General features: G+C 58.5%; 44 protein-coding genes (1 of these 44 only partly in view). 34 read left to right on the top strand and 10 right to left on the bottom strand.

From position 1 onward, the window contains the following. The first annotated feature begins 4 nt into the window (after positions 1–4). The 17 genes from KF841_06045 (at position 5) to KF841_06125 (ending at position 26,304) form a co-directional block, all read left to right on the top strand. Positions 5–1,012: a hypothetical protein gene (locus KF841_06045; protein MBX3394910.1), complete on the top strand. Its 1,008-nt coding sequence runs from the start codon at positions 5–7 to the stop codon at positions 1,010–1,012. 308 nt (positions 1,013–1,320) lie between these two features. Next, positions 1,321–2,889 (top strand): type VI secretion system protein TssA, encoded by a 1,569-nt coding sequence (gene tssA / locus KF841_06050; protein ID MBX3394911.1) that lies wholly within the window; start codon positions 1,321–1,323, stop codon positions 2,887–2,889. Between the two features lie 33 nt (positions 2,890–2,922). Continuing rightward, positions 2,923–3,423, top strand: a complete 501-nt coding sequence (gene tssB, locus KF841_06055; protein MBX3394912.1) for a type VI secretion system contractile sheath small subunit — start codon at positions 2,923–2,925, stop codon at positions 3,421–3,423. Between the two features lie 136 nt (positions 3,424–3,559). Next, complete coding sequence (gene tssC, locus KF841_06060) at positions 3,560–5,047, top strand: type VI secretion system contractile sheath large subunit (GenBank protein MBX3394913.1); 1,488 nt, start codon at positions 3,560–3,562, stop codon at positions 5,045–5,047. A 301-nt stretch (positions 5,048–5,348) separates the two neighbouring features. Next, positions 5,349–5,825 carry a type VI secretion system tube protein Hcp gene (gene hcp / locus KF841_06065; protein ID MBX3394914.1) on the top strand — a complete coding sequence of 159 codons (477 nt, stop codon included), beginning with the start codon at positions 5,349–5,351 and terminating at the stop codon, positions 5,823–5,825. A 177-nt stretch (positions 5,826–6,002) separates the two neighbouring features. Further along, positions 6,003–6,431 carry a type VI secretion system baseplate subunit TssE gene (gene tssE, locus KF841_06070; GenBank protein MBX3394915.1) on the top strand — a complete coding sequence of 143 codons (429 nt, stop codon included), beginning with the start codon at positions 6,003–6,005 and terminating at the stop codon, positions 6,429–6,431. Positions 6,432–6,477: 46 nt separating this feature from the next. After that, positions 6,478–8,280, top strand: a complete 1,803-nt coding sequence (tssF, locus tag KF841_06075) for a type VI secretion system baseplate subunit TssF (GenBank protein ID MBX3394916.1) — start codon at positions 6,478–6,480, stop codon at positions 8,278–8,280. 9 nt (positions 8,281–8,289) lie between these two features. Continuing rightward, on the top strand, positions 8,290–9,585 hold the full coding sequence (tssG, locus tag KF841_06080; protein MBX3394917.1) for a type VI secretion system baseplate subunit TssG: 1,296 nt from the start codon (positions 8,290–8,292) through the stop codon (positions 9,583–9,585). Positions 9,586–9,592: 7 nt separating this feature from the next. Next, positions 9,593–12,346: a type VI secretion system ATPase TssH gene (tssH, locus tag KF841_06085; protein ID MBX3394918.1), complete on the top strand. Its 2,754-nt coding sequence runs from the start codon at positions 9,593–9,595 to the stop codon at positions 12,344–12,346. 1,153 nt (positions 12,347–13,499) lie between these two features. Then, on the top strand, positions 13,500–15,179 hold the full coding sequence (gene tssI, locus KF841_06090) for a type VI secretion system tip protein VgrG (protein ID MBX3394919.1): 1,680 nt from the start codon (positions 13,500–13,502) through the stop codon (positions 15,177–15,179). 39 nt (positions 15,180–15,218) lie between these two features. Beyond that, positions 15,219–17,204, top strand: a complete 1,986-nt coding sequence (locus KF841_06095) for a hypothetical protein (GenBank protein ID MBX3394920.1) — start codon at positions 15,219–15,221, stop codon at positions 17,202–17,204. Between the two features lie 20 nt (positions 17,205–17,224). Beyond that, entirely contained in the window at positions 17,225–18,226 is a 1,002-nt protein-coding gene (locus KF841_06100) for a hypothetical protein (protein ID MBX3394921.1), read from the top strand. A gap of 129 nt (positions 18,227–18,355) precedes the next feature. Then, positions 18,356–20,395 carry a hypothetical protein gene (locus tag KF841_06105; GenBank protein ID MBX3394922.1) on the top strand — a complete coding sequence of 680 codons (2,040 nt, stop codon included), beginning with the start codon at positions 18,356–18,358 and terminating at the stop codon, positions 20,393–20,395. Positions 20,396–20,410: 15 nt separating this feature from the next. Beyond that, positions 20,411–21,382: a hypothetical protein gene (locus tag KF841_06110; protein ID MBX3394923.1), complete on the top strand. Its 972-nt coding sequence runs from the start codon at positions 20,411–20,413 to the stop codon at positions 21,380–21,382. 68 nt (positions 21,383–21,450) lie between these two features. Further along, on the top strand, positions 21,451–23,163 hold the full coding sequence (locus KF841_06115; GenBank protein MBX3394924.1) for a PAAR domain-containing protein: 1,713 nt from the start codon (positions 21,451–21,453) through the stop codon (positions 23,161–23,163). A gap of 15 nt (positions 23,164–23,178) precedes the next feature. Next, the gene (locus KF841_06120) at positions 23,179–24,342 is read left to right on the top strand and encodes a hypothetical protein (GenBank protein MBX3394925.1); all 1,164 of its coding nucleotides are present in this window, start codon (positions 23,179–23,181) and stop codon (positions 24,340–24,342) included. 141 nt (positions 24,343–24,483) lie between these two features. Continuing rightward, a complete protein-coding gene (locus KF841_06125; protein ID MBX3394926.1) occupies positions 24,484–26,304 on the top strand; it encodes a type VI secretion system contractile sheath large subunit in 1,821 nt (606 codons plus the stop codon). A 33-nt stretch (positions 26,305–26,337) separates the two neighbouring features. Here KF841_06125 and KF841_06130 read toward each other — a convergent pair whose 3' ends face one another. Next, positions 26,338–26,751, bottom strand: coding sequence for an ADP-ribose-binding protein (locus KF841_06130; GenBank protein ID MBX3394927.1), 414 nt, complete (start codon positions 26,749–26,751; stop codon positions 26,338–26,340). A gap of 370 nt (positions 26,752–27,121) precedes the next feature. Between KF841_06130 and KF841_06135 the strand changes: the two genes are divergently transcribed. Then, positions 27,122–28,441, top strand: a complete 1,320-nt coding sequence (locus KF841_06135; GenBank protein MBX3394928.1) for a hypothetical protein — start codon at positions 27,122–27,124, stop codon at positions 28,439–28,441. A gap of 80 nt (positions 28,442–28,521) precedes the next feature. Here the strand turns inward: KF841_06135 and KF841_06140 are convergent, their stop codons facing one another. Continuing rightward, positions 28,522–29,427: a DUF4097 family beta strand repeat protein gene (locus tag KF841_06140; protein MBX3394929.1), complete on the bottom strand. Its 906-nt coding sequence runs from the start codon at positions 29,425–29,427 to the stop codon at positions 28,522–28,524. 174 nt (positions 29,428–29,601) lie between these two features. Between KF841_06140 and KF841_06145 the strand changes: the two genes are divergently transcribed. From KF841_06145 to KF841_06170, 6 genes are all read left to right on the top strand, one after another. Further along, positions 29,602–30,735, top strand: coding sequence for a trypsin-like peptidase domain-containing protein (locus KF841_06145; protein MBX3394930.1), 1,134 nt, complete (start codon positions 29,602–29,604; stop codon positions 30,733–30,735). Positions 30,736–30,821: 86 nt separating this feature from the next. Beyond that, positions 30,822–31,478 (top strand): type II secretion system protein, encoded by a 657-nt coding sequence (locus KF841_06150; GenBank protein MBX3394931.1) that lies wholly within the window; start codon positions 30,822–30,824, stop codon positions 31,476–31,478. Positions 31,479–31,579: 101 nt separating this feature from the next. Further along, entirely contained in the window at positions 31,580–32,821 is a 1,242-nt protein-coding gene (locus KF841_06155) for a phosphoglycerate kinase (GenBank protein ID MBX3394932.1), read from the top strand. A 61-nt stretch (positions 32,822–32,882) separates the two neighbouring features. Then, positions 32,883–33,473, top strand: a complete 591-nt coding sequence (locus KF841_06160; protein MBX3394933.1) for a histidine phosphatase family protein — start codon at positions 32,883–32,885, stop codon at positions 33,471–33,473. A 98-nt stretch (positions 33,474–33,571) separates the two neighbouring features. After that, entirely contained in the window at positions 33,572–34,486 is a 915-nt protein-coding gene (locus tag KF841_06165; GenBank protein ID MBX3394934.1) for a class I fructose-bisphosphate aldolase, read from the top strand. A gap of 441 nt (positions 34,487–34,927) precedes the next feature. Continuing rightward, positions 34,928–37,846, top strand: a complete 2,919-nt coding sequence (locus tag KF841_06170; GenBank protein ID MBX3394935.1) for a S8 family serine peptidase — start codon at positions 34,928–34,930, stop codon at positions 37,844–37,846. 64 nt (positions 37,847–37,910) lie between these two features. Here KF841_06170 and KF841_06175 read toward each other — a convergent pair whose 3' ends face one another. Next, entirely contained in the window at positions 37,911–38,990 is a 1,080-nt protein-coding gene (locus tag KF841_06175) for a PD40 domain-containing protein (GenBank protein MBX3394936.1), read from the bottom strand. Between the two features lie 321 nt (positions 38,991–39,311). Here KF841_06175 and KF841_06180 point away from each other — a divergent pair, with 321 nt between their 5' ends. The 6 genes from KF841_06180 to dxs all read left to right on the top strand — a co-directional run bounded on the left by KF841_06180 (position 39,312) and on the right by dxs (position 45,784). After that, positions 39,312–40,139: a TIGR00282 family metallophosphoesterase gene (locus KF841_06180; protein ID MBX3394937.1), complete on the top strand. Its 828-nt coding sequence runs from the start codon at positions 39,312–39,314 to the stop codon at positions 40,137–40,139. Beyond that, positions 40,136–40,717, top strand: a complete 582-nt coding sequence (locus KF841_06185) for a GNAT family N-acetyltransferase (GenBank protein MBX3394938.1) — start codon at positions 40,136–40,138, stop codon at positions 40,715–40,717. Before KF841_06180 ends, KF841_06185 begins: the two co-directional genes overlap by 4 nt. Next, a complete protein-coding gene (xseA, locus tag KF841_06190) occupies positions 40,714–42,342 on the top strand; it encodes an exodeoxyribonuclease VII large subunit (GenBank protein MBX3394939.1) in 1,629 nt (542 codons plus the stop codon). Before KF841_06185 ends, xseA begins: the two co-directional genes overlap by 4 nt. Before the next feature lie 70 nt (positions 42,343–42,412). Next, positions 42,413–42,697, top strand: coding sequence for an exodeoxyribonuclease VII small subunit (xseB, locus tag KF841_06195; protein MBX3394940.1), 285 nt, complete (start codon positions 42,413–42,415; stop codon positions 42,695–42,697). Between the two features lie 155 nt (positions 42,698–42,852). Then, positions 42,853–43,746 (top strand): polyprenyl synthetase family protein, encoded by an 894-nt coding sequence (locus KF841_06200; GenBank protein ID MBX3394941.1) that lies wholly within the window; start codon positions 42,853–42,855, stop codon positions 43,744–43,746. Positions 43,747–43,843: 97 nt separating this feature from the next. Next, positions 43,844–45,784, top strand: a complete 1,941-nt coding sequence (dxs, locus tag KF841_06205; protein MBX3394942.1) for a 1-deoxy-D-xylulose-5-phosphate synthase — start codon at positions 43,844–43,846, stop codon at positions 45,782–45,784. A gap of 144 nt (positions 45,785–45,928) precedes the next feature. Here the strand turns inward: dxs and KF841_06210 are convergent, their stop codons facing one another. The 4 genes from KF841_06210 to murA all read right to left on the bottom strand — a co-directional run bounded on the left by KF841_06210 (position 45,929) and on the right by murA (position 50,435). Then, positions 45,929–47,083 (bottom strand): TlpA family protein disulfide reductase, encoded by a 1,155-nt coding sequence (locus KF841_06210; protein MBX3394943.1) that lies wholly within the window; start codon positions 47,081–47,083, stop codon positions 45,929–45,931. Between the two features lie 541 nt (positions 47,084–47,624). Then, positions 47,625–48,461, bottom strand: coding sequence for a rhomboid family intramembrane serine protease (locus KF841_06215; GenBank protein ID MBX3394944.1), 837 nt, complete (start codon positions 48,459–48,461; stop codon positions 47,625–47,627). A gap of 146 nt (positions 48,462–48,607) precedes the next feature. After that, positions 48,608–49,114: a MogA/MoaB family molybdenum cofactor biosynthesis protein gene (locus KF841_06220; GenBank protein MBX3394945.1), complete on the bottom strand. Its 507-nt coding sequence runs from the start codon at positions 49,112–49,114 to the stop codon at positions 48,608–48,610. Positions 49,115–49,166: 52 nt separating this feature from the next. Continuing rightward, positions 49,167–50,435 (bottom strand): UDP-N-acetylglucosamine 1-carboxyvinyltransferase, encoded by a 1,269-nt coding sequence (gene murA, locus KF841_06225; GenBank protein MBX3394946.1) that lies wholly within the window; start codon positions 50,433–50,435, stop codon positions 49,167–49,169. A gap of 161 nt (positions 50,436–50,596) precedes the next feature. On the opposite strand from murA, the gene KF841_06230 reads away from it, so the two are divergent. From KF841_06230 to KF841_06245, 4 genes are all read left to right on the top strand, one after another. Next, entirely contained in the window at positions 50,597–51,145 is a 549-nt protein-coding gene (locus KF841_06230) for a DUF1697 domain-containing protein (GenBank protein MBX3394947.1), read from the top strand. 97 nt (positions 51,146–51,242) lie between these two features. Then, on the top strand, positions 51,243–53,186 hold the full coding sequence (locus KF841_06235; GenBank protein MBX3394948.1) for a transketolase: 1,944 nt from the start codon (positions 51,243–51,245) through the stop codon (positions 53,184–53,186). 23 nt (positions 53,187–53,209) lie between these two features. Next, positions 53,210–53,455, top strand: a complete 246-nt coding sequence (locus KF841_06240) for a peroxidase (GenBank protein MBX3394949.1) — start codon at positions 53,210–53,212, stop codon at positions 53,453–53,455. Between the two features lie 69 nt (positions 53,456–53,524). Next, positions 53,525–53,794 carry a peroxidase gene (locus KF841_06245; protein ID MBX3394950.1) on the top strand — a complete coding sequence of 90 codons (270 nt, stop codon included), beginning with the start codon at positions 53,525–53,527 and terminating at the stop codon, positions 53,792–53,794. 7 nt (positions 53,795–53,801) lie between these two features. Here KF841_06245 and KF841_06250 read toward each other — a convergent pair whose 3' ends face one another. The 3 genes in view from KF841_06250 to KF841_06260 are tightly spaced (at most 58 nt apart) and all read right to left on the bottom strand, a layout consistent with a single transcriptional unit that may run on beyond the window. Continuing rightward, complete coding sequence (locus KF841_06250; protein MBX3394951.1) at positions 53,802–55,283, bottom strand: DUF2029 domain-containing protein; 1,482 nt, start codon at positions 55,281–55,283, stop codon at positions 53,802–53,804. Between the two features lie 32 nt (positions 55,284–55,315). Next, positions 55,316–56,719 (bottom strand): UDP-N-acetylmuramoyl-L-alanine--D-glutamate ligase, encoded by a 1,404-nt coding sequence (murD, locus tag KF841_06255; protein ID MBX3394952.1) that lies wholly within the window; start codon positions 56,717–56,719, stop codon positions 55,316–55,318. A 58-nt stretch (positions 56,720–56,777) separates the two neighbouring features. Next, on the bottom strand, positions 56,778–57,671 hold the 3' portion of the coding sequence (locus KF841_06260; GenBank protein ID MBX3394953.1) for a PQQ-binding-like beta-propeller repeat protein. It continues 321 nt past the right edge of the window; only the last 894 of its 1,215 coding nucleotides appear in the window; its start codon lies off the right edge, out of view — the gene reads right to left on this strand; it ends in the stop codon at positions 56,778–56,780.

The raw sequence follows: 57,671 nt of genomic DNA on the forward strand, positions 1-57,671 counted from the left end.
TGAGATGGGCTGGACAGACCTCTTCAAGTCGAAGAAGTCGGTGGAATTGAAGCCCGATCCGCGCATTCGCTGGTTCGGCAAGCTGCCGACGTATGCCGACTATTACACGTCGCCGACGGACGCCGAGTGGGCGACTGAATTCAACGAATGGGTGATGAAGGGCTACGAAGTCTATCACGCTCGTGAGCAGGCTCGCGTGAGCCAGAATGATGGCGGTGCGCGCCCCGGAACCGACCGCCTTCCCCTAGCGGGGACGGTACTGAGGCTGCCGAAATCCGGCATGACGGTTCTGGCCACCATCCAGGACTACGGCGGCGATATGCGCGGCCGGCATTTCCCGATCTGTTTCTACGTCGGGTTCCCAACGGGAGCATGGCCCGCTCCAGAGAGCGGCGGTATCGCGCCGGCGCTCGACACGGTCGATGCACTGATGAAACTCCGCGACGATGTCGATGCTTTTTTTCGAGCGCCGGGTCGCTTTGATTCGCGATTTGGTGAACGCGATCTGGACCTGTCGGGATTCGCCGATTCGCGCAGTGATGAATCCTGGCGGCGCAGTGCGCGGAGCATTCCGATGACGGACTGGTTCAACGCGGTTCGTCCGGTGCTGAAGATTGACGAATTGGGTCTGTGGTGTGCGGCGGTACGGAAATGGGGCCAGGGTATCTCCGCGCACGACGGCGGTGGATTCGAACCGACCTTTCGCTTTCCGCTCGCGCTGACGTTTTCGATCAATGCGCAGATTGCGGGCTGGGTAAGATGGCTGGAACGCCGGATGAATTTGAAGTCGCGATTCCTATCGATGACCTTTGCGACGGATGGCAAGGAAGGTGTGGGTTATTTTTCAGTCATCGCTCGGCCGCCGGTGCCTGAGGATTTCATTCTGATTACAGCCCAGGCGTCGTCACTAGCTTATCTTGATGATTTGATCGGACTGAATGGCGCCAGTGATTCGGATCGACATCCGGAAGCAATGCCGACCTCATTCGATGAGTTCACTGAACAGGGATGATGGTGCCAATGGAAGCACACCCATGCAAATGAAATGAAGGATCGCATGCGATTCGTATAGCTGGGTGTCGCGGGCGACCGGTTTGAGGCCGCACGTTCAGCGGGCTTGCTTGACTTGTTGTAGCCGGGAGTTATCGTCAGATGCGGGTTGGACAACGTGTCTCGCTGCGGAAATCGTTGAGAGAGGATAACCGAACACCACAAATCAACGGCTCAGGGGCGTGGCGTGACTTGATTGAAAGCCATGGCGGCACTGCATCGAGCGGCGGTGTGCATGCTTATGGCAGACAGGGATGTTAGGCGATCAGTATGGCGAGCTTCGACGAGACGACGATCTTACCCCTGGGCGTGGAACCCATCGGTGGCGGCGCGCCAACCGGTGTCGATGCCGCCGACGACGAGAACTACATCCTTGTGCAGGCAGAGTTGAATCGCATCGGCCGATTTGACGGAGAGCCACCCAACTGGTTCAACGTCATTCAGGGCGCAACGAATGTCCTTCGAATGAAATCGAAGGACATTGAAATCGCTGCCGGTCTTGGGTATGCCCTCTTCAAGCAGCACGGATACGCGGGCCTTGCCGCCACTCTCAAACTGCTCAACGACCTGACCACAAACTTCTGGGATGGTCTCTTTCCGGAGCGACCGCGCCGTCGAAAGGCGCGCATCGAATCACTGACTGAGGTCTTCATCGATGGGGAGTGGTTCAAGGAGAATCCTCCCAAGCCGAATGAGTTCGATGCGATCGACCTATGTGTGACGCGAATCGGCGAATTGACGGCTGCCCTCACCGAGAAGATGCCTGACGAGCCGCCGGACTTCGCCAAGTTCACCCGCGGCCTGAAGGAACTTGCTGCGAAGCGCCCCAAGCCTGCCGAGGCTGTCGCTCCGGCGCCCAGCGCTTCCGCGCCGTCTGCGGACACTGGCGGCGGCGCAGCGATGCCGGCAATCGGGGAACCCGCAAGCGTCAATGCCGCTGAAAGCTCGTTGCTGACCGTCTGCAACTTCATCCGGAAAGCGGAGCCGCATAATCCGTTGCCGTTTGCGATCACCCGCCTGGTGAAGTGGGCGGTCATTCAGCTTCCGACATCAGAAGAAGCGAAGTATCAGATCCCTTCGCCTGAGCCGACCGTGCTCGATGCACTGCAGCATCAAGCTGCCAACGGGATGTTCGACCTGCTGCTTACCACGTCAGAGAGCGCGTTTCGATCGGAGGACCCCCTGTGGCTGGACCTACAGCGGTACACCTGCCTGGCGCTCGCCGGACTGGGGCCGATGTACGAAAATGCACGGCAAGCTGTCATGACAGCGACTGCCGGGCTGGTTAAACGCATGGGAAGCGGGCTGTTTGAACTTCGCTTTAAGAGCGGTAATCCGCTGTGTTCCGGCGATACGAAGATGTGGATCGAATCGGAGGTTGCAAGTGCTGTCGGCGGCGGCGGCGGGGGGCGGTCGTCGGGGGCGGGCGATGAGAAGCTGACAGCCGCATCTGAGGAGGCGCGGAAGCTGGCCGGTTCTGGTAAACTAAAAGAAGCGGTGGCGTCGCTTCAGGAAGGGCTGGCCGCTTGCACGCAGCGCCGCGATCGATTCTTGTGGCGCCTTCAAATTGCCCAATTGTGTTTCGATGCGCAACGTATACAGTTAGCTTTGCCTTTGCTCGAAGAGTGCTGCGACGAGGTGCGTCGTCATCGTATTGATGAATGGGAGCCGATGGTCGCGGTGGAGGCAGCCCGAACCTTGTATCGGGCTCGCAAGGCAGATGCCCTCCTGATGAAGGAGCCGGCACCGGAGTTGGTTCCCGGAGTTCGTGAGAGTTTCGCGTGGCTTTGCCAGTTGGACCCGTCGGCGGCGCTGGCAGTCGAGCCGAGTGGTAAATAGTGTTCAACAGAAAGACGCTGAGGGAGTTCGAACATGGCAAAAGGTCCATCAAAAGCGCGAGAGTCGCGCGTCAACATTGTGATCTCTGATCGCCTCCGCGGCGGCGCCGAACCGGAACTGCCGTTTCGAATGCTCGTGATGGGCGATTACACACAGAAGCAGGACAAACGCCCGATTGAGGCCCGGCAGCCGCTCGATATTAACAAATCGAACTTCGATTCCGTGATGCAGAGCTTCAATTTGTCGCTTGATCTTTCGGTGCCCAACCGAATCGCCGGCTCCGGTGAAATGCCGGTGTCCCTGAAGTTCGGCACACTGAAGGACTTCCGCCCCGAGTCGATCGCACGGCAGGTTCCCGAGATGAAGAACCTGCTGGAACTCCGCGATGCGATCAAAGCGCTGCGTCCCGTGATGGGTGACAAAGCCAAGGTCGCCAAACTGATGGAAACGATCAAGGACCCGGCAACGCGCGACCAGATCATGAAGCTGCTCGGCCAGCCAGGTGAGGGCGATGCCGGCGGCGCGGCAAGCTGACCCCGCTGCCAGTGAAAACTGTTCGCGGCAATCAACCGGCACCTCGCCGGCGGTTCATCGGCCCGGAGCCGATGAGTGATACGAATGAAGATTGACACTGCGAGCACTGACGCTCGCGGATCTCGGAGGACTGACGATGGCAGATGCACCCCAAGCCCAAGCCGCCGGCGCGGCACAAACGGTCGATACCACGGCCGTTGACGCACTGATTGACCAACTGGATCTTGATCATGAGTATCAGGACCTTTATCGAAAGGGCCTGGCCGGGATCGTCCAGAAGGCGGCCGGACTCGATCTGAGCAAGCTCACGATCAACAAGCAGGTCGTGGATGACTTCATTGCCGAGATCGATGCTCAGCTCAGCTCGCAGATCAACGAGGTGCTGCACAACGCTGAATTCCAGAAGCTCGAGTCGGCATGGCGAAGTCTCTGGTACCTCATCGACAACACGGAGTTCCGCCAGAATATCCGGATTGAGCTGTTGAACGCGTCGAAGAACGACCTTCTCGAGGACTTTCAGGACTGCAAGGACTGGCAGAAGTCCGGCCTGTTCAAAACGGTGTACCGCGACCAATACAACACGTTCGGCGGCAAGCCGTACGGCATGATGGTCGGCAACTTCGAATTTGATAACAAGAATCCCGACGTGGAACTGCTGTCGGAGATCGCCCGTGTCGCCGCGGTTGCCAAGTGTCCATTCTCAGCGGCTGTCGGCCCCACAATGTTCGGCAAGAAGGAGAACTCTTTCGTCGGTCTTCCGCGAATGGCCGAGATGTACGAAATCTTCGAGCAGCCTCAGTACACGAAGTGGAATTCCTTCCGCGATTCCGATGATGCTCGGTACATCAGCCTGGCGATGCCGCGATATCTGCTCCGCAAACCTTACACCATTGAAGATCAGGACGTGAAGGACTTCACTTTCGAAGAAGATGTTCGGGCCGAACATCACGACCGGTATCTCTGGGGCAACGCGGCATTCGCACTCGCCGGCCGCATGACCGAGAGCTTTGCGAAGTACGGCTGGTACAGCAACATGGTCGGTCCAAACAGCGGCGGAGCGGTCCCGAATCTTCCGCTGCATCAATACGAGGCGACCGGCCAGGTTCAGACGAAGATTCCGACGGAAACGCTGATCTCCGAGGATATGGACGTCGATCTGTGCAACTTCGGCTTCACACCGTTGGTCATGCGAAAAGGCAGTGATAATGCCGCCTTCTTCGATGCGCCCTCGGTTCGCCGCGTGCCAAAGTTTCCGGACACGGCCGAGGGTAAGGAAGACGAAACTCGCTTCCGACTCGGTTCCGCATTGCCGTATCTTATGATTCAATGCCGCATCGCCCACTTCCTGAAGGTCATCTGGCGCGAAAACATGGGCCGCGTGATGGATGCCCAGAAGATGACCAACGAGATCGAAACATGGCTGAAACAGTATTGCCGCCAGGGTTCGCTGGACGACGAATTGGCGTCCAAGTATCCGCTGAAGGAGATTCAGGTGACGGCCACGCCGATCCCCGGCAAGCCGGGCATGTTCAAGTCCGAGGTTCAGATGATCCCGCACTTCAAGCTCAAGGGTGTGGAGATTCAGCTATCGATGGTTGGTCAATTCGACCCGCCGCCGGCTTGATTCTGGATCCCGGGTTGTCGAAGCGTCCAGAGCGAAATGGAGCAGAAAAAACAAACTGCTCCATTTCTCAGAGAAAATACCAAGCCATCGTCGCTTTTTTTACGTCTCCTAATGTGCGATGACGGCTATCTTTGTTATGTCGGAAGAGAGGTTCACCTCCGGCAGGATCAGCCGGTCCGGAGCATTGCCTGCTTGTCGCGGGAAGTACGGACTGGATCATTGAAACGAGTCAGTGCAGACGGGCCGGGACCGCGCGTGGTGTTTCCGGCGACTGGCACCCACACTTGAGGGAGATTGAGAAATGCCAACCCCGTGTAATTTGAAAATCGCTGAATATCCCGGCTCATCTGAGAAGGCCCAGCGGGAAAACACGATCGACGTGTTTGAGATCGAGCATTACGTTCACGCACCGGTTCGCGAAGAAGACGGCATGCCGACGGGCGTCCGCGTCCACAGCCCGCTGCGCGTCGTTTGCCAGATTGACAAGGCAACTCCCGGCTTGCACAAGGCCCTCTGCACGGCCCAGAACCTGGCTTCTGTTGTCCTGGATTTCTATAGGATCGATCCGAAGACCCGGGCTGAACAGAAGTACTACTCGATCACACTGACGAACGCCCGAGTCGTGGACATTCGTCCGTACATGCCGATGTCCTTCGTTCCTGCGAACGAGCCGTATCGCCACATGGTGCAGTACAGCTTTGTTTATGAGAAGATCGAGTGGAACTGGATGCCGGACAGCGTTGTCGAAATGGACGAATGGCGATCACCGCATATGTAATTGTCGCGCGAGATTGAGCGACACACTCCCGATATGCCGGCCCGCACCGCCGCGTATGCTCAATGCGTACGCGGCGGCTGCGCCGGATGGGCCAGTCCGGCCGTCAGCCGGCTTCGAGTTTGTGCTGATCGATCGCGGAACGCGGGCGGGCAATTATCGCATTGGGTCGAGGGCTGCATGGGACGCGAGCGAACGCTACTCGAACGACTTTCCGAGATCGGCGGTGGGGTTCGCACGGCTCAAACCGGAACCACAATTGAGAATCTTGAGGAGATGCTCGAGTCGGTTCGCGGGAACCTCGGTCGGCTTCTGAATTCTCGGGAAGGGATGTGCGAGGCCAGTCCGGACTACGGTCTCCCCGCCCTGACTGACATTACCGTCGGCTCCGCGGACTATCTCCGGCGACTGCTCGACGGCATTCGCGAGACCATTGAACGTTACGAACCGCGACTGCGAAATGTGCGCGTCTCGCTGCGCGAAGGCGAGAGCACGCAGACGAAGAAAGTCTTTCGGGTCGAGGCGAATCTCGTTTCCAAATCGGGCGAACACCGGGTGTGGTACGATACCGCGGTCCGTTCGTCCGGTCGCTTTGAGATTGAGGGCTGATCGTCGGATTCCCCCGACGGTCCACGGAGCGGACAAGAGCCTGATCGTGAAAAACACCTACTATCAGGACGAGCTCCAGTATCTTCGGGAAGTTGGTCCCGAATTCGCAAAAGTCCATCCGCAGATCGCCCGGATGCTTACAGACCGCGGCGCGGATCCCGATGTCGAGCGTCTGCTCGAAGGCGTCGCCTTTCTTTGCGGCCGCATTCGGCAGAAACTCGATGACGAATTACCCGAATTCACCGCCGACCTGATGTCGATGTTGTGGCCGCATTACCTGCGGCCGATCCCGTCGATGACGGTCATTGAGTTGCTGCCGGAACTTGACGGCATGCAAGCGCCCCAGATCGTGCCGGCGGGTGCGGAATATGCCAGCATTCCGGTCGACGGGACACGTTGCCGATTCCGCTGCCCGTGGGATGTTCCGGTTCGTCCGTGGATCATCCGCGACGCGGCACTTGAAACCGCGGCCGCCAAGCCCGTCCGACTCATCCTGCGAATGGAATCCTCTCCCAAGGTTTCACTGACGGATCTGAATCTGGACTCGGTTCGCTTTCACCTGACCGGCGAGCCACGAACGGCATTCGCACTTTATCTTCTGCTGCTCGGCCATCTCGATCATGTCACGGTGAGCGATGGTTCGTCGCGGCATGATCGTCGCGAGGAGATCCTTCCGGCGACCAGCGTGGCGGCCGCGGGGCTGGATCGATCTGACGGGGTTCTGGATTTTCCGCCGCATTCATTTGTCGGATACCGGCTGATTCAGGAGTATTTCGCCTTCAAGGAGCGATTTCTCTTTTTCGATCTTCGCGGCCTGGATCGGGCGGTACAACGGCTGGATTTGGAACATCAGGCCGAAATCTCCTTCACATTCAATCGCCGATTCGATACGTATCCGATGGTGTCGCGAGAGAATCTTCGCTTGCATTGCGCGCCACTTGTGAACCTGTTCTCTCATGCGGCCGAGCCGATCCGAATGCGAAACGACCGCGATCAATACCTGGTGCAACCGGCCCGCACAGGCATTGCGGATCGTCGCCACGCGGAGGTCTATTCGACGGACCAGGTTTGCGGTCTGGTGCAGACTGATCAACGCGAATCGCACGAATTCCGCCCGTTCTTTTCGTTCAATCACATGTCGTCCGCGGACGGCCGCTCGGCAAGCTACTATCACACGCACCGCGTGCCGAACGTGGTGACCGGCGATTCGCGACAGGGCACTGACACATATATATCCTTTGTGTCGGACGTTTCGACGCGCGACATCCCTGGTGATGAGACAATTTCCATTGAACTCACCTGCACGAATCGCGAACTACCAAACGCGCTGCGTGCGGATGACATCTGCGAGCCGACGGATTCGTCCCCGGCCGGGATGCGTTTCCGCAACATCATCAAACCGACATCGACAATCGCGCCGCCGATGGGACGCGAGCTTCACTGGCGGCTGATCTCGCACATGTCGCTCAACTATGTGTCGCTCACCAATGCCGAGCGATTTCGACAGTTGTTAAGCGTTTACGACTTTCAATCCGCGCATGATGCGCAGGCTGCGATGTCCCATCAGCGCATGCTTGATGGAATCAAGGCATTCAAATCGGGCTTCAGAGAGCGGATGGTCCGTGGCGCACCGATCCGCGGTTTGCAGGTTGATCTGGAGTTGCACGAAGATCATTTCGCCGGCGAAGGCGATGCGTTCCTGTTCAGCCAGATCGTGGACCGGTTCATCGGGCTGTATGTCACCCTCAATTCATTCAGCCAGCTCAATGTTCGGTTTTCACGATCTGGGCATCGACATTCGTTCCCGGCGCGCTGGGGCGATCAGGCGACTCCGGCCGAGGCGCGATGAGGTCATAAGTTGACGGTTGACAGCGATAAATTGGCCCGACTGGAGAGCCATCCTCTCTTCCAACGGCTCATGCAGCAGCCCTGGGAGTTCGATTTCTTTCGCGCGGTCTGGCTTCTGGAGCGCAGTTTTGGAGACTGTATGCCGGTGGGCGGCCGCGGACCGGTTTCGAGAGAGTTGATCCGCTTTCGTCCACACGTGACTGTGAGTTTTCCATCGACAGATATCCGTCGTATCAAAGCATTGCCGGTGGACTTATCCAGCCTTCCCGTTTTCAGGGCCGAGGTGACGTTCCTTGGGCTGTATGGTGTGTCCAGCCCCTTGCCCGTTCATTATGCTGTTCAGATGTTCCGAACGTCTGAAGTGCAGGAAGGCGACATTCCCGTATCCTCGAAGGAGACGGAATCACCAAGATCGAAAGATGGCGATGGTGCCAAATCAGATGGAATCGCGGCAGGTCGAAGCCTCGCGGATCAATCCCGGCAGGCTTCTGCGGACGCGGCTCGCGATTTTCTGGACCTGTTCAATCATCGATTGATATCCTTCTATTATCGCGCGTGGACTAAGTATCGCTATGACATGTCATTTGGCATGCGCGAGCGAGACGTGCTGACTCGATATCTTCTGTGGCTGATTGGCGTATCGGTCGATGCGGATGTGGCTGCACTCGGCGTTCCGCCGCTTCGGTTGTTGAGATATGCCGGCATCCTGACGCAGCATCCTCGATCGGCCGTGTCGCTCGAAGGAATTTTGTCAGATTACTGGGAGGGGATGCTTCCGATCCGCGTCGATCAACATGTCGGGCGTTGGGTCCCCGTACCGTTCGAGGACTTGAACACGATGGGCCTGGCAAATTGCCGGCTTGGCGAAGACATGATCGCCGGTGAGCGGGTGTATGACCTGAGCGGGGCGTTCAATGTTCAGATCGGCCCTGTCGACTGGCAGACCTACCAGTGGTTTCTCCCGGATGGGGACGCCCACGCTCAAACTCGAGCACTGGTGAAGTTCTTTGCGGCGGACCCGCTGTCATACACAATTGAAATTCGCCTGAAAGCGGGCGAAGTGCCTGAGACGCGGCTGTCGTCCGACGGCACATCGGGCCGGCTGGGTCTGACCAGTTGGGTCCGCACAAAAGACGTACCCGAAACATCCGTTTCATTCACCGAGTTGTCGTGCGCCGCATCTCGGTTTGGTGCGCAGCGAGGAACCCCCTCTGCCGCGCGTTCGACACAGACCTCGCACGCGGACGGCAGTGGCGCAGCCGATCGCGTTCATGTGACGCCCGGCGCAGGCCGGAGAGTGGGATAAGAAGACGATGTCCACGCAAACAACCGGAACAGATTTTCGCAGTCTGCTCAGTCGATTCGACGAAAACTGCGTGCGCCACATGCAGGGCGCGATGAGCGTGTGCGGCTCTCGCTCACAGTTCGAAATCACGCCCGATCATTTCATGCTCCGCTTGCTTGACGAAATGACCGGCGACGTCCAGCAGATATTCGAAACATTCAAGGTGGATCGGGCCACGCTCCGAAGAGCCATTCAACGGGCGCTCGATCAACTTCCGACGGGACATGCCGGGAAGCCGGTCATCTCTCCGAAGCTGCTGGAGGTATTTCAATCGGCGGCTGTCATGGCAGACGAATTCGGCTTCGATCGGATTCGGACCGGGCTTCTGATTCTGGCGTTTGTGCTGAATCCGCAGCATCTGAAGGCGAACGAATTTACACCCGAACTGGAACGCATCGATGTAGACCAACTGCGCGATCATTTTCATGAGATCGTGCTGGGCTCCTCGGAGCAGCCCGGCGGGGCAGCGGGTGCGGAAGGCGCCCCCGCGGGCGGACGCGCAGCGCCGGGCGGCAGCGCCCTCGATCAATTCACGATCGATTTGACGGCTAAGGCGGCAGCAGGCGAGATCGATCCGGTTTTTGGTCGTGATGCCGAGATTCGACAAATGATCGATATCTTCGCGCGGCGTCGGAAGAACAACCCGATTCTCGTCGGCGAACCGGGCACCGGCAAGACGGCAATCGTCGAAGGCCTCGCCCTTCGAATTACCGAGGGTGACGTGCCGCCGACACTCAAGGGTGTGAAGCTGATCTCACTGGATCTGGGCTTGCTTCAGGCGGGAGCCGGCGTCAAAGGTGAATTCGAAAACCGACTGAAAAATGTCATCAAGGAAATCAAGAGCAGCAGCCAGCCGGTGATCACCTTCATCGACGAGGCCCATACGCTGATCGGCGCGGGCGGAACAGCCGGCGGCAGCGACGCTGCAAACCTGCTCAAGCCGGCACTGGCCCGTGGTGAGCTTCGAACGGTCGCCGCGACAACCTGGGCGGAATACAAGAAATACTTCGAGAAGGATGCCGCACTGGAGCGGCGGTTCCAACTGGTTCGGTGCGACGAACCCGACGTCGAGTCCGCCATCGTCATGTTGCGCGGCCTTAAGGACAAGTATGAGAAGCACCACAAGGTCACGCTGCTCGACGAAGCTGTTCGCGCCGCCGTGGAAATCTCGAAACGTTACATCAGCGGCCGTTTTCTGCCGGACAAGGCGGTTGACTTGCTGGATACGGCCGCCGCTCGGGTTGCGGTGGGTCTGAGCACAAAGCCGGCCGTGCTCGAGGACGTTGACCGACGGTTGAGCCATCTCGAGACGGCGATCACGGCCATTCATCGCGATCATGCCGGCGGTACCAAAATTGACGAAACGGTGCTTGCGGAAATGGAGGCGACGCGCGAGTCATTGATTCAGGAGCGCGAAGCGCTCGAGAAGCGCTGGCATGAGGAATTGGCCGCGGTTGAGCGCGTGAGGGAGCTTCGCGCAAAACTCCGGGAGTTCACCGGCAGCGTCTCATCAGAAAACGGCGATGGCCAGAGCGACGCGACCGACGCGGCACCGGCCGAAGACAGCAAATCATCCAAGGCTGGAAAAGCGGCCAAGAAGTCAAAGGTGAAGGCGGCGCCATCCGCCGAAGAGACGGCGATTCGCGCCGAAATTGACCAAGCATTGGCCGCACTGAAGAAAATTCAGGGCGAAAGCGCGCTGCTTTATCCGCATGTGGACGCGGGGTCAGTCGCAGCGGTGGTCTCGGATTGGACCGGCATTCCGGTCGGCAGCATGGTGAAGGATGAAATCGCTGCATCCCTCCAGATGGAGGATCGGCTGAAGGGTCGCGTTGTCGGGCAGGATCACGCTCTTACGATCGTCGCGGAAAAACTGCGCATTTCCAAGTCGGGTCTTGGCGACCCCAATCAGCCTCTCGGAGTATTTCTCTGCGTTGGGCCCAGCGGCGTCGGTAAGACGGAACTGGCAATGTCCATCGCCGATTTGTTCTTCGGCGGGGAACGCTTCCTGACCGTGATCAACATGTCGGAGTTCATGGAGGCGCACACCGTTTCGCAGTTGAAGGGCTCTCCGCCGGGATATGTCGGCTATGGAGAGGGCGGCGTCCTGACTGAAGCGGTGCGCCAGCATCCCTACTCGGTCGTGCTGCTCGATGAAGTGGAGAAAGCGCACCCGGACGTCATGAACCTCTTCTACCAGGTCTTCGACAAGGGACAACTCGCCGACGGTGAAGGCCGAATCATCGACTTCAAGAACACGGTCATCTTCCTGACGAGCAATCTGGGCACGGACGTGATTCAGCAGATGTGTGAATCCGGGGAGCAGGTCGCTGTTGATGAGCTTCGGGAAGCGATCTATCCGCATCTGCGGAATCATTTCAAACCCGCGCTCGTCGCCCGCATGACGGTCATTCCGTTCTTCACCCTGGGTGAGGAGATCCTGAAGAATATTTCGAAGATGAAACTTCGAAAGGTCGTGAAGCGGCTTGCCACGACACACAATATGGCGATGAACGTGGACGAAAGCGTCTACGCCGCGATTGCTGCACGGTGCAAGCAGGTGGACATCGGCGCTCGACAGATCGACCACGCCCTTAATCGTGAAGTGCTGCCGGCCTTCTCGCGGGAGATTCTGGCAAAGATGTCTGAGGAGTCCATGCCGAAATCAGTGACGATGGGGGTTAGTGAAGCAGGCGACTTCACGTACAGTTTTTCAAACTAGCTGGTGGAGCGGGCCGGCGGATGAAAAACTGAAAAGGGTTTTGCACCGGAAATTGCGTTTATGAGTGTGTCGCCTGAAATCGCGGCCGCTCTGGACAGGGCGTTGACCAACACCCGCGGTGTCACGATCCGGGAGAAATGGATTCTGTCGCCGCACCCAGAAGGGCCGACGGAGAGCCGGAATACGACGTGAATGAGGAGCTAGGGCGATGGCGATCGTAAGAGACTACAGCAAGGCCCAGATCGCTTTCCGTTTGCACGGGGGCAATTCTGATGATTTCCTGGTGACGCGCTATCGCGGGACCGAGGGCATCAGTCAGCTTTATCGATTTGAGATTGAACTCGCATCGCAGCAGGAAGGCTGGGCCCTTGCCAACATCGTCGGCAAGTCGGCCGCGCTGAGTATTGCAACATCCGAGGGAGAGCGATATTTCCACGGCGTCGTCAGCCGATTCGAGCTCACCGGCGAAACCGTGGACATGACTTACTATCGTGCCGAACTGGTGCCCAATCTCTGGCTGCTCACGCATCGCTACTGCTCGCGAATTTTCCAGAACAAGGATGTCAAGACAATCATCAACGAAGTGCTGACCGGCGGCGGTATCCCGGCTGACCACTTCGACATGTCGAAGTTGGCCAAGACCTACCCGGAACGCGAATATTGCGTCCAATACCGCGAGACGGATTTCAACTTCATCTGTCGTCTGATGGAGGAAGAGGGCATCTGGTGGTACTTCGATCAGACGAAGGACAAGCCTGTCCTGATGCTGTGCGAAAAGGCGAATGACTACCTACCGATCACCGGCGAGGCGAAGCTGGCCTATCGAAGCGCCGCCGGCATGAATGTGGAGGTCGAGCACATCTGGCGATTCCGACTCGGACAGACGGTCCGTCCCGGGGCGGTCTCGCTCACGGATTTTGATTTCAAGAATCCGCAGCTCGGCCTCGATGTTAACGCATCCAGCGGACGCGATGCGGGCCTCGCCTTCGCCGATTCTCCAGGCGTCTACTTTGCACAGGCACGCGGCACCAGCCTCGCGAAGCTTCGCGCGGAAGAGTTTGAGTGCAGCCGGATCTCCGGGAACGGACTCAGCAATTCGCGGCGGATCGCTCCGGGGCGCACGTTTGAACTGACCGAACATCCTTCGGTCGCGATGAATCAGAAATACCTCGTCACGACAGTATCCCACCAAGGAAAGCAGGCGATCACCCGCACGACGTCAGGCGCTGGCGAACGGGGCGGCGCGCTGAATGTGCGAATCCACGAAGCGCTCGTCGCCGCCCGAACGCACGAGATTCCGGCCGTCAGGGAACTGGCCGAAGGTTTGCTGATGATCGCCGGCAAGATCAACGCCGGTGATCCGACGGCCAACCGCGGCCTTTCCGCATGGCTCTATCATGGCGGCCAGGTGGTTCGAGAATCCGCGACCGTAGCGATGGCACAGGGCGCCAATCCACTGGAATTTCTGTCACCGCCGAATCTGCTCTCGGAGATCGCGATGACAGCCATCGTGGACTTCGAGTCATCGCTCTATCAATGCCGGTTTGAGTGCATTCCCGCAACGGTGGAGTTCCGCCCGCCGCGCATTACACCCTGGCCCATCGTTCGCGGCGCTCAGACAGCGCGGGTTGTCGGTCCGGAGAGCGAGGAGATTCACTGCGACGAGTACGGCCGCGTCAAAGTCCAGTTTCACTGGGACACGATGGGCTTCGAGGGCGGTGAGGCGAAGCGGTTTGGGGCGGATTCATCCTGCTGGATTCGCGTCAGTCAGGGCGCGGCCGGTGGCCAGTACGGAATGATGTTTATTCCGCGTGTCGGGCAGGAGGTCATCGTCGACTTTCTGGAGGGTAATCCAGACTATCCGGTCATCGTCGGCCGAGTATTCAACAAAGACCACATGCCTCCGTACGCGCTGCCCGATCATAAGACGCGGAGTGTCATCAAGACGCACACCAGCAAGGGCGGTGGCGGATGCAATGAAATACGCTTTGAGGACCTCAAGGACAAGGAGCAGTTGTTCATTCAGGCGCAGCGACAAATGGACCTGCGCGTCAAGGCGAGCCACTTCCACACCGTGGGCGGCGCATACCATCTGCGAGTCGGGGACGAACTCCGCGAATTCGTCAACAAGTCGAAGCACGTTCATATCAAAGAGCACCTGTACACCTGGGTTGAAGGCGAAGAACATCGCGCAATCCAGGGGCTTCAGGCGATCGAAGTGCAGGGTACGAGGTCGGTCTACGTCAAAGATTCGGCGATGGATCTGTTCGGCGCCGACCACAAGATGGAAGTGACCGGCACGCTCGAGGTCGCCGCTGACAAGATTCTGCTCGATGCCCCGGGTGGAATTGAGATCAAGTCGGGCGGCAGCAGCATCACGCTGAGTTCCAGCGGCGTACACATTGTCGGATCAATGGTCTATATCAACAGCGGGTCCGGTCCTGCTGTCTCGCCAGCCAGCGCTTCCGGCATGAGTCCGACTGCGGCGGAGGATCCCACGGCCGCCGATAAGTCCAACCCCGGCAAAGACACGCGATATACCGCTCCAGGTGTGACGCCACCGGTGCAGCCCAGTCTACCTGACGTGCCGGGCGAACCCTTCGAACCGGAGCAACCGACTCCCGTCGAGACGTCCTGGATCGAAATCGAACTGGTGGACGAAGCCGAACGTCCGGTCGCGGGCGAGCGGTACGAAATCATCACGCCCGATGGCAAAAAACGCGAAGGTGTGACCGACGCCAATGGGCGTGCGCGAATCAGCAGCATTCAGCCCGGGAACTGCCAGATCAAATTCCCGCGGTTGGATTCCGACGCGTGGATCAAACACCCGTAGACCGGAACCTGTGGCTGTTAAATTGGAGGTGACACGGTTATGGCGGTGGCTCGGAGCATTCGAGCGAAAGACGGCGATACGCTCTGCAGCATTGCGGTCGACAACGGCTTCAAGAACTGCACGAAGTTCCGCGCGCACAATACGCACCTAGCGAGCCGGCAGGTGAAGGCCGGCGACCAGGTGAACATACCGGAGCTTACCGAAAAGCAGGAGCCCGGTCAGACCGAAATGCGACATCGTTTTCAGCGGTTGGGTCGCAAAAAGCGGATCTTCATCATTCAGGACAACAATCGGGCGAAGCCTGAACAGGCACTGAGCGATATTCAACGAGAATTGGCCGTCAGCAACTATGTCCCGACTCGCCAGGGCACCGGATTCACAACCGCCGACTGGCGAAGCGAGAGATTCTTCGGGCACTCGACCGCCGCCAGCGCTGATCCCGACCATTTCAAGGTCCAGGTTTTCGATCCGATGGCGGCGGCCCGCGGTGAAAATGAGGTCAAGATCACGCTTCAGTCACAAAGACCCGTGCTCGATGCGGATCTCAAGATCACCCAATGGAATGACATGACGGAAGCGGGCACGAAGCTCGTCGATGTGATTTGTCGCCAGGTCGAGGCCGATTCGCCGTGGTACCGATCCCACTATCTGCGGCTGGTCGTCGACACGCAGGATCAGACCGCCAAGCGGCCTCATGGCCGAACGACGCCGACTGCTGACGGCGGCCGTGATGTCTCGAAGCAGACACTGGTGGTTCAGCACGTGACGGCGGATAACCGGATCGAGGTGCTCGACCTGCGCGTGATGGCTCATCAGCCTGAGCCCGCGTGTGAACATGCCGACCCGGCCGGCCACTGTGTGACCTTCTCGCTTGCGGACGTGGGAAAGAATGAGAAAGTCATACGCGTCAACCTCGTGCGAGTCGGTGGGGCGGCAACCTCCGGCATCGACGATGCCCGGATGAACAAGATGATCTTCGAGAACATGCGCCTGACACTCGCTCAGGCGAATATCGGAGTACAGCTTGTGGGCGGCGCGATTCGCGACGTGCCGGAACCGAAGAACATGATCGTCGTTTCCGACTATCACGCCGCGAAATCGAGCGGCGGTGGCACAATGGAGGTCAAGGTCCGACTGGCCTCGGGTGACGTCACGGCCACGATTTCGACGGACAAGAAGAAAAAGCCGGTGGAAACCGGTAACAAGCTGGCCACGGCATTGCGGGCCGTCGGTGTCAAATGCCGCGTCTCACCAAACAAGCCGATTTCGAGCTCGGGCGATGATTTCGGTTCCTGCGACATTCTTTGCTTCAATCCGGATGATTCGCTCGCGACCGTGCTCTCGGCGACTTCCACCGACACGGACCAGAAGCTCAGCCATAGCGGTGGATTCGATACCATGTCCGTTAAGGACAATGTGGCACAATACACCGATCCTTCGACTCCGGCGGGGCCGGCTCAGATCGTCGGCAGTATCGACTTTCGAGCCGTCTGCAAGAATTTCAACGAAGGTGGCAACCACCTCGGTGTCCTAGTTGTGGGCGGTTTCACGCGGCTGCCTCTTCTTGGAAAGGCGATGTTGCCATACCGGGGAATTGCCGAGCGCATCCGGCCGCTGACAGAATGCTCCATGTGCGTCTTCGTCGATGCCGGGGGCGTGGATGCCCGCACTGTTCTTACGCATGAAGCGGGACATGTGTTACTGGATGCCTTCCATACGACACTCACGGACGCAAACGAATCGGACTTGTTTGGCAATCAATACGACAACAACACCAACCTGGCGTACTCGGAGTGGATGTCCGCATTCAATCGAGAGCCGGATTTCATCCACAAACGCATGTCTGACCGCCCGCTGACCGTAAAATTCAATATTGTGAAGATCGGTGCATCGGATATCGAGGCGGAGGAGGCCACGTTGGGAGGGGCCGGGCAGGCGACGCCGGTTGAGCGATTTCTCACGTTGTCGGCCTCGACGCTTGGCCCGTTGCGCAAACTGAAACCGGCGCCCGGAAGCGGTTTGTAGAAACAAAGGGAGACTTGCAGATGCTGCCCAAACCGCCCAATGGATACCTCCCCAAGGATGAAGCCCTTTCCCTTTTGCGCCGTTTTGCGCTCGGTGCCGAGATGGATGCACCAACACGCCTGCCGAAACGCGCCCATCCGGACCAGGTTGATGATTTTCTGAACGACGCGCTGTCGGACCCTGAAAAGCTCAAGCAGCGTCATGTCGGGCAGATCGGCGAGTTGATGCGATTTTTCGATCGTCGCACTCATGCGCCACAGATACAGAAAATACTTGCCCGGCAGGAGCGCGATCTCATGGCCTTCCTGCGCTCGCTCAACGCGCTGGGCATTGTGGCGGATCTCGGCGATCCGGCTGCGCAATCCAAGGCGGCCGAATACTATCAGTTGATGACTTCGCATCGTTTCGCACCCGAGTGCTGGGACGGACTGGTTAATACCTTCTTTCATCTGCCGCCTGACGCCGATCCAAAGTGGATCAGCGATCCGATCGAAGCACGCATGGCCGGTCTGAAGCCGAAAATGGATGCCGATACGAAGGCAGCGGTCGAATACTACAGGCTCGAAGACATCCTTAAGGATCGACTGCCGACAGTGCGGGCCGCAAAGAAGCTTCGGCATGATTTCATGGACCTGAAGTCGGTACCTCGCCGCCGGCAGGAATTAATTCGTTGCTATCTTCGCGTTGAGAAGAATGCGTATGTTGATCTGAGGCGATGGGCCGTCATGGTGTTGCAGCGCGATTGCAACGAGACCGCTCCTTCCGAGTTGGCCAAGGAATTTGAGCACATGTTTCGGTTGATCGTGGATCAAGCCGGCAGGCAGGGCAATATGTCGGCGGATGACCAGGCGGATCTTCGCAAGTACACAACCAGCTGTGCGCGAGGCGTCGAATTCTACGGCGGTCAACTGGATGAGGACTGTGCGAAGTTTGCCGCCGAGCATTGTAATAAGGATCAGAATGACGCGCTATTCTGGGAGCTGGGCAAACCGAGGAACGAGGAGGGCGACGAGGGCGCCTGATGTTAATGGGATTCATTGCCCGGACAGGATGCGGATGTTGACAGCGTTGCGGGAATCGGCAGGCAATGTTGTCGTTACGACGTTTTTCATGAGTTGTAAACCGGTGCGTGTCCCGGAAGGTATCTGGAAATGGCTGTAACCAAATCAGTCAGAGCGAAGGACGGCGAATCACTTTGCAGCATCGCCGTCGAGCATGGATTCAAGAATTGCAACAAGCTGCGGCCATTGAACCCTCAGTATGCGGCTCGCCATGTTGAGCCCGGGGAGAAAGTCGATATTCCCGAAGTCACACAGAAGCAGGAGGCGGGGCAAACCGAGATGCTCCATCGCTTCCAGCGATTGGGCAGCGCTAATCGAATCTGGATCATCCAGGACCGACATCGAGCCAGCGGACCTGCGAAGCTCGCGGATACGCAATCCGAGTTGGCGGTGAGTAACTATGTCCCGGGCCGACAGGGGACTGGATTCGCAACCGAGCTTTGGAAACCCCATACATTCACCCGCTACAGCTCCGGAGCCAGCGCGGATCCCGATCATTTCAAGGTCCTCGTCTTCGACAAGTTGGCTGCCGATCGTGGTGATGCGGAAGTGACAGTCAATCTCCAGTCGCAGAAACCAGTGCTTAATTCGACCGACAAGCGGATGATTGACAAGTGGGACAATATCGTTCAAACCGGAACCCTTCTGCAAGACATCGTTTGCAAACAAATCGAACCGGACTCACCCTGGTACCAGTCCTGCTATTTACGACTTGTGGTGGATGAACAGGACCGCACGGCAAAACGCCGCGATGGTCATAACGATCCGCCTACAGCTGTTGATACCGGCGCCGATGTCAGCCGGCAGGTGCTTGTGGTGCCTCCGCTTGCGGATAAGGATATCGAAATCCTGGATTATCGCGTTCAGTCGTTCCGGCCGGCGCCGCACTGCGAAACAGGCACATCGACCGATCCACAGCATTGCAAGGCCCAATCCTTCGCCAAAGTCGGCAAGGACGAGAAGGTGATGCGAGTCAAGGCCATTCGCGTCGGCGGATCGGCCGGCGCTGGCGTCAGCGACCAGGAAATGCGGGACCTGATCTACAAGAGCCTCCGTGAGCGTTTCGCGCAGATGAATGTCGGAGTCAAGGCCATCGTGGAGCCCGGGCCCGGGGTAACGATCGTCGACAACTTCATTCACGATGTCGATCCGCCCCGGAACATGATCATGATCTCGGATTACGACGGCGTTCGTGCCCGGGGACGAAAAGCAATGTCGGCGACGGTCCAACTGGCGTCAGGCAATGTGACCGCGACGATCCAGACCAAGTCGAGCGCAACGCCGCTGGCCACCGCGAATGACCTTGCGGCGGCACTGAGAGCCCAGGGAGTCGTCTGCCGCGTCAGCGAAAATCCGCCGATTTCATCGTCTCGCAACACATTCGGTTCAGCCGATATTCTGTGCTTCAATCCGGACGGCACGATGGCGAGAGTCATCAGCACGAACAGCGCGGACCCGAAGCAGACGATCAGCGACACGAGCGCGTGGAGTAACGCCGCCGTACAAAGTACGAGCGGCGCTTATCCGGATCCCCGAGACAGCGGCGATGCAATGCTGGTCGGCTCACCCGATTATCGCGTCTGCGCCAAGAACTTCGTGACAGGCGATACCTACCTGTGCGCGATGGTTGTAAACAGGCTGCCCGGGCTGAACGGCGAGGCGACGGGGCCCTATGTCGGTGTTGTCGAACGTTTCAGGCCGCGGCCGGAGTTTCGACTCATCGTATTCCTGAGCCGCGGCGGTGCGACATCGGGCGTAACGTTGTCGCATGAAGGCGGACACACGCTGCTTGATTGTTTTCATACGACGGGAGGCAATCCAGAGTCCGACCACTTCGGCAACGCCTATCCGGTCAATGATAATCTGGCTTTCTCCGAATGGATGTCAGCATTCCCGCATACGAATCAAATTCGTAAGCGCATCTCAGATGCGCCTATCACGGTATCACTGCGTGTTCAGCGCCGGGGACCGACTGTGACCGGGGCTGCCGGCGAGAACAAGCTGATGGGCGGTCGCGATACGCCCACCGGAGCGATCAATCAGACCTGTGTCGAGCGGTTCCGTACGCTTGTTCCGTCTGTCTATGAAAACCTTCGTCTGCTGCGACCGGCGCCGCCGACGCCGCTCTAGGAGTACGGCCCGACCATGTTGCCCAAACCGCCCAAGGGATATCTCGAGCGCTCCAAAGCGGACACTGTGCTGCAGCACTACATCATGGCCAGTCGATTCGACGGCCCTGAACCGCTGCCGAAGACGGCCGATCCGTCGCAGGTCAATGCGTGGATTCAAAAAACGCTCGAAGCTGAATCTCCCAAGAGCCGTCATGTCGCCAAGTGCATGCGACTGATGCGTTTTTTTGACCTTCGCTCGCATGCCGAATTGGTGACCAAATGGATGCAGCGCCGGGACAGCGAGCCGGACGAATACAACCGGGCGATTGTCAGCCTGACGATTCTGGCTGAATTTGGTGATGATGCCCTGGCCGCCAAAGCGAACGAATACTATCAGCACCTGGCCGGCAAGCCGTCGGTCGATCAACGCTTCGAACAGATGATTGACGTTTATTTTTACCTGAGCGACAAATCCGATCAGAAGTGGATCGTTGATCCGCTTGAGAAGAAGATGAAAGTCCTCGAGCCGAACGTCGAGAACAGCGTCGACACGCAGGTCGCCTATCTGAAGCTGAAGAACTACCGTGATGACCGCCTTCCGCGGATTCTGGAAGCGAAGGCCAGACGACACGAAATACTGAAGATTGCCGACGCCAAGCGCAGAAGGCAGGAGGTCGTGCGGCTCTACCTCGGGCTCGAGACATACGCTCATGTTGATTTCAGGAATTGGGCCGTGATGATCCTGCAGCGCGACTGCAACGCGACGACGCCGGATGAACTTTCCGCGGCCTTCATGCTCATGCTCGACGCAATGATGTCTACGACTGCCGTAGAGGGGCTGGAGGAGGAGGACAAGAAGGGCTGCGTTACATCCTGTGCACGAGCCGTCGAGTTTTATGGTGGCCAACTGAATGAGAAGCAGTCGGAGTTTGTGAAGAAGAACCATCAGGATCAGGCAGACATGCTCTACTGGGAAACAGAATCCAGGCCCGAAGCTGACGAGTAGTTTCGGCGTCATGTGCGCGCTGCTGCTGGATTTTGATTGATCGCGAATCGGAGTTGAAAGACAGCGATATGGCATCACCGGACGAAATGGCATCCTATTACGAGGGGCATCCCGATCCCGACGACTCCACAACCTGGGGCGGAGCCGAGAACTTCGACGATGCCAAGTCCAATTTCGAGTCAGCCAAGGGACCGGCGCCGACACCCTCACCGGTGGCCGGTCCTCCGTCCCCCGGCGCCGGCATGCCCGCGGCGCGCGTCGGCGATCAGTGCGCCCACGGTGGAGCAATCGTTGGTCCCGGCGCGCCGACGGTCCTGATCGGGAATATGCCGGCCGTTCGCGCCATGGCGGCGAGTGACACAGCGTTGTGTCCGATGTTCGACGGCGTGGTGCCGCACGTTTCCGGCGTTATCCTCAAGGGCAGCAATTCAGTTCTCATTGCCAATTTTCCGGCAGCGCGTGTCGCCGATCCGATCGGTCCTCCCGCCAAGTGTGCCGGTAATCAGATCGCGAAAGGATGCGACACCGTTTTAATCGGCGATTCGGGCGGCGGGGGGGGTGGCGGCGGCGGCGGGGGGGGTGATGGATTCAGCGGTGGCGGCGGCGGAGAGGAAGAAGCCGAACAGGCACAGGAAGAAACCTCACAGACGCAATCGGAATACACTGAGAGTCAGCCTGCGGAAGATCCGCCGGGAGAATCCACGCAAAATGTCGCGCAAGGCACGCACTGGCTCGAAATCGAGATGGTTGATGAGGCGGAACAGCCTGTGGTCGGAGAGCGCTACGAAGTCACACTGCCGAACAGTAAGATCGTGAAAGGGGGACTAGACTCGCGCGGCATGGTTCGTTTTCAGGGAATCAAGGACCCCGGCGCCTGTCGTATTCAATTTCCAAATCTGGATCTGGCTGCTTGGGAGCGATGGCGGCCGATGCCGCCTCAGACCGAAGCGCCAGAGGGTGCGCCCGCGCCTGCGCCTCCCTTATTAGGCGAAGAGGAAGAAGGCCCCGTGGAGGCTGGCCCGGATGCCCGCAATGGGAAGTGGCGTATCGTGAGGCAGGGCGAGTGCATTTCGAGCATCGCACGCGAAACGGGCCATTTCTGGACGACGATCTGGGACCACGGTTCAAACACCGAACTGAAGCGTCGCCGGAGCAATCCCAATGCGCTGTTACCGGGAGATGCAGTCTTCGTTCCGGATAAGCGACCACGAGAAGAATCAGGCAACGTCGATCAGCGTCATAAATTCCGTCGCAAGGGCGAACCGACATGGTTCAAGGTTCAACTTTTGCAGGACGGTGATCCGCGAGCCAACGAAGAATACAAGCTCGACGTGGATGGAAAGCCGAAAGACGGCACCACCGACGACCAGGGCCGCGTGAAGGTGCCAATACGCGGCGATTCGCGACGAATTATCCTGAGAATCGGATCAGATACTTACCGATTCACGCTGGGCGTGATAAATCCTTTGAATGACATCGCCGGCATTCAGATGCGCCTTGCGAATCTCGGATTTCCGCCGGGTCGCATTGATGGCATTATGGGCCCCAAGACACTCGCGGCTTTGAACCAGTTTCGACAATCGGTTGGATTGCCGCCATCGTCTGAATTGGATGATGCCACGATCCAGAAACTCAATGAAGCCCACGACGCCATGAAATTCAACGCGATTAAACGCGCGGAGAGCGAACCAAAGATCGTTGACGACATGCCGGGAACGGCTGTGGGTGACGAAGAGTCGCCACAAGGTAATAGTGATGCGGAAGGGGGAGCCGGGGCCTGAGCCCGGAAAACTGTTATGGCCAGCCCTCCATTTCTGATGACCGACAAGCCGCAGCCGTCCCTGCAGATGATGCGCACCAACTCGACGGGCGGACACGGGAATACGATCAACAAAGTCACTCTGCCTGCCGCGGAAATTACGGTCACATACCGAGCTCAGTTCCGTTTCCATATGTTCTACCGCGTGCCGGTCGAAACGCCGTGGTGGAGTGGGAGTATCGGGAAGGAGATTCTCCAATCCGAGGTGGACAAAGGTACTACGCTGTATCTACCACCCGACGATCGTGTGGTTGTCACCGATGCCGAGCACTATGCAACCGTGAAAATCGGCCGGCAGAGCATCAGACTCGCACTTGGGGAATCAAAGGCTCGAGGACGACCGGTCTGGTTTCCAGTCAGTTCGAAACTGCCAGCCGAACTGAATTCCCCAAGTACCGGCTGGAAATGGAAGCCGCCGACGCTGGATAACTTCGGTGCGGCAAACCAATGGGGCATCCGGGGCGATCTCACCTTCGTCGCCGATCCGTGGGGCGAGCCTGGCAAGCCCAAAACATTTAAGATGGTCACTGTCTGGCAGCGCTGGAGGCCGGACCCCAAGACCGGCAAGAACCGATTCACTCCGGACATGTGCACCCTGCCGCCTGGCACCTTCGCGGGATATCCGCAGGCCATGCCGAAACACTGGGATTCTTTCCCCGAGTTTTCCAAGGATGGGAAGAAGACGAACAAGGACTATCGAAAAGAATTCCCCGCGATCTGGGTCGGCTATTCATGGGAACCTGATGATGTACCGCCACCGACAACCGGCGGAAAATCAAAACCGCCCGAAGGGCCCTGGAAGGAAGGCGTCCTGGGTTGGATTCTGAAGAATCCAAAATCCAAGGGACGCGCTCACGGCGTGTATATTCACCCTGGCAATTCACCCAACTGGTTTGAAGGATGTCTCGCGCCCGGCCCCGCGGATAAACAGACGGAATGGGGCTTCATGGCGCGTGAGGACACCGCCCGGGCCATGTACGAGATTCTGGCTGACGTCGGCATTTCACAATCAGATTACGTCAACAATTATCAACCGCCGTCCCAAAAACTGCGTAAGTGGTTTATCATTCGGGTCGAGGCATCCCCGAAGAGCGCCGTGACAGACGATGGCTGGATGACCTCGCGAATCTGGCTGGACTAGCTCGCAGGGATTGCGATGCATCCGTGCGCTGTGGGCGGATCGCATCGCTCGCGAATTTTCCGACGCGTTTGGACCGTTATTTAGGCCGCCGCTCGCGCGAATCATTCGCGCGGACGTTCGACGCACACGAAAGGCACACCCATGTCTGATGACGCAATGAAGTTTGATGTCGAAGTGGATTTTCCGATGCCCGGCGGTCTGAAAATCTCCACCGAAAAACCATATCGAATCCTCGTCGTCGGCGATTTTGCCGGCAGTGACAAAGGCACAGTCACAGGCGCAATGGCCGGCGGCGGCGTCGAGATCAACAGTACGAATTTCGATGAAATTCTTGGGGATGCACGGCCATCCGTCAGCTTCACCTTAGCCGACCCGGTAGCGGGCGGGAATCAGTTGGCCGAAGCGGGAATCCGCGTTGCTTCGATCAGGGATTTCGATCCGATCGCGATGGCGGGGCAGATCAATGCGACGGCCAGCCTGTTCGAAATTCGGGAGAAGCTGGTCGGCCGTCTTATGGGCAAGCTCAGCGGCGAGCAGCTCGCGCAGTCGGTCAGCGCCGCGATCGCATCCGATTCGCGACTGTCCTGGCTATCCGAATGGCTCAAGGCCGCGCCCGCTGCCAAGCCTGCTGATCCCGCCACGGTCAATAAGCTGCTTGACGGTCTGGATCTCGGTGACAGCGCCGCAGCGCCATCCACGGGCGGCCCACGGAGCGCAATCGGCGCAGCGGTGGCAGGTGCGGCGGGCGCAAGCGGAATTCCTGCGGAGGAGTCCGCGGCCGTCCGGCGAACGCTGAATGAAGTGGACCGGATCATCTCGGCGTGGTTGAACACGGTCCTCCATAGCGCCGAAGTGCAGCCGATGGAAGCAATCTGGCGCTCGATCGCCTTCCTGGTCAGGCATATTGATTTCCGCAAGAACGTGCGCCTGCAATTGTTGCACGCCCATCGACACGATCTGACAACTCGATTCACTTCGAAGGTGATCGATCCGGTATTCGACGATGGCGCCGACGCGCCCGACCTGGTCATTCTCGCATCCTCCTTCGGAAACACATCGTCTGACATGGAAGTGCTCGACGAGATGGCCCAGCATGCCGCGAGTCTGCCTGCCGTAATCCTCGCGCCGGTTTCCCCGGCCTTCTTCGGCGTAAAGCATGCGTGGCAGGTGCCGACTTTGCCCGCCCTCGTCAACATGTTTGATCAGTGGCAATTTGCAAAATGGAAGGGCCTTCGAGAACAAACCTACGCAAGGCTCCTCGGCGTCGTATTCGGCCGTGGCTTGCTGCGACAACCTCACGGTCGCGACGATCTAAAGGATCTGGAATTCTCTTTCAAGGAAGATGCCTCCCTCGAGTCGTCATTCCTCTGGGCTGAGGGCGTGTTTGCCGCCGCGCTCACCATCGCGCGGAGCGTGACGGAATCGGGTTGGCCGTCCGGCATGTCGGGCTATGTGCGCGGTCAGGTCGACGGATTTGCTTCTGCGATGGGAGGCAAGGACGGCAAGAAAAAGTATGGTCCGTCGGACCTGCAAATGGTTCAATCCAAGATCGAGGAAATCGGCGGTGCGGGTATCAATGTCGTCGTGGGGGCGAAAGATCAGGAATTTGTTCACTTCTGGAACGGTGTCAGCGCGGCACGCCCGGGTTCAGCCGATATCAGCGGCGTCCTCGAGGTGAGTCTGCCATACCAGCTGTTTGCGGCCAGATTGTCGGGCCTGTTGTTTGATCTCAAGCCGAGTCTGTCCGCCAAGAGTGAGGATCAGGTTGCCTCCATTGTTAAGGGACATGTGCAGAACTGGTTGCAACTCCCGGATGATCTCGCCGCGCAATTGATCAATGTGCAGGTACGCCCGGCGGAGAAGGACCCTTCCTCGCTGGAATTGGCCCTGACGACAACGCCACCACCGACTATTCTGCCGGGTGGAGTGCCGGTCGTGCTGGGATATCGCATCGCGCGGTAGCTTGCGGGCGACTGGAGGACACTTGTTCGGTGCTTAGATGTGCCGGATGACGATGACGTTGTCAGGCAGGAACTCCAGCACCTTTCTCACGTCCTCCCAGTTCAACTGGCCGGGCAGACATCCGGGACGCGGCAACAGAGTCTTGGCTTCGCCGACGATCGCTGCCAGTTGCTTGGCGCTGCGCTCGATGATCTGGAGATTCGGCCCGGCCCACGCGTATTGCTGGACCGGAAACGAGAGCAGACCAGGGCGAATCAAGTGAACATGATTGCCTCGCGACTTGATGAGATGACCGAGGTCGACATCGATGCCGGCGAATCGCTTGACGGCTTCAATTCCGACGCCGAAGTCGAGAATGGCGGTGCCTTCCGGAGTCGTTGCGCCGGACGACGGAATGCAACGGTACTCCGCTTGTTCAATCCAGAGATTGCATTCCTTTTCGAGCATTCCGATCTCAGTTCGTTGTTAAACCGGGTTGCGGCAAAACCATAAAGCAACGCCACATACCATCTTACGCTCATTATCGGCGATCGGAAGGGACGGCCTTTGAAATAGGTTTAAACAGAATTCCAGCCCGGAGACAGGCCGGCCCCGCTCGGGTCACATCGAATGCAACATAACAGGCATTATGGGACGCCGCAGGGCGGTTGAAGGGGCCAGCAAACCGTCCGGGTGCTGCCTGTGCCTCCAGTCCCCCGGGCTATCCACCCGGACTTCCACCGTCTGCACCAGGCCAATCACTGAACTTGACGACGGCCCGGACCTTTCCTTACCGAAATTCGTCGCCATTTGCGCGTTCAATGGCGCTAGTTAGCCCATGCCCGCGCCGAATCTGGCCGATATGTGGTCCGTGCCCACGCAGGACGAAATTCTGACGCGAATCACCGAACTCGTTGCACGAACCGGGGGCGATGCTCGACTTGCCTGGCTCGCGGCCATTCTCCCCGCCCTTGCGGCTGTCGGATTTGTCGTGGCGATGCAACTCAATCGCCGGACGTTCGCACGGCGCCTTTCGAAGCTGGAGCAACTGGTCGGCGCGGGCGGCGACGGTCCGAGTGTTCGCGAGTTCTGCGCGGAACTGGTCAAGCAGCTCCGGCTCAAACTGCCTAGGGCGCGAATTCCCGAGACGCCGGTTGAATACGAGACGGCGTTTATCCGCGGTCTTTTCATCCATCTGCGAGCCCGGCGACGACAGCGGTCCCGTGTTGATGAGTCGCTATGCCGGTTGGAACAGGAGCTGGCCGAGCTCCGTGACGAGGTCAGCCGTGTAGCCAGTGAAGCGACCGCCCCACCGGCGAGTGCCATACCCGAGGCATCTACGACACAAGGGCCGAACGAACTTCAACCGACCTTCGCCGGCGAATTATCAGACGAGATTGACGACGCCGAGATCATCGCGCCAGATCCTGAGCTCAATGCAATGCTGGCCGAGGCGGATAAGGCACTGCCTGAACCCGAACCGCTGCCGCTCCCGGCTGTCGCTTCGGCCGAATTTTTCCAACGCGTTGAGGAAGCGCTCAAGCGTATTGATGAATTGGAAAAGGCGTGGTCGGATCGATCGGTTGCCGCGGCCGGTCTGCTCGTTCGTATCGATGACCGAATCGAGGAATTGAGGCACTTGCTCCCACACGAGCCGCCCCCGCGCGACGAAAAGGCAACGGATCTCATTGCGCCGGTTCCCGGCGAAGCGTCGACCACCGGCTCAACTGGTGAGGATGTTCTGGAAACCGCGTCCCCTGTTGAAGTTGAATCCAGCACAGCCGGCGACCGCTCGCAAAGCGCCCAAGCGTTCTCAGCAGGCGATCCTGCAATATATATTGATTCACTTCGCTCCCTGCTGTCGGAGGCCGTGCTCGAAGAACAGCGACTCACCGAATCGCGCGAGGCAGCCGAAAAAACGCGATTGGCGCTGACTGAGTTGAACCACGCTCTTTCCGCGGACATGACTCATCGCCAAGCCATTGTGGCACGTATTGACTCTCAACTGCGTGACCGCCAGATTCAGCTGGTGACGGATATCATGCGAGCCGAGACGGAACACGCGGAACTGACGCAGGCGTTGTCCCGTATTACTTCGACCGTTGGAGAGTTGGGACAATGGGTCGGGCAGTCGGTGCCAATGGACTCCAACACCTGATGCCGCGCATGAGATCGCCGCGGGCGATCGTGGTCCATCGCTCGCCACTGGTTCCCCCCGGCAGCCGCACGTATAAGTGACTACATTCCGACAAACGTGATTTCGCCGGATTCGCTGCGCGCGACGATCGAACCGCCGCCGCCGTTCAGGATTCCCTGAAGGTAGCCGCCCCCGGTCGTGACGTCTGACACCGTGAACCCCCCCAGATTCGCGGAAACGCTGCCCGAAGCCGTTTGCAGGTCCAGCCGAGCCGTGGTTGTTTTCGCGAGAGTGAAGCGGATATTGCCTGAGGCCGTTTCAGCCGAAATTGCGCCGTCGGGTGCCGGCGCCAGGCGCAGTGAAATGTCAGCATCGGTCGTTACGGCCTTCACGTTGCCGGCGGTGTCGGCGATTGTGATTCCTCGATTGGTCGTCTGAGCAATCACGTTTCCTTGTATGCTCTTCAGTGAGACTGCGCCATTGGCCGTGCGCACCTCAACATTTCCCGAAATGTCAACCACATCCACTGGGCCGTTCTTGAGGATTACCTCCACGCTCACGCTCACCGGAACGACCAGTCGAATATCGAACACGAGATCCGTGTCCGCCAATTCCTTGGGAAGAGTTGCCTCGACATCCAGTCGTGCATTATCAACAAAGGAGCGTTCTGCGGTGAGGACGGATCGACTCAGCAGATCGGCCAGCGCGTCACTTTGAAATCCCTCCCTGGTGATGATCTTGGTGACCTGAAGCGAGCCGGCAGTGCCTTCGCCCGCCTGGGACAGATGAACGCGGGCCGTCGGAAGTTCGATCCGAATGTTTCTGACATCGGTCATATCGAGACTGGTCGTCGTCCGCTCGACCCGCGGATTACTGGGATCGATTCCGTCGCTTGATGGTATTTCAAGTCCCCCACCAGCCGGGTCTCCCACGAAGGAGATTTCACACCCGCCGACGAGCAGAAACAGGGAACTAACTACGATCAAACGCGTGTAATCCGCCATCATCGGGCTCCCTCTCCGCGCAGTTTTCGCGCGACAAAAACAATCGCCTGTAGAATTGCTTATCGGAAAGAGTGCTGCTTCAATTACAGCGGACGCGGTCGCCCTAGCGTCCTATAACTATGTCGATCTGGAAAGGTGCCGGTCGTGACTTACCATCCTGAGTCCCCGCAGAAAACCATGAAAGGGACGCATGCGGCCGAGCGATATCGTCTGCCGTTGCTCGTCGGCATCATGGCGGGTTTGTTCGGCGGTTGGATGCTCACTCGCGAAGTTGAGCGATCGAACCGGCAAGCATCAGCCACTCCCCGCACAGTCACACCACGTGCTGACCTCTCATCTCAGGAAAAGACGACAATCGAGATTTTTGAGGCCGCCGCTCCGAGCGTCGTCTTTATCACAAGCGTTGGGAGCGTCCGCGAGACCTACGGATTCAATATCTACGAAATTCCCAAGACCGGAGCGGGATCGGGAATCATCTGGGATACGGATGGACATATCGTCACGAACTTCCATGTCATCAGCGATGCCCAGCGCGTTCGCGTGACGCTGGCCGACCATTCAACACTCCCTGCGACCTTCGTCGGCGCGGCGCCCGATAAGGACCTCGCCGTAATAAAGATTGATGCGGATCGTGCCCTGCTTCGACCAATCGCAATCGGAACATCCCATGATTTGCGTGTCGGTCAAAGTGTATTTGCGATCGGCAATCCCTTCGGCCTGGACCAGTCACTGACGACCGGCGTGGTCAGCGCGCTCGGCCGTGGAATTCGTTCCGTCAATGATCGCACCATTGAGGGCGTCATTCAGACTGATGCCGCGATCAACCCGGGCAACAGCGGCGGCCCGTTGCTCGACAGCGCGGGACGGCTGGTTGGCGTTAACACGCAAATCGTCACCCGCAGTGGCGGAAGTGAGGGAATCGGATTCGCTGTCCCCGTCGACATCGTCAACGAGGTCGTGCCACAGTTAATCGTTCATGGTCGCATCATTCGACCGCAATTGGGCGTCGTCATTGTCAGTGACGACCTGGCGCGGCGCTACGGATTCGACGGTGTCCTGGTTCAAAGTGTGTCCCCCGGGAGCGGCGCCGAAGAGGCCGGGCTCCGAGGCTTCGGTCGTACGCCGGACGGAGATATCGTCGTCGGAGATCTGATTGTCAAGGTGAACGATCGAGTCACAAGGAATCTCGACGATCTTCTGACCGAAATTGAAAAGTGCAAACCCGACGAGACGGTCGTCGTAACATTTATTCGGGATGGCAAGGCAAACACGGCATCGGTCCGACTCCGCGCGCCCGAGGATCGGAAGTGATGAATTCGCCGGACGATTCCGGGTGAGGTTCATGTCGCCCCGCCGGACGCTTGACCCGCCCCCTTGGGCGTTTAGGATCCCATTTCATGCATACCCGACGGTTCACCGAGATGGCGTCGTCACGATTGGCGATGACCCTGATCGAGATGACCATCACCATCTTTCTGGTCAGTGTCATGCTCTTCCTGCTGACGGGCTGGATGACCATGCTGCGCACGCGATCGAAGGAATCGCTCGCGATTCGAATGCTGGCGGATCTGGACAATGCGCTGGCCCGCTACCGCCGTGCTGAAGGACAGTATCCGACATATCGGGGGCCAGATTCCGCCATACCCGTCGTCGTGGACCTGCTTGATCACGAGCGCACGCGAAGTACGATTCAGGCGTTCCCTGCCAGCCTCTGGCGCGGACCTGATTTGCAGAGGTGCCTGGTTGATCCGTGGGGAACTCCACTGAGATATCTTCCTGCGGATTCGGAAAACCCTGCGGTGAGGGCCAATGCCGGTCGACCAATCTTTATTTCCGCCGGCCCTGATCGCGATTTTGGCGATGACGATCCGGCCGCTCGCGGTGACAATCTGCGAAGTGATGACCCGGGGCCGGATGGGTTTCGCTTGCACGAAGCAATTCGTGAGGCCCTGGATGAGAATCTGCCGACGCCACTTCCGCCGATTCCTCAGTCACCGACTCCGCAGTCCATGCCAACGGGCGCCGCGGACGGAGACGAGCCGGCCGACGAATAAGTGGTCGCCTCAGCTCGCGAACGGCGCGGCGGCCCGATTCAACGAAACGCGAGCGTTTTGATCCACTGACGCCGGGACAAAGAATGGAAGGGAGTGGCTGAATGCCGAAAAAGTCGATAAGTCAGACCGATGTGACGGGTCAGCGGGTGCTGATGCGAGTCGATTTCAACGTTCCGATTGAGCATGGTGCGATCTCGGATGATTCCCGCATTGTCAAAGCCGTGGAGTCCATTCGATCGGTGATCGATCGAGGAGGCCAGTTAGTGCTCATGAGCCATCTGGGTCGCCCAAAGGGCAAGCCCAGTGCCGAGTTCAGCTTGCGGCCTGTGGCTGAACATCTCGGGAAACTGTTGAAGCGGCCGGTGGCATTTGTAGATGAATGTGTCGGGGCGAAGGCAGATGCTGCGGTCGCGGCCTTGAAATCCGGAGAAGTGGTGTTGCTTGAGAACCTTCGCTTCCATGCGGCCGAGGATCTGATCGATAAGGCCAAGCAGAACCCGGACCGGCTACCGACTCCTGATCAGCGGGCGGCAATCGACGCCTTCGCGAACGGTCTCGTGAAACATGCCGACCTCTACTGCAACGATGCGTTCGGCACTTGTCATCGAAAGCATGTCAGCATGTATGAAGTGCCGATGCGACTTGGCCCGGGGAGAAGGGTCTGCGGATTACTGGTCGAACGGGAATTGCGGTTTCTGGGTGAGGCAATGGCCGCTCCCGTCCGGCCGTTCGTCGCAATTCTCGGCGGCGCGAAGGTCAGCGACAAAATCAAGGTGATCGAGAATCTGCTGCCGAAGGTCGATTCGATCCTCATTGGTGGAGCGATGGCGTTCACGTTCTTCGCGTCTCAGGGTATCCGGATCGGCAAGAGCTTGTGCGAGGCTGACCGACTGGAGCTGGCCGCGAACCTGTTAATGAAGGCCAATGGAAAGATCCACCTCCCGATCGATACCGTTTGCGCAGCCGAATTGAAAGCCGGCGTGGCCACCCGCACCATCGAAGGGGACATTCCCGATGGATCAATGGGGCTGGACATCGGGGCGAAGACGATGGCCGCTTACCACGATGTAATCGCCGCGGCCCGGACCGTGGTCTGGAACGGCCCGATGGGTGTCTTCGAGACACCGCCGTTCGACGCCGGCACGACTGCAATTGCGACCGCGATGGTTCAGGCCACACGGAACGGCGCAACAACCATAGTCGGCGGAGGCGATTCGGCAGCAGCAGTCGAGTCGGCCGGCCTGGCAAGCCAATTAACCCACATTTCGACTGGCGGCGGCGCGAGCCTGGAATTTCTCGAAGGTAAGCCGTTTGCCACAATTGAAATCCTTGATGACGCCTGACGTCGCGCAGTGAGAAACGGGTTCAAACACACACCAGAACCAAAGCGCCGATCGATCCGCAATGAAGCGACTGATACTCATTCGAGCCGGACGAACCGACTGGGTCGACCAGGAGCGGCTTGCGGGCGATATGGATTTGCCAATCAACGAGGTGGGCCGAAAGGAGGCCTCACTTGCGGCGGACGCCATCCGCGCGATGTCGCCGCGAACAATTTACTGCGGAACGGATGGCCCCGCCTCGCAGACAGCCGAGCAGATTGCCGCGTCGCTGGGCCTGAAATTCAAGGCGCTGGATTCGCTCCGTGAGATGGATCTTGGGCTGTGGGAGGGATTAACGGAGGATCAGTTCCGCGAGCGCTTCTCGCGCGTTCACAAAGCCTGGCACGACGACCCATCAAGCGTCGAGCCACCGAACGGCGAGTCCCTTCCGCTCGTCGAGGCCCGATTGGAGCAGGCATTCTTCTCCCTGCTCAAGAAACGGGCCACATCGCCGATTGTCATCGTACTAGGGCGTCTGGCATATTCCGCAGTACGGTGCCGGTTTCACGATCGTCTCTATGAGCAGTTCTGGGAATATGTGGATGAGCCGGTCGGACCGTGCCTGCTGGATGCGACACCCCAGGTCATCCGACCAGCCCACGCCGCATCTTGACCGCGATTGGCAAGCGATTACGCTAACGGCCGATACGCGATTTCTGATTCGCGTGCGTCCCCAATCAGTAATGAAATTCGACACACGGAGGCCCGTCCATGTCCGAGCGCGTTCGCGAAATCCTGAGTTGGTATAACGGTGAAAACGCCGGTGTTCTGACGAATCTCGCCCGGATGATGAATCACGGACGACTCGGCGGAACCGGCCGGATGATCATTCTTCCCGTCGATCAGGGCTTCGAGCATGGGCCCGCCCGCAGCTTTGCGTACAATCCGGATGGCTACGATCCACGCTATCACTTCAAGCTTGGTATCGAAGCAGGATTGAACGCCTACGCCGCGCCGCTTGGATTTCTGGAGGCTGGCGCGGCGGACTTCGCCGGCGAAATTCCACTGATCCTGAAGGCGAATAATCACGATTCGCTCGCGGATGAGAAAGACTCCTGGCAGGCCGTCACGGCGAGTGTCAAGGATGCGCTACGACTGGGCTGCGTCGGCATCGGCATGACGATCTATCCCGGCTCCACACTTCGCAAGCAAATGTACGAAGAGTTGCGCGAGCGGGCCGAAGAAGCCAAGGCGCACGGCCTGGCAGTCATCGTCTGGAGTTACCCTCGGGGCAGCAGTCTGTCAAAGGAAGGCGAGACCGCGATGGATGTCTGCGGCTACGCAGCACAGATTGCCTGTCAACTGGGCGCTCACATCGTCAAGGTGAAACTGCCCACCGCGCATCTCGAGCAGGATGCCGCGCGGAAGGTCTATGAAAAAGAGAAGATTGCAATCGGATCGCTGACCGAGCGGGTAAAGCATGTCACCCAGTGCGCGTTTGGCGGGCGGCGAATCGTGATTTTCAGCGGCGGTGCCAAGAACGACAACGACCAAGCGGTCTTTGACGAATGTAAGGCGATTCGAGACGGTGGTGGATTCGGGTCGATCATTGGCCGGAACACATTCCAGCGTAAGCGGCCGGACGCCCTGAAGTTCCTCGATTCAATTCTGAAGATCTACCGCTGAGTCAGACCCGGCTTGCCTGGGACACATCAAGCCCCAAAGGAAAGCCGGCCGTGGCGACCTGCCGTGGGCTTTTCTAATTGCGCGTCGAGCATGGCGGGGTGATTTAGAGGTGAGAGTTCTCTGGGAGCCCTGGTTGCGGGTATTCCTAGCTGAACGGCAGCTGCGGCGTTTTAAGGCGTCGTGGGAAGGAAGCCGCAGGCAAAGCTTCAGCCCGACAAACGCGAAGCGCATAGGAGGCGGTCGTTCAACGGACGAGCGGAAACTGTCAATCGCCAGAGCCTCAATGAGCAGGCATCGGAGTTGCTTCGGGCGTCTGGATCCTCGACGCCTCGCGTGGACGACCGTCATCAATTGCGATATGTTTATTCAATCGTGCCGCATTTCACAGATGCGGCGATTCCGAATGAGCTGGTCTCCCAGGGGAAAGTCCGGAGCTGAACCATGCGACACATCAAGCATCATTCCGCCAAGAGCGGCCGCTCTTCCGGTGCGCGTCCGATGATCAGTCTTTTCGCGGCGGCGTTCTCGCTGGCGCTCTTTGTCGCGACCTACGCGCTCGCGGAGGTTCCGTGGACTCAGCTATCGCTCTCCACGTCCCGCGTGGGTGAGGTTCGCGCAGCCAACCCATCTCTGGATGGACGCGGCATTGTCATTGCTGTTCTGGACACCGGCGTGGACATGGATGTGCCGGGCCTGCAAACCACGACCACTGGGGAGATGAAGGTAGTCGACGTTCAGGACTTTACCACGGAAGGCGACGTCCAAATCGCCCGCGCGATTTGGAATGAGGCGGGAGACCGAATTGTCAGGCACGATTCGGAGGGCAGACCCGAGTTATATACCCCTCCCCTCGGATCGGATCGCCTGGCTGAAAAAAGCATCTGGTTCGGCACGCTCGAAGAGCGAATGTTCCGCAACTCTTCCGTACCTGACATCAACGACAATGGCAAAAAGGATGATGTCTTCGCCATCTGCGTTATCAGCCAGGACGATGGAGTCGATGATGACGCCATCTGTTATGTCGACGCAAACCTCAATCGCGACTTCTCCGACGACAAGCCGCTCAAGAACTACAGGCTCCAGTTCGACCGCTTCACATTTCCTCGCCAGAAGCCTGAGCAGCAGACTGAGCCCATGACGTGCGCAATCAATATCTTCATGAAGAAACGCATTGTCAGCATTCACTTCGACGATGGCGGTCATGGCACGCATGTCGCAGGAATTGCCGCCGGACATCAGATTCAAGGTCAGCCCGACTTTCACGGTGTGGCGCCGGGCGCGAAAGTGATCAGTTTGAAGCTGGGTCACAATAGTCTGGCGGGTGGTGCAACGACGACCGGCGCGAAAAAAGCGGCATTCGAATACGCCGCTAGATTCGCTCGGGAACACAATGTCACCGTCGTTTGCAATCTGAGCTACGGCATCGGGTCTATTCAGGAGGGGCATTCCGACATCGATCAGTTTCTCGATAAGCTCATGCTGCAGAATCCCAACCTGATCGTTTGCACCAGCGCCGGTAACAACGGCCCCGGCCTCTCGTCCATCGGCACACCAGCGGCCGCCACCGCGGCAATCAGCGTCGCCGCGCTGCTGGCAGTTGATACCGCGGCGGACGTTCGCGCGGAACACATAGAAGCGCCGCAGCTGACACAGTTCAGTTCACGCGGCGGCGAGCTCGACAAGCCTGACGTCGCGACGCCGGGGATGATGACATCAACGGTTCCACGATGGAACAAGCGTGGCGATTTCTGGCAAGGTACTAGCATGGCTTCGCCTTACGCCGCGGGCCTCTGTGCGTTGATTGCCCAGCATTTGCGAGACAACGGCATCACACCACGAGCGGACTGGGTAAAGCAGGCGCTGAAGGCGTCTTCCCAGCCGCTGACGGCCTTCACCACGCTCGACTACGGCGCGGGCGTGCCTTCGCTTCCTGTGGCAATCCAGAAAGCCCTCGCGATTGCAAAAGCTCGCGCAACGGACCCGCTGTATGATTTCGAAGTATCCACCGAAAGCCCGATGGCCGCAGGCGGCATTGCGCCGGCCGCATATTGGCGTGGCGGGTACTTTCCCATTGGACGCGACCAGGTTTTCACCATCAAACCAAGGTTCGTGCCCGTCGCGGATGCGACGATGATCACCGCCTTCTCTAAACGATTGACGCTCAAGAGTGACGCGCCGTGGTGCAAGATTGAGCAGGATCAGATTTACTTTCGTGCTGAGCAATCAGCCGAGGTGCGCGTCCGATACGACGAGAACGCACTGACGCAGCCCGGATTGCATGTCGCTACCATCACCGGATTTGACGGTGACTTTCCCTTGTTGCGGCTTGTCAACAGCGTGGTGACGCCCCATCGCGCGACGACCGATGGAAACTACACCATCAAGATTGAGAACCAGTCCGTGAAAGGCTGGGAGGTTCGGAGGCATTTCGTGGAAGTGCCGGTCGGCACCAGCGCCATGCACCTCAAGCTCACCTGCCCCACCGACGCGACGAGCACGTGCCAGACCTATTATCTCTTCCGGCCGGATGGTCGATCGATCCCGCCACGATATGCACTGAAGCTCGATTCGAGAAACGGCAGGCTGGAGTCGAAATTCACCGTCACTGACGAGTTGTCGCCCGGCGTCTGGGAAATTCCGATCACCAGCGAGCGCGCCGCTGAGACGTCTCCTTATGCGTTGGAGGTGCGATTTGACGGAATTTCCTCGCCGCACTGGACGACGGCCCGGTTCGCGTCAGATACAGGCAAGGCATCCGGAAAAATCGTCCTGACGAATCAGTTCAGCCGTCCCGCGATTGTCGATCTGCGAGGTTCGATTGATGGATGCCGCAAGCATGTCACCGAGTCTTTGACCCCCGACAAAGACACGGCGACCATCCCAATCACGTTGCCGGCCGGCTTCGCGTCGGTTCGCGTCAAGGTTCGGACGTCGGATGAGGATTTTCTGAAATTTACGGACTGCGCGATCAATATTTACGACGATTCGGGGAAGGCGATCGCTCAGGATGGCTTGTCGGAGCCGGAAGCCGTTGTGTCGGCCGGCAATCCGAGCCCATCCGCCGCGGCCGCGACGTGCAAGCTGGAAATTCGAGCGGCATTCACCCATGCGAATGCCGAAGACTCGGCGGAATTTCAGATCGACATTGATTGTCTCTATGCAGAATCGATTCCAGCCAACGCCAAGCGAGGGGATTCCACCGCGACAACACTCTACCCGGGAATCCCGACAACCATTACGTATGAAGTCAAGAACAAATCGCCAGCAAGCTCGGCCGGCATGAAGCGATTTGGATCCATCAAGGCAATCGAGAAGACATCGGGGCGACCAATTGCGGACGTCGAGATTCGCGAGGAGTAGTATCCGCCGCAGCCGATGACCTGCAATGGAACCAATTGCATTGAGATGTCGCCAAGCGCGGCCACTACTCGGGGCGTCTGAAGTCAGCCAGAAAGACCTGACTTTGCCCGTCGGCGGTGCGTTGACTGGTCCACATCATCCATTTTCCATCCGAGCTGATAACGGGCAAGCCGTCGAACCCCGGACTGTAGGTAATCCGGTTGAATCGACCGCTCTCGATATCCAGCATGTACACTTCATAGTTGTAGTGCCCGTGAACGCTCGTTGTGAACACGATGGAACGGCCGTCAGGCAGCCAGTACGGCGCCCAGTTCACCACGTCGCTGTCATGGGTGAGCTGCCGCTCGCCGGTACCGTCGGCATTGATTACGAACAGTTGTAGATGATCATTCTGTTTTCGATCGGCTCGAAAGATCACCCGCTTTCCGTCTGGCGAGAAAAAGGGGCCGCCGTCGTAGCCAGGTGAGTTCGTGAGCTGCCGCAAATTTGTCCCGTCAGCGTTCATGATGTAAAGATCCGGGTCTCCGTCGCGATCGCTGGTAAAGACGATTTGCGTGCCGTCCGGACTGAAGCTGCACTCAGCATCATAACCCAAGTCGCTCGTTAGCTGCCGCGGATCGGAACCATCGATATTCGCCTCGATGATGTCCATGCCGCCCGGCATGTCCCACTTGTAAGAACTCCCGGCGCGATGATAGGAGTTCGGATTCGAAACATGGGGATTCAAATACGAAGATCCATAAATGAGCTTGCGGCCGTCGGGTCTGAAATATCCGCAGGTGCAGGCGCCGCCGGGTGGGCTGATCCGAACAAGTGATTCACGCAGCGGCTTGCCGTCGGCATCAATCCGCAGCGTGAACATCTGATACTCGGTTTCACCGGCAGGAAACGCCTGAAAAATGATCATCCGCAGGTCCGGCGAGAAATAGGCTTCTCCCGATTTGGTCAGCCCCATCTCCGAAAATGTCAGTTGCCTGACATTCGAAAGATGGCGGGATTCATATTCTGGCCAGTCAGATCGAGTTGTCTCGTTGGGTGTGTCTTGTGCGGCCAGACGATATCCCGGCCCGCTGCAGCCGACGGGGATGGTCAACGCCACGATTGCAAGGGGCAGAAAACTTTGCGTGGATTGGGGAATGCGCATTTGTCAGATTTCCTCATGGATCAAGTAGTCTTCCCCCCACTATACACGGAAATAACCGGCGCTCCAGCGAGCACGCCGCAATACGATTCGTTTCGCCAGCCGGTCGGTGCCAAGCCGATTTGCACCTCTGCGACGCACCTGTCATGACGGCGCCTCACCGGAACGCGGCGGCGCGTGCAATCACGGGAATCAAGCCCGGAGCTTTGATTTCATCGTGTCGCGCTCGTATATTGCACGGGGCTGTCGGATCGAACGTGGCCCCTGTTGGGTGGCGGCAAATCAGCATTCTGCCGCCGGCTGGAAAGCGAAGCTCGGTTGAATATCACCATCCTCTGCATCGGCGATGTCGTCGGCCGCCCCGGCCGTTCAATGGTGGCCCGGGCCGTGCCCGTGCTTGTGAAGCAGCACGGCATCGACTGTGTGATCGCCAACGTCGAAAACGCGGCCAATGGGTCCGGCCTGACGGAATCGCTGTATGAAAAGTTTCTGAAATACGGCGTTCACTTGATGACGCTGGGCGATCATATTTATCGCAAGGCCGAGATCATGCCGGTCCTTCAGCGTTCCGATCGCATCGTCCGCCCCGCCAATTATCCGCCGGACTCGATCGGAAAGGAGGTCGCGATATTTCAAACGCCGACCGGCGCGCGCGTGGCAATTGTCTCCCTCATGGGCCGGCTGTTCATGAAGCCGCCATGCGACTGCCCGTTCAAAGCGGTCGATCGCGTGCTATCGCGATTGCCGAACGATGTAAAGATCGTTGCCGTGGACGTACATGCCGAGGCCACCAGTGAACATGTTGCGATGGGTTGGCACCTCAACGGCCGAACAAGCATCGTCTTCGGAACCCACACGCACGTTCAGACGGCCGACGAGCGAATTCTCGACCGAGGCACGGCCTACATCACTGATCTTGGCATGACAGGACCGTACGACAGCGTTCTGGGTCGCCGAAAGGATCGCGTGCTGCGATCCATGATCACGGGCCTCCCGACGCCGTTCGATGTCGCAACCGACGACTCCCGATTAAGCGGCATCCTCGTCAGGGTGGATGCCGAATCCGGTCGCGCCAGTCAAATCGAGCGCGTTCACATTCGCGAATCTGAACTGCCGGGCGGAATCGACGCGCACCATGATCAGGACGATTGAGCGATCGGCTTGCTTCGGCCGTGCCGCTTGACGCGGCGTTTGCGATTCCATTCGCATGCACGGGCTCGATCCATCATAATTTGAAAGCCATGTGGAAAATCGTCCCCTATTCTCAGGAGCATCGCGACGGCGTCGTCCATGTCGTTAAATCCGTATTCGATGAATACGGATTCACATGGGAAGCTGACGGCTATTGCCGCGACATCTACGATCCGCACCAGACCTACATCGAGCCAGGCGGCATGTTCTGGTGCGCGGTTGAGCAGTCGCCAAACGACAATCTCCCTCCGCGCGTGATCGGTTGCGCCGGCGTTTCATTCCACGATGGGTACTGTGAGCTACATCGCATGTATTTGCTCGCGACGTGTCGTGGGCGCGGCATCGGGCGTGCCTTGTTGAATACTTGCATCGAGCACGCCCGACGTTCCGGCAGCCGTGCGATCCGAGCATGGAGTGACGTCAAACTGGCCGATGCTCATCGCCTGTATCTCAGGGCGGGATTTGTACGAGACAATCAGCGGATCTGCGACGATCCGGACCAGAGTCCTGAATTCGGTTTCTGGAAGGAGCCACCGTGAAGCGCCGTTCAAGACCGGGTTCAACTCCTCCATCCGGAACGCCGCGACTTCCGTTCGATCCCGGCCGCGTACGCGGTCCGGACGCTGGTGACGTGCCGCCGCAGTTTTCGCCTCCTGAAGCAGGATCGGTTCCTCCACTGAGTGTTTCGCAGCTCACGCGAATGGTACAGGCGGCGATCTCGGCGGCTCTGCCCGGTGATCTCCGAGTCATTGGCGAAGTCTCAAATCTATCGCGGCCGGCAGGCGGACATCTGTACTTCACCCTGAAAGACTCAGCCAGCGAGATTCGATGCGTCATGTGGCGATCAGCCGCGCAGTCGATGAAATTCGACCTCTCCGAAGGGATCGAGGTTGTGGCGACCGGAAGCGTCGAAGTCTATGAGCCGCGTGGTCAGTATCAGCTCTATGTTCGGCATCTGACACCCGTCGGCGCCGGCGCGTTGGAACTCGCATTTCAGCAACTAAAGGCCAAACTCGCTCGCGAAGGCTTGTTTGACCCTGCCCGTAAACGAATGCTTCCAAAGCACCCCAGGAACATCGCGATCGTGACAAGCCCCACCGGTGCGGCGGTGCGCGACATGCTTCAGACCATCTCGCGACGATATCCGAAGGTGCACGTCTTTCTCTTTGGAGTTCGCGTTCAGGGCGAGGGTGCGGCCGACGAAATTGCCGATGCGATCCGGCGGATCAATCATTCACGCGCGGCGTTGGGCGATATCGACGCGATCATTGTCGGTCGCGGTGGCGGCTCCATCGAAGACCTCTGGGCCTTCAACGAGGAGGTCGTCGCACGAGCGATCCACTCCAGCAAGATACCGGTCGTCAGCGCGGTCGGCCACGAAGTCGATTTCACCATCGCTGATTTTGTCGCTGATGTGCGCGCTGCGACGCCAACTGCCGCCGCCGAGCTTGTTGTTCCGACACTCACTGGCGTCATCAGCGAGTTGGACTCGCTCGAACATCGGCTGCGACAATTGATGCTTCGCCGCGTCGAACGCATGAGAATGCGTCTTACACTAGTGGAAAAATCACCTTGGTTTCGTGATCCCATCTCCCAGGTGCGCCGGATGCACCAACGCCTTGACGATATTCAGGGACGCATGCGGATTAATGCCAACCGCGAATTGAATCGCTTTCGAAGTCGGCTGCACCTTCTTGAATCCCGGTTCGGCCGGTTGCGACCGGAAGCGCTGCTCGCGCGTCAACGCGAGATCTTCAGCCGTGCGGCACATCGGATAGCCAGGGCGATGGCGCAGGCGATCCGGCTTTGCGAGGCTCGCCTTCGCAAAGTCGAGTTGCGTCTGGCAACCGACTCGCCACAGCGTATTCTGATACGAGACCGAGGGAGGCTCGATTCAGTGGAAGCAATCCTCTGGCGCGCCGTTCGGCGACTTGTCGAGAACAGGCGGCTGGCGATCAGCACCATCGAGGCCCGATTTGAGGCGGCCGGACCGGAGCGTGTTTTGAAGCGCGGCTTTTCAATCACACGCCGAGCCAGTGATGGCAGGATCATTCTTGCCGTTTCCGACGTCGGGACAGGTGACCGAATCATCACCCGCGTGGCCGATGGCGAGTTGAACAGCCGAGTGATGGACAGCCGGCAGGGCGAGCTTTTCGACTCCTGACCTCAGCGCGAGTGCGTGCGTTTTGACCGTGCTGAATGGAACAGGTTCAGCACGGAAGGGAGAATATAGAATGTCCAAATCAAAATTCGATTTTGAAGCCGCTCTGAGCCGATCGGAGCAGATCGCAACCCAAATCGAACAAGGAAAGATCGGCCTGGAAGAATCGATACGCCAGTTCGAGGAAGGGATGCAACTGATTCGCCGATGCCGACAGGTGCTCAACGAGGCGGAATTGCGTATCCAATCGCTCGAAGCCGCTGGAGCCGATGAATCAGTCGCGACCCGGGACTATCCGATCGGCGGTCCGGCGAACACAGCCGCACCGGGCGATAATCCCACGATTGACGACACATAAATATCGTTGCTACAATAGGTTCCGAGTTCGTTCGACCTCTCCCGACGTTCGGAGCGTATCAGCTCTTTTGAAAGTTCTGCGCAACTGGGCAAGAACAACTTGAATCGACAGCAGTTCGCTAAAATCCTGAGTAGTCGCACGGCGGAGCCAATTTGATGCCCGCAATTGACGATCGCCTGCGGCCGGAATTGGCCGAAATTGCCGTTGCCGTAGAGCGCGGCATCCGCGAGAGATACTCTCGGCTTACCGATGCGCCGGATCGACTTAGAGAGGCGATGCTTTACAGCCTCATGGCCGGTGGAAAGCGGCTGCGTCCGGCCTTGGTGCTGTGGTCATGCGAATTGTGCGGCGGCCTGTTGCATGCGGCGATGCCCGCAGCGATTGCGATCGAGTCCGTTCATACATTCAGCCTGATTCATGACGATTTGCCACCGATTGACAATGACGATCTTCGACGCGGCTTACCGACCAATCACCGCGTTTTCGGTGAGGCGACGGCCATCCTCGCGGGCGATGCTCTCTTGGCTTGGGCGTTCGAATTGCTCGCAACAGAAGTTGAACCCGCGGATCGGTGCAAACGCATGATAGCTGAACTAGCCAATGCTGCCGGTGCCGCCGGCATGATCGGCGGTGAGGCCGACGATATCGATGGCGAATCCTTGCCATCGTCGCGAGCGCTCGTGCATCGAATCCATCGTGCAAAAACGGCGCGACTGATTCAATCGGCATGCCGACTTGGCGCAATGTCCGCGGATGACTCAGAAGCCAATCTGAATCGGCTGTCCGAATATGGTCTGAATCTGGGTCTCGCATTCCAGATCGCGGACGACCTGCTTGACGAAACCGGGTCAAGCGAGCTTGCCGGCAAACGTCTCGGTAAAGACTTGGCCGCCGGCAAGCAGACATACCCACGAGCAATCGGCCTCGAGGCTTCCCGGCAACTGGCTCAAGAGTCGGTCGAGCGAGCGATCGCTGCAATCCGTCCTTTCGGGACGAGGGCAGACCGCCTTATCGACCTTGCGAAATACGTCGTGGAACGGAGTTCATAGACGACGGGGGAACACGGATATGTCGGCTGATGTCGTCGCCCGGCCGCGAAGAAAGCGACGAATTAAACGACGCTTGAAAGGACAGGTAGTCCGAACGATGGACAAAATTCTTCCCAAAATCCACTCGCCTGCGGATCTGCGAGGTCTCTCAATTGCGCAGCTCAATCAACTCGCGACAGAGATTCGCGAGCGCATCATCGGAGTGGTCAGCCGCCAGGGCGGGCATCTCGCCAGTAACCTTGGCATCGCGGAACTGACGATCGCGCTGCACCGCGTCTTTGATTTCAAGCATGACTGCCTGTTGTGGGATGTCGGGCATCAGGCATATGTTCACAAAATTCTGACCGGCCGAAATGAGCGGTTCGATTCCATTCGTAAGTCCGGCGGACTCTCCGGTTTTCCGAACATCGAAGAGAGCGAGTACGACTTGTTCAACGTCGGTCATGCGGGCACGGCCGTTCCGACTGCCGTCGGCATGGCGCGTGGCGTCGCGGCTCTCGGCGAAAGTCGCCGAGTCGTCGCCGTCGTGGGCGATGCCAGCATTTTCAACGGCGTATCGTTCGAAGGTCTGAATCAGGCCGGTACACTCAAGCGTCAACTACTTGTCATCCTCAACGACAACTCGATGGGCATCGCGCCGACCCAGGGCGGCATGGCGGAGTACCTGGCGAAGTTCCGTGTGAGCCCGCTCTACGAGGAACTCAAGAAACGAGTGAAGAAGTATCTTCCTCAAATCCCGCTCGTCGGGAAGGCGACTTTCGAAGCTCTCGATCATCTCAAAGAGGGTTTCAAAGCGACTGTTTCGCCGCACCAGATTTTTGAGCAGTTGGGGTTTGTCTATGTCGGTCCGACGGACGGACACGATGTCGAGCACATGATAGAACTGCTCGACGGCCTCAAGGATGTGAACCATCCGGTGCTCCTCCATGTGCATACGGAAAAGGGCCGTGGCGCGGATTTCGCATTGGCCGAACCCACCAAATTCCACAGCCCCAAACCGTTCAAGGTGGAGGGCTGTCGCGTTGAGATTCAGTCCGGTGGTCGGAGCTTTACCGCTGCACTGGCGGACGCTGTGATCCAACTCGCGGGAGAAGACAGCCGCATTCATGCACTGACGGCCGCGATGCCGGACGGCACAGGCCTCAGCAAGTTCCAGCAGGTTTATCCGGATCGATACCTTGACGGCGGCATCGCGGAAAGCTGCACGGTTGACATCGCTGCCGGCATGTGCAAAGCCGGCCTACGGCCGGTCGTCGCCGTCTACTCCACATTTCTTCAACGCGCTTTTGACCAGATTTTTCAGGAGGTCGTCCTGCAAAGGCTGCCGGTGATTTTTGCCCTGGATCGTGCAGGCCTTGTCGGTGGTGATGGCCCGGTGCACCACGGATTCCTCGACATCGCCTACCTTCGCGGAATGCCCAACATGGTGCTGATGGCCCCCGCCGATGGCGACGAAGTACTCGAGAGTCTGAGGCTGGCGCTCAAGCTTAATGTCCCGGCAGCAACCCGGTATCCGCGTGACACCGTGCCCGAATCGCTCTACGGCGGAAACACACCACCCTTTGAATTGGGCCGATCAGTGGTCCTCCACGATGGCGTCGATGCCGTGATACTGGCGTATGGTTCCACCTGCAAAGCGGCGATCGACGCAGCGGAAATCCTCGCCTCAGACGGCGTCGGCGCACGCGTCGTCAATGCGCGGTTTGCCAAGCCGATTGATCGCGACATGGTGACCGATGCGTTGCATCGCGGCGTGCCCGTCTTCACGGTGGAAGAACACTCGGTCGCTGCGGGATTCGGAAGCTGCGTGCTCGAGGCGGCTCAACAGTTGGGTCTGGACGCATCCCATGTGAAGTTGCTGGGCATGCCGACGGATCGATTCGTCCCGCACGGATCTCGTGCAGATCAGCTTGCCCAGTGCGGAATTGATGCGACTGGAATCGCCGCATCAGTTCAGCGGGCACTTGGGCGGCCCGTCACCGCAACCGCCGCGCTTGCTGCTGCCCCCAATATCGAAAGCGTTCAATCCACGGTTTAGCACCGGCCGCTTGGGTCTGGGTGTAATAGCCGCGTTCCCACTGCATGAAATGGCCCGTTACCACGCCTCATTTTTCATCAGTCTTGCCGAATCCAATTAGGACCTCGGCGAGCCTCCTCGGCGCTGACCTGAAACAGCGGTAATTCACCGACTCTCCGCCGGCTGAGAGGATGGCGGCTCGGCAGGCTTCTCTTCGATTTGATGCAGTGATTTCACGGCCCTGTAGTATTCCAGAACATCACGATAGAGCTTCTGTTCATCGCCGTCATATCCCCGCTCCGGCCTTGTGACGATCATCAACGCCTTAGTTTGGTGAGCAGCAGCGGCGTCCACCATGCCGACCTCACATTCAATCTGGGCGAGCAGTGCCAGTATCTCGGCATCATCACTCTCGCTCAGCTCAACGGCCTTCCTTGCGCATCGCAGCATGACGGCCGGCCGGCGGTAATTCAGGTCCGTGCCGAGTTCGGTTCGGGCGATTTCCGCCAGCGCCGTGGGTGAATTGGCAAAGCGCGATTCCATCGACTGTCCGAAGGTGTCGGCCTCTGATTCCCGTCCAAATGCTCGCAAGAGCTGTCTCTTGATCAGCGAAGGTTGAACGTCCCCCGGACAAAGTTGAATCATCTTCTCGACAGTTGTGATCAGCTCACGCTCCGTGGCGGCACGCTTGTCCGCTTCCAGGCCACCCGCCTCCCAGCCTGCGTAGAGCGACTGAAGCGCCGGCAAGAGCTCGTCGTACTTCACCTGATTGGCTTCGGCGATCCGTGCGGCGGCGAGATCGAACGTCCCCGTCAGCGCGCCACGCACCGCGGATTCGAGTCCTTCATAATCAGCGGGGTGGCCGCTCCAGATCACACGCTTATCGCGATCAACCACAAAAGCATGTGGAATTCCATCGATGTCATCAATCCAGACCTTGCTTGTCTCACCGTTTGGATCCACGCCGACGTGATACGGCATCGCCGGAAACTTCTTAAGAAATGCCTGAACGTCTGCTTCCGCCTCGTCGCTGATGCTGAGGACGATCACGCCTTGTCTGCCGTACTTCTCGTGCAGCGTGGTCAATCGCGGCACGAGCTTTCGGCATGGCCCGCTCCAAGTTGCCCAGAATTCGACGACGAATACATGCCGTGCCGGTTCCTGACCACCGGGAATTGACTTCGGTGTTGCATTTAACCACCGGATGCCGTCCATTGCCGGTGCAACATCACCGATCTTCGGTGAGGCATCGACTCTTACGCCGGAAAAACACATCCCGAATAGAAAGGTCATGCTCGCAGAGACTTGCCTGAATCTCATGCGGTGCGGCTGAGATGCATACGAGCTTGAAGTCATGATTCCACCCGTCCTTGTCTCGACCATTCTACCAATGTGGTTTCGGACCATTCGCCATTCGCATTCGTCCCAACTCTCGGCCAACGCACACGTTGCCGGCCTTGGTCGGTGTCTGATCCCTGACAGGATCCAACTCCCTGGGAAGCCAGCCGCGATGACTGATTAGCTACGATGCAAGAATAGCCCTCGATCGCCAACAAGCCAAGACCGAGCGACGCGCCATGAAACCGACGGGATCGGATACTGACTTCGAATTGCCGCGAAGGCAGGGTCGATCTAGACTGTCGCACATTCGCTTGATTCAGAAAGGAAGCGGACACATGATTCGAACTCCAAACCGTCGGCGGCGCCGCAGGACTCGATATGCTGCCTTCGCTGTACTCACTGTAGGTACCTGCGCCCAATTTGGAATTGGCTGTATTCAAGCGGTGCTCGCGACGATCGGCGCAACTTTCTTTTGATGGCGTGCATCCGCACAGCTTGACGAAGCCTCGAAGCACACCTGTCAGAGCACAAAATCGGCATCATCCGCGCCTGCGTCTTCCGCGGGCACCAGCCGCGGATGATGTGGCCGCTTAGGCAAAACGGCAATCAATGCCATCCCGGCGGCGAATCCGCCGATATGCGCCCAGTATGCGACGTTCCCTTCACTGCCACGAAATGCCGGGAACAGGTTCTGCAGCAGAATGTAAAACCCAAGATACATGAACGCCGGAAGATTGAGCGTGACCGGGTAATAACCGATCGGCACGATTGCAAGAATCCTCGATCGTGGAAACAGCAGTAGATACGCGCCCATCACTCCGCTGATCGCACCACTCGCGCCCACCAGCGGCATGAGCGACGGCTCAAAAAATGTGTGCGCAAGATTGCCACACACGCCCGTCGCAAGATAAAAAATCAGGTACAGGGCAGGTCCTAGCCGATCCTCCACGTTGTTGCCGAAAACCCAGAGAAACAGCATGTTTCCAATGAGGTGCATCCAGCCCCCATGTAGAAACATACAGGTGACGATGTTGATCGTCGCGGGAATCGCCTCAGCCGCCTTGATTGCATCCACGTCTTTCTGAACAATCGGCTTGCCCGTTCGGAAGTCAATGGCGCTTCGTCCATACCGGTCGGTAATCGGCTTAACCGGTGGATATTGATTCATGGCGGCATCAAACTCCGACGACGAAAAAACGAGCTCGGCCGGTACGAATCCGTACTTCCAGATCAGAGGGTCATTCAGACCATGCGGAGCGCTGAGTTGCAGAATAAAGACCACGGTGTTGATGAGAATCAATCCGATGGTCATGTAGGGTACTGTCGAGGTGGGATTGTTGTCGCGAATTGGGAACATATGATAGCATTGGCCTGAGGCGGGAATCTATTGCGAACCATTCTAGTCCGCACAAGCCTGATCCGCTCGATGCGATTCGGCTGAATTCACCTAAGCCGGCAGTACGCGGACGCGCATGCGGTCAGAATGTGGCGTCGCGGTTTGGTCTATTCATGCTGACGGTTCGACCCCTGCTCCAACTGGCAATCCACCACCAGACGATTCAGCACCTTCAGGACATGGCAGATCGCCGGACCGAGCAGCGCCAGGCAGTCCAAAACGCCCTTGGGGCTGCCCGGCAGCATCACAACCAGCGTCCGGCCGATAATTCCCGCCCCACCGCGAGAAATGATCGCCAAGGGAGTCTTGCCATAAGTTCCGGTCCGCATGATCTCGCCGAAGCCTGGCAACCGTTTTTCAAAGAGTGGTTCTACAATGTCCGGCGTCACATCCCGCTCGCTGATCCCCGTACCGCCGGTCGTCACAATCAGCGCGACCCGGCCAATCCTTTCAAGAACGGCGCTGCGAATCAACTCGGCTTCATCAGGGACGATAACCCGCTCGATCACGGTCAACCCGAGGTTCGCGAGCGCCGAATCCGCGGCCGGTCCGCTGCGGTCCTCGGTAATGCCTTTCGAACGGGAATCAGAAATCGTCAGAACAGCGGCGTTCATACGCGACTCATGTGGCGAAGCTGCCGGCATTGATCAATACGCACGGATGCCATTACTCCGGCACGCGCTTGATCTCGGCGCCGAGTGCATTCAACCGCTGCTCGATTCGATCGTATCCGCGATCGATATGGTAGACGCGGGAGACCGTCGTCTTCCCCTTCGCGACCAGTCCGGCAACAACCAGCGCGGCCGACGCGCGAAGGTCGCTTGCCATGACCGGAGCGCCCACGAGTTGCTTCACACCCTCAACGATGACGGTCGGCCCCTCTTTTCGGAGAATCGCGCCCATGCGATTGAGTTCCGCCACGTGTACAAATCGGTCCGGGTAGATTTTTTCCGTGATGATGCTGTTCCCGTCGGCGAGACACAGAAGTGTCATCATCTGGGCCTGAATATCTGTCGGGAATCCCGGGTACGGCTGCGTGGTGATTTGTACGGGCTCCAATCGGCGGGCCGATGACACCTGCACGTATCCATCCGGCGAACGCTCCACATGCACCCCAATCGCCTTCAGTCGATCCACCACCGCAAGAAGATGATCCAATCGGCAATTGGTGAGACGAACATCGCCGTTGGTGATCGCCGCAGCCACCATGAAGGTTCCGGCCTCAATTCGGTCAGGAATCACCTGGTGCTCACAACCTTTTAACTCGTTGACGCCCTCAATTGTGATTCGTGGCGTGCCGTGCCCGCTGATTCTCGCGCCGCAGGCATTCAGATAATTCGCCAGATCGACCACCTCAGGCTCGCAGGCGGCGCATTCGATAACCGAAGTGCCGTCTGCCAGACAGGCGGCCATCATGACGTTTGCAGTACCCAGTACGGTCGATCCGAACGGGCCGCCAAGAAATATCTCAGCGCCCTTAAGCTTCTTGGCTCGGACATGGATATCGCCGCCGGTCAGCTCAACCGTCGCGCCCAGCGCTTCCAATCCTTGTAGGTGAAGGTTGATCGGGCGATAACCGATGTTGCATCCGCCGGGGAGACTGACCTGCGCGCGACCGCGCCTGGCCAGCAGAGGCCCCATCACGCAAACACTCGCACGCATTTGCCGCACAAGTTCGTACTCGGCGTGGCAATTCATCTCGTCTTCGACTTTGAGATTGATGTTCCCGTTGTCGTGGTGAAACACCCGAACACCGAGTTTCTCGAGCAAGTAGGACAACGAACGGATGTCCGTCAGGTCAGGAACACCCTTGAGCACCGTCTCCCCTTCCGTCAGGATCGACGCGGCCATGATGGGCAGCGCGGCATTCTTCGAGCCGCTGATGGGTACGGTTCCTTTCAGTCGCTTTCCGCCGCTGATGACGAAACAATCCACGATCAATACCCCCGTGCAAAAAAGGGTGACATCCTTGTCCGACTCCAGTCATATCGACCGGAATGCCGCGCGATTATAAGACCAGAAACCCAAATCTCCAATCCACCCCCAGTCCTTCGGGAATCTTTCCAGCAACCCCGTGATTCATTAACCTGCGCCTGATGAAGACTTATATCGCTCTCATACGCGGCATTAACGTCGGGGGGACCCGGGTCATCCCCATGAAAGAGCTTGTTTCGATCATGAGCGCGCTGGGCCTTGAGAATGTTCGCACCTACATCCAGAGCGGCAATGCCGCTTTTCAATGTTCAGCCGCGAATGCGAAAGGACTGGAAAAACGGATGGGAGCGACGATTCAAGAACTCAAGGGATTTCGGCCGGAAATCATGATTCTGAGCGACAGCGCCCTCTTGAGCATTCTCAAAGACAACCCATTTCCTGAGGGGATGGCTGATCCGACGAAGCTCCAGATCGGCATCCTTGCATCCAAACCAATCAAACCCGACCTCGAAGCCATTGCGACGCTGAAGTCGAACACCGAGCAATTCAAATTGACCAGCGCGGCGTTCTATCTTCATGCCCCGGACGGTATCGGGAATTCAAAGTTGGCCCAGCGCGTTGAGCGGCTGCTCGGCGTGGATGTAACTGTGCGGAACATGCGAACGATTGCCAAGCTGCTCGAACTGGCTTCGACCATTCAGCGAGACTGACGCCCGGGAATTCACAGAATGACTGGCGTTGCAGACCGTTATCAACCTGTTAGGCTACGGGCCGGATCTTGAGTGAAAGCACGTCACGGGAGAGAAGATGAAATTCAAGGACTTTGTGAACGGCAAGGCGATCGAACTTGGGAAAGACGTCCTGCGGATGACCACCGCCGCCGGATCCGGCCACCCCACCAGCTCACTTTCGATCATTCATCTTGTTGTCGTCCTGATGTACGACATCATGCATCACAACCCCGCCGACCCTTGGGACGCCGGGAACGACCGGCTTGTGCTCTCCGAAGGACACGCGGTACCGGCCGTGTATGCGGCTTGGGCCGATCTTGGCGGAGTCGTCGGCCGCGATCGGGCGAGCGCGCGTCGGCTTTCCAGGGATGAGTTGAGCACGCTCCGGGAAATCACCAGTCCGTTGGATGGGCACCCCAATCCCGCCGAAGGATTCCACTTCTTTGATGCCGCAACCGGCTCGCTTGGACAAGGCTTGAGCGTTGGAGCGGGCTTGGCGCTTGCCGCACGCAGTCGCGGCATCGACAAACAGATCTATACACTGATCGGCGATGGCGAATCGCGTGAGGGGCAAATCTGGGAGGCGATGGATTTTGCCATCGATCAACGCCTGTCCAATCTGACAGCGATCTTCAACTGCAACGGCCAGGGCCAGGCCGATTATGTATCATCGCAGCAGTCGGTGGAAAGCCTGGAGTCGAAAGCGGCCGCGTTCGGCTGGCAGACCGTGACAATCGACGGACATGATCCTGATGCCATTCGCGCGGCACTTTCCGGACGCAATCGCGCGAAGCCTTTGGCGGTCATCGCTCGAACCCAAAAGGGGTGGGGATGCTCATCGATCAAGGATCGATCCAATCACGGCAAGCCCGTACCTCCTGATCAATTGGCCTCAGCCTGCGCGGAGCTCGATGCAACAGGCAAAACGCTCGGAGTCTCCGGTGGACCCGTCGCGACCGGTCTTGAAGTGAAATCCCCTGCCGTCGCAAAGCCATTCGAGAAGCGCACAATCAGCGCACCGAATTTCACAGACGCGATGAAGCTGGCCGGTCTCGATGGGGTGGTCGCCAAGGGAAAAATGGCGACGCGCCGGGCCTACGGCGCCGCCCTTCTCGCGATCGCCGAGGCGGATTCACGGATCATCGCCCTCGATGCAGACGTCAGCAACTCCACATTCGCGGAGATGCTCGGGAAGAAGCACCCTGACCGATTCGTCGAATGCAAGATCGCCGAACAGAACATGATCTCGGTTGCGGCCGGCATGTCTGCGGCAGGTTTCATTCCATTCGCAAGCTCGTTTGCGAAATTCGTCTCGCGGGCCTACGACCAGATCGAAATGGCTCAAATCTCCCGGGCGAACATCAAGATCGTCGGATCCCATTCTGGAATTTCGCTTGCAGCCGACGGGCCGAGCCAGATGAGCCTTCACGATGTTGCATTCTTTCGCAGTGCAGGATGCGCGGACAATGGTTTCGGACGGCCCGCGTGTATCAGTTTCCAGCCGTCCGATGCCGTCTCGGCCTATCACTGCACGGTACTGATGGCGAATCATGACGGCATGTGTTACATGCGAACGCATCGACCGGATGTCGCTTTGCTCTATTCGCCCGAAACCAGGTTCTCCATCGGCGGTTCGCACATGCTGAGCGAAGGAGATGCCGTCACAGTCGTTTCCTCCGGATACATGGTTCACGTCTGCAAGGCTGCGATCGATCGGCTCGCAGCAGCGGGCGTGCGATGCACCCTGATCGATTCCTATTCATTCCCGCTCGATGCTTCACTGATTCTCGCGGCAGCCGCGAAAACTGGCGGCCGAGTCCTCACCGTCGAAGACAATTACATCGGAGGGCTGGCCAGCGCCGTGGCGGAATCAGCAGCGTCCGCCGGAGATGTTCGCGTCGAGAGCATGATCTGTCGCAGGATCCCGAAGAGTGCGAAGTCGCCTGAAGATATTCTGGCCTACACGGGTCTGTCCGAATCAGATATCGAGGCGAGGATCCGAGCAATCGCAAGCCGATAGCCCCGCACTAGGCGGATAATCGTATGACCTGGATTCAGACCATTTCTGACGACGATGCCGACGGCCAAATTGGTGAACAGTTTGAGGCGGCTCGGAGACGTGCCGGCCGAGTGTACAACATCGTCCGATCGATGTCGCTCAATGCCCGCGCGCTGGGTGATTCGATGGCGATGTACCGGACGCTTATGTTCGGAGCGTCGCCCCTGCCCCGCTACGTGCGTGAAATGATCGCGACGGTCGTCAGCGGCGCCAACGCGTGCTTTTACTGAGTGCAGTCTCACGCGACGGACCTCCGTGCCGAGGTCGACCACATGAGCGCCGCCGAAGCCGATGCGTTTGTGCATGCGGTCGTTCGCGATTGGCGGTCCGCGGGCGTTGAGCCGAAGGATGCCGCGCTCCTGAACTACGCCGAAAAACTGACCCATCTCGCGGCGAAAATGGAAGAATCGGATCTGAACCGTCTCCGCGCAGTGGGCTGGGACGATGTCGCCATTCACGACGCGACACAGATCATTGCATATTTCAACTATATCAATCGAATCGCCGAAGGGCTCGGTGTGGAGCTTGACGCCGGCGCGCCGGTATGGGGCGGGGGGAAACCCGATTGAGGCGAAGTCAACCTGCCGTCGGTTCAGGGTACTCGCTTGGTACGGTTGAACAACGCTTCGCGCTCACTGCGATAATGAGAAGGCCCGCCTGAATAAAACACAGCAGCAACCCCCAGCAGAATACCCCATAGTCAAGCAGTCTCTCAGCCAGGCGATCCCGAAGAATCCCTTCACTCAGCAACACCAGCAAGACCAGCTGCGCCGAGAGTCCGGCCACGAACCATGCCCGAAAGCGCTCTGTCAACGGGCGACACGTCAGCACGTACCAGACTGCGATGAAAACGATCGGCAACGTCGTCGCATGGTGCTTCCATGTGCGTTCGCTCAGCAAGAGCATTGCAAGGAGGATCATCGAAAACTCAAGGAGCAGCCGCGGATCGCGCCGGTCGCGCGTCGGCGTGCGACAAACCCAAGCCAATACGGCGAAAATCGGCAGCGAGATCGCCGGCTTGAGCAATCTTCCGAGCGACGTTGCGGGACGCGCCATGTCTTCCATTCCGGAATTGAAGGCCATGTCCACCGGCATCTCTTCAATCTGCAGAATGCCCACTTTGCCGAACAGCCGCATCACGACGCCAAACAGCGATTGATTGGCTGGTTCGTACGCGGCGTAGCCGTGCAGCGCGAAAGGCGCGACAAGCATGTCAAACCAGGACTTCAGGTAATGCCAGTTTTTCTCGAACCCGAGTATCAGGCCCGGAATCACAATAAAGAACATGCCCATTCCGACCGCGGCCCCGATCAACACGCGCCATTGACGCTTGTACGCGAAGTACACCAACGCTAGAGCCGGCGTCAGCTTTGTGACGACCGCCAAGGCAAGAAACAGTCCGGCGCAAAAGTCGAATCGCCGCACGAACAGCCCCCATGCGATCGCAAGCCATGCCATCATGAATATGTTCAGGTTGCCATGGGAAATGTCACTGACGATCGGGCGGACGGAGTACGCCATCGCCATCAGCAGAACTCCGATCGGCACTGCGAATGATGCTCGCCCGATTCCGCGGATCGTTAATGCCAACCCAACCAGTACCGCGACGATTTTTCCTGCTGACCAGACGATCGCCGCACCGACTACACCGAGCCGGGTCAGCGGCGCAATGCTGAGTAATACCAGTGGCGGCGTCGGAAACCAGTGGCCCATTCCGTAGGGGTTGACCTGGTTATCGGGGTCCAGCATCAACTCGGCCGTAGGCAACCAGCGCCCCAGTGCGGTGCGAAGCCGCTCACCGCCCTCGCGATACAGACTGACGTCCGCTTTCTGAATTTTCACGACGAATTGGATGGAAGGAATGAGGAGGGCGGCGCCGAGCAGAATGATGGCCGCCGCCCGGACAATGTGATTATCTAGGTAGCGTTCGTCGATACTCCCGAGAAGTGTGCGTCGATACTCCGCCAGCTCGGGTACAATGGGTCCTTCGGGAACATTACCGGCTATCGCAGTGCGGTCGAACGGCGCGCCAGGCGGCGTGGAGGGATTCGTGCTCATCGCGGAAATCATGCGTCGTCACCGCGGCTGCGTCAAACCTCACTTTCCTGCCAGCCGTTGACGATCTGCCGGAACTGATCGCCGCGCTGTTCATAATTTTTGAACCAGTCGTAACTCGCGCAGCCCGGAGAGAGCAGGACGACATCGCCAGGCCGTGCCAGATCACGGGCCGAACAAACCGCCGATACGAAATCGGCGGCGGGGATTATACTCGGTCCTGCGCCACAGCCCGACGCGGCAACCCGGACGGCCGCGCCAATGCGATCGCGGGTCTGACCGATGCAGACAACGGCTTTGGTCTGCCTCGCGAGAAATGCTCCAAAAGACTCAAACGAACCGCCCTTGTCGGATCCGCCGGCCAGAACAACCACCGGCGCATCAAACGCCCGTATGGAAGTCATTGCGGCTTCGGGCGATGTGGCCTTGGAGTCGTTGAAATATCGAACGCCTCGGTATTCTCGAACGAATTCAAGCCGGTGAACGAGCCCCGTGAATTGGGACAAGGCGTTCACCGTCACTTCGTACTCGACACCCAACAGCCGCGCGACGGCGACCGCGCCGGCCGCATTCTGAATATTATGCAATCCTGGAACCGAAAGGGTCAGCGGAAACGTGAATCGCTGCACCACCCCGCGCTCGTCTCGCGTCTCTACGACGGCTTCGCGCGTTGACTCATCCGCCCCGAATCGAATGATCCGGTGCCCGACTGACGGCACATCTGGCAGTGCTTCGGCGCCGCTGAACGGCATAATCAGCCAATCGTCGTCTTTCTGATATCGATACACATTTGATTTGGCCAGCGCATACGCGGCCAGTGTGCCGTGCCGATCCAGGTGATTCTCTCGAACATTCGTGACAAGCGCGATCGCCGGACTCCTGCGAAGCGGCGCTGCGTCCTCAAGTTGGAAGCTTGATAGCTCCAATACGACGATATCGGCCTGACCAATCCTTGGTAGATCGTCAAGCAGCGATTTCCCGATATTGCCGCCGAGCCAGACGCGGCCGTGCTTCCACGACGGCTCATTCCTAGCCGAATCAAGCACGGCGCCGATCATGGCCGTGGTCGTGCTCTTTCCCACCGACCCGGTGATGCCCACGACACGCGCGCGGCACCGATCGAGAAACAAGTTCATCTCGCTCGAAATAGGCACGCCTCGGCGAATAGCTTCGGAAACGAACGCCGACTTCGCCTTGTCCACGGCCGGACTGACAACGACAAGGTCACACCCATCCAGATCGGCGACATCATGCGCGCCAAACCGAAATTCAATCCGCAAATCTGATAGCTTCGCAACGCTCTCTTTCAGATCATCAGGCGCGGCCAGATCGGTCACAAGGACCCGCGCACCCTGGCCGCTGAGCCACCGCGTGACGCCGATGCCTCCGCCGAACCGCCCTAATCCCATGACTATCACGCGCTTGCCGGTGAATTCCATTCCAAACCGTCGCTCCCGAGCCGAATTGCAGTGACTCACATCAGGCAAAGAACCTCACTCAATGAGACTTCGGCGACCCACTGTCGACCGGCTGCGATTCAGAGAGATCGATGCAGACAACCCGCTCAAGATTCCGGGCATAAAGCCGCCCATCAACCAGCGTCGGAACCGTCCAGCAGCGATCGTCCAGAATCTGCGCTTCGCCGGTTGGTTCAAACTTCGTCGGCGATGCCGGACCGATCCGAAGTTTGCCTGATTCCGTCAGCGTAATCAAGTTTCCGTCTGCCAGCACCACGGTGCCGTTCTGGCCGCGCTCCTTCCAATCAAGCTCGCCCGTCATGAAATCGACACACTTGAACGCGCGCTCGTCGAACGCATAGAGCTTGCCGCCGAACAGAACCGGTGTCTGAAATTTGTTGAGCATGACCTTGCTCTTCCAAACTTCCTTCGCCTCAAGCTTGTCGCCGGCGGGTTTCAGCGCATAGACCGCGCAGCCCGTCCGATACCCGGAACCCAGCCACAAATGCCCGTCATGATAAATGGGTGTCGCTGCATTGACATTCCAGTCGGTCTTCCATGGAATCCGCAAGACCTCGCGCCCGCTGGTCACTTCGGCCGCAATGGCCGACGTTCCCAGGAACGAGATAACATACTCCTTTTTTTCAAACGTAAATGGATACGGCGTTGAGTAGCCGGCCGATGCATCGTCGCCGCAGCGCCACACTTCGCGCCCGGACGATTTGTCCAGCGCGCGAAGCGCCCCCTTCTTCCCACCGGTCGCGACGATGGCGAGTGTGCCGCGAATCAGGACCGAGCCGGAGTAACCCCACATTGGCCGCTCATCATACTTGCGCGCCCACAATTTCTTCCCATCGTTCGCGTCGAAACAAGCGACCGTGCCGTTGGCACCCATGATATAGACGCGGCCGTCGTCGTAAGTCGGAGTTCCACG

It is taken from the genome of Phycisphaerae bacterium, assembly GCA_019636475.1.
Lineage (GTDB): Bacteria > Planctomycetota > Phycisphaerae > UBA1845 > UTPLA1 > JADJRI01.

What these genes read in the sequence shown, in the direction of transcription:
- KF841_06230 (MBX3394947.1), top strand. Translation starts at nt 50,597, where the DNA reads ATGAAGACTTATATCGCTCTCATACGCGGCATTAACGTCGGGGGGACC.
- KF841_06170 (MBX3394935.1), top strand. Translation starts at nt 34,928, where the DNA reads ATGCGACACATCAAGCATCATTCCGCCAAGAGCGGCCGCTCTTCCGGT.
- dxs (MBX3394942.1), top strand. Translation starts at nt 43,844, where the DNA reads ATGGACAAAATTCTTCCCAAAATCCACTCGCCTGCGGATCTGCGAGGT.
- KF841_06220 (MBX3394945.1), bottom strand. Translation starts at nt 49,114, where the DNA reads ATGAACGCCGCTGTTCTGACGATTTCTGATTCCCGTTCGAAAGGCATT.
- KF841_06160 (MBX3394933.1), top strand. Translation starts at nt 32,883, where the DNA reads ATGAAGCGACTGATACTCATTCGAGCCGGACGAACCGACTGGGTCGAC.
- KF841_06125 (MBX3394926.1), top strand. Translation starts at nt 24,484, where the DNA reads ATGTCTGATGACGCAATGAAGTTTGATGTCGAAGTGGATTTTCCGATG.
- KF841_06250 (MBX3394951.1), bottom strand. Translation starts at nt 55,283, where the DNA reads ATGAGCACGAATCCCTCCACGCCGCCTGGCGCGCCGTTCGACCGCACT.
- KF841_06175 (MBX3394936.1), bottom strand. Translation starts at nt 38,990, where the DNA reads ATGCGCATTCCCCAATCCACGCAAAGTTTTCTGCCCCTTGCAATCGTG.
- KF841_06240 (MBX3394949.1), top strand. Translation starts at nt 53,210, where the DNA reads ATGACCTGGATTCAGACCATTTCTGACGACGATGCCGACGGCCAAATT.
- KF841_06145 (MBX3394930.1), top strand. Translation starts at nt 29,602, where the DNA reads ATGAAAGGGACGCATGCGGCCGAGCGATATCGTCTGCCGTTGCTCGTC.
- hcp (MBX3394914.1), top strand. Translation starts at nt 5,349, where the DNA reads ATGCCAACCCCGTGTAATTTGAAAATCGCTGAATATCCCGGCTCATCT.
- KF841_06045 (MBX3394910.1), top strand. Translation starts at nt 5, where the DNA reads ATGGGCTGGACAGACCTCTTCAAGTCGAAGAAGTCGGTGGAATTGAAG.
- KF841_06215 (MBX3394944.1), bottom strand. Translation starts at nt 48,461, where the DNA reads ATGTTCCCAATTCGCGACAACAATCCCACCTCGACAGTACCCTACATG.
- KF841_06200 (MBX3394941.1), top strand. Translation starts at nt 42,853, where the DNA reads ATGCCCGCAATTGACGATCGCCTGCGGCCGGAATTGGCCGAAATTGCC.
- KF841_06100 (MBX3394921.1), top strand. Translation starts at nt 17,225, where the DNA reads ATGCTGCCCAAACCGCCCAATGGATACCTCCCCAAGGATGAAGCCCTT.
- KF841_06150 (MBX3394931.1), top strand. Translation starts at nt 30,822, where the DNA reads ATGCATACCCGACGGTTCACCGAGATGGCGTCGTCACGATTGGCGATG.
- KF841_06140 (MBX3394929.1), bottom strand. Translation starts at nt 29,427, where the DNA reads ATGATGGCGGATTACACGCGTTTGATCGTAGTTAGTTCCCTGTTTCTG.
- tssE (MBX3394915.1), top strand. Translation starts at nt 6,003, where the DNA reads ATGGGACGCGAGCGAACGCTACTCGAACGACTTTCCGAGATCGGCGGT.
- tssA (MBX3394911.1), top strand. Translation starts at nt 1,321, where the DNA reads ATGGCGAGCTTCGACGAGACGACGATCTTACCCCTGGGCGTGGAACCC.
- KF841_06165 (MBX3394934.1), top strand. Translation starts at nt 33,572, where the DNA reads ATGTCCGAGCGCGTTCGCGAAATCCTGAGTTGGTATAACGGTGAAAAC.
- KF841_06110 (MBX3394923.1), top strand. Translation starts at nt 20,411, where the DNA reads ATGTTGCCCAAACCGCCCAAGGGATATCTCGAGCGCTCCAAAGCGGAC.
- KF841_06235 (MBX3394948.1), top strand. Translation starts at nt 51,243, where the DNA reads ATGAAATTCAAGGACTTTGTGAACGGCAAGGCGATCGAACTTGGGAAA.
- tssC (MBX3394913.1), top strand. Translation starts at nt 3,560, where the DNA reads ATGGCAGATGCACCCCAAGCCCAAGCCGCCGGCGCGGCACAAACGGTC.
- KF841_06105 (MBX3394922.1), top strand. Translation starts at nt 18,356, where the DNA reads ATGGCTGTAACCAAATCAGTCAGAGCGAAGGACGGCGAATCACTTTGC.
- KF841_06155 (MBX3394932.1), top strand. Translation starts at nt 31,580, where the DNA reads ATGCCGAAAAAGTCGATAAGTCAGACCGATGTGACGGGTCAGCGGGTG.
- KF841_06115 (MBX3394924.1), top strand. Translation starts at nt 21,451, where the DNA reads ATGGCATCACCGGACGAAATGGCATCCTATTACGAGGGGCATCCCGAT.
- KF841_06135 (MBX3394928.1), top strand. Translation starts at nt 27,122, where the DNA reads ATGCCCGCGCCGAATCTGGCCGATATGTGGTCCGTGCCCACGCAGGAC.
- KF841_06120 (MBX3394925.1), top strand. Translation starts at nt 23,179, where the DNA reads ATGGCCAGCCCTCCATTTCTGATGACCGACAAGCCGCAGCCGTCCCTG.
- KF841_06095 (MBX3394920.1), top strand. Translation starts at nt 15,219, where the DNA reads ATGGCGGTGGCTCGGAGCATTCGAGCGAAAGACGGCGATACGCTCTGC.
- tssB (MBX3394912.1), top strand. Translation starts at nt 2,923, where the DNA reads ATGGCAAAAGGTCCATCAAAAGCGCGAGAGTCGCGCGTCAACATTGTG.
- murD (MBX3394952.1), bottom strand. Translation starts at nt 56,719, where the DNA reads ATGGAATTCACCGGCAAGCGCGTGATAGTCATGGGATTAGGGCGGTTC.
- xseB (MBX3394940.1), top strand. Translation starts at nt 42,413, where the DNA reads ATGTCCAAATCAAAATTCGATTTTGAAGCCGCTCTGAGCCGATCGGAG.
- tssH (MBX3394918.1), top strand. Translation starts at nt 9,593, where the DNA reads ATGTCCACGCAAACAACCGGAACAGATTTTCGCAGTCTGCTCAGTCGA.
- tssI (MBX3394919.1), top strand. Translation starts at nt 13,500, where the DNA reads ATGAATCAGAAATACCTCGTCACGACAGTATCCCACCAAGGAAAGCAG.
- KF841_06130 (MBX3394927.1), bottom strand. Translation starts at nt 26,751, where the DNA reads ATGCTCGAAAAGGAATGCAATCTCTGGATTGAACAAGCGGAGTACCGT.
- KF841_06210 (MBX3394943.1), bottom strand. Translation starts at nt 47,083, where the DNA reads ATGAGATTCAGGCAAGTCTCTGCGAGCATGACCTTTCTATTCGGGATG.